This is a genomic window from Actinoplanes sp. NPDC024001 (genome assembly GCF_040638955.1).
In the GTDB taxonomy this organism is placed as follows: domain Bacteria; phylum Actinomycetota; class Actinomycetes; order Mycobacteriales; family Micromonosporaceae; genus Actinoplanes.
The window spans coordinates 1-54918 of record NZ_JBEZZB010000036.1; the positions used below are offsets into that span (position 1 = coordinate 1).

General features: G+C 72.0%; 54 protein-coding genes (1 of these 54 only partly in view). 31 read left to right on the forward strand and 23 right to left on the reverse strand.

What is annotated here, in order from left to right:
* The first annotated feature begins 480 nt into the window (after positions 1 to 480).
* Entirely contained in the window at positions 481 to 1107 is a 627-nt protein-coding gene (locus tag AB0F81_RS16235) for a methyltransferase domain-containing protein (RefSeq protein ID WP_360197384.1), read from the forward strand.
* Here AB0F81_RS16235 and AB0F81_RS16240 read toward each other — a convergent pair.
* Entirely contained in the window at positions 1061 to 2179 is a 1119-nt protein-coding gene (locus tag AB0F81_RS16240; RefSeq protein ID WP_360197387.1) for an NAD(P)/FAD-dependent oxidoreductase, read from the reverse strand. The two genes, AB0F81_RS16235 and AB0F81_RS16240, sit on opposite strands and share 47 nt — an antisense overlap.
* 145 nt (positions 2180 to 2324) lie before the next feature.
* Between AB0F81_RS16240 and AB0F81_RS16245 the strand changes: the two genes are divergently transcribed.
* The 3 genes from AB0F81_RS16245 to AB0F81_RS16255 all read left to right on the forward strand — a co-directional run bounded on the left by AB0F81_RS16245 (position 2325) and on the right by AB0F81_RS16255 (position 6179).
* Positions 2325 to 4283, forward strand: coding sequence for a GMC family oxidoreductase (locus AB0F81_RS16245; RefSeq protein ID WP_360197390.1), 1959 nt, complete (start codon positions 2325 to 2327; stop codon positions 4281 to 4283).
* Positions 4280 to 5689, forward strand: a complete 1410-nt coding sequence (locus AB0F81_RS16250) for an aldehyde dehydrogenase family protein (protein ID WP_360197392.1) — start codon at positions 4280 to 4282, stop codon at positions 5687 to 5689. The genes AB0F81_RS16245 and AB0F81_RS16250 overlap by 4 nt, the downstream gene beginning before the upstream one ends.
* A 196-nt stretch (positions 5690 to 5885) precedes the next feature.
* Positions 5886 to 6179 carry an RICIN domain-containing protein gene (locus AB0F81_RS16255; RefSeq protein WP_360197395.1) on the forward strand — a complete coding sequence of 98 codons (294 nt, stop codon included), beginning with the start codon at positions 5886 to 5888 and terminating at the stop codon, positions 6177 to 6179.
* 501 nt (positions 6180 to 6680) lie between these two features.
* Here AB0F81_RS16255 and AB0F81_RS16260 read toward each other — a convergent pair.
* Complete coding sequence (locus AB0F81_RS16260; RefSeq protein WP_360197398.1) at positions 6681 to 7685, reverse strand: LacI family DNA-binding transcriptional regulator; 1005 nt, start codon at positions 7683 to 7685, stop codon at positions 6681 to 6683.
* A 73-nt stretch (positions 7686 to 7758) separates the two neighbouring features.
* Here AB0F81_RS16260 and AB0F81_RS16265 point away from each other — a divergent pair, with 73 nt between their 5' ends.
* A complete protein-coding gene (locus tag AB0F81_RS16265) occupies positions 7759 to 8991 on the forward strand; it encodes an MFS transporter (protein ID WP_360197401.1) in 1233 nt (410 codons plus the stop codon).
* A 1513-nt stretch (positions 8992 to 10504) separates the two neighbouring features.
* On the opposite strand, the gene AB0F81_RS16270 is transcribed toward AB0F81_RS16265, so the two are convergent.
* Positions 10505 to 11395, reverse strand: a complete 891-nt coding sequence (locus AB0F81_RS16270; protein ID WP_360197404.1) for an alpha/beta hydrolase — start codon at positions 11393 to 11395, stop codon at positions 10505 to 10507.
* 80 nt (positions 11396 to 11475) lie between these two features.
* Between AB0F81_RS16270 and AB0F81_RS16275 the strand changes: the two genes are divergently transcribed.
* On the forward strand, positions 11476 to 12138 hold the full coding sequence (locus AB0F81_RS16275; RefSeq protein ID WP_360197407.1) for a TetR/AcrR family transcriptional regulator: 663 nt from the start codon (positions 11476 to 11478) through the stop codon (positions 12136 to 12138).
* Positions 12139 to 12522: 384 nt separating this feature from the next.
* Positions 12523 to 12690, forward strand: coding sequence for a hypothetical protein (locus AB0F81_RS16280; protein WP_360197410.1), 168 nt, complete (start codon positions 12523 to 12525; stop codon positions 12688 to 12690).
* A 1-nt stretch (position 12691) separates the two neighbouring features.
* Here the strand turns inward: AB0F81_RS16280 and AB0F81_RS16285 are convergent, their stop codons facing one another.
* Genes AB0F81_RS16285 through AB0F81_RS16310 form a run of 6 tightly spaced genes read right to left on the reverse strand, consistent with a single transcriptional unit; the run spans position 12692 to position 18691 of the window.
* The gene (locus AB0F81_RS16285) at positions 12692 to 15031 is read right to left on the reverse strand and encodes an excinuclease ABC subunit UvrA (RefSeq protein ID WP_360197413.1); all 2340 of its coding nucleotides are present in this window, start codon (positions 15029 to 15031) and stop codon (positions 12692 to 12694) included.
* A 52-nt stretch (positions 15032 to 15083) separates the two neighbouring features.
* Positions 15084 to 15485: a hypothetical protein gene (locus tag AB0F81_RS16290; protein WP_360197416.1), complete on the reverse strand. Its 402-nt coding sequence runs from the start codon at positions 15483 to 15485 to the stop codon at positions 15084 to 15086.
* Positions 15482 to 15667 carry a hypothetical protein gene (locus AB0F81_RS16295; RefSeq protein ID WP_360197419.1) on the reverse strand — a complete coding sequence of 62 codons (186 nt, stop codon included), beginning with the start codon at positions 15665 to 15667 and terminating at the stop codon, positions 15482 to 15484. The genes AB0F81_RS16290 and AB0F81_RS16295 overlap by 4 nt, the downstream gene beginning before the upstream one ends.
* Positions 15668 to 15698: 31 nt before the next feature.
* Positions 15699 to 16925, reverse strand: a complete 1227-nt coding sequence (locus AB0F81_RS16300; RefSeq protein WP_360197421.1) for a M50 family metallopeptidase — start codon at positions 16923 to 16925, stop codon at positions 15699 to 15701.
* Between the two features lie 9 nt (positions 16926 to 16934).
* Entirely contained in the window at positions 16935 to 17714 is a 780-nt protein-coding gene (locus AB0F81_RS16305) for an SgcJ/EcaC family oxidoreductase (protein WP_360197424.1), read from the reverse strand.
* A 38-nt stretch (positions 17715 to 17752) separates the two neighbouring features.
* Entirely contained in the window at positions 17753 to 18691 is a 939-nt protein-coding gene (locus tag AB0F81_RS16310; RefSeq protein WP_360197427.1) for an RNA polymerase subunit sigma-70, read from the reverse strand.
* Between the two features lie 37 nt (positions 18692 to 18728).
* Between AB0F81_RS16310 and AB0F81_RS16315 the strand changes: the two genes are divergently transcribed.
* Positions 18729 to 19295, forward strand: a complete 567-nt coding sequence (locus tag AB0F81_RS16315; protein WP_360197430.1) for a cadmium resistance transporter — start codon at positions 18729 to 18731, stop codon at positions 19293 to 19295.
* A gap of 2 nt (positions 19296 to 19297) precedes the next feature.
* Here AB0F81_RS16315 and AB0F81_RS16320 read toward each other — a convergent pair whose 3' ends face one another.
* Positions 19298 to 19540 (reverse strand): hypothetical protein, encoded by a 243-nt coding sequence (locus AB0F81_RS16320; RefSeq protein ID WP_360197432.1) that lies wholly within the window; start codon positions 19538 to 19540, stop codon positions 19298 to 19300.
* Positions 19537 to 20934, reverse strand: coding sequence for a glucose-6-phosphate dehydrogenase (locus AB0F81_RS16325; RefSeq protein ID WP_360197435.1), 1398 nt, complete (start codon positions 20932 to 20934; stop codon positions 19537 to 19539). Before AB0F81_RS16325 ends, AB0F81_RS16320 begins: the two co-directional genes overlap by 4 nt.
* A 193-nt stretch (positions 20935 to 21127) precedes the next feature.
* On the opposite strand from AB0F81_RS16325, the gene AB0F81_RS16330 reads away from it, so the two are divergent.
* The 3 genes from AB0F81_RS16330 (at position 21128) to AB0F81_RS16340 (ending at position 24010) form a co-directional block, all read left to right on the forward strand.
* Complete coding sequence (locus AB0F81_RS16330) at positions 21128 to 22228, forward strand: trypsin-like peptidase domain-containing protein (protein WP_360197438.1); 1101 nt, start codon at positions 21128 to 21130, stop codon at positions 22226 to 22228.
* A gap of 92 nt (positions 22229 to 22320) precedes the next feature.
* The gene (locus tag AB0F81_RS16335) at positions 22321 to 22662 is read left to right on the forward strand and encodes a hypothetical protein (RefSeq protein ID WP_360197441.1); all 342 of its coding nucleotides are present in this window, start codon (positions 22321 to 22323) and stop codon (positions 22660 to 22662) included.
* A gap of 76 nt (positions 22663 to 22738) precedes the next feature.
* Complete coding sequence (locus AB0F81_RS16340; RefSeq protein ID WP_360197444.1) at positions 22739 to 24010, forward strand: alkaline phosphatase; 1272 nt, start codon at positions 22739 to 22741, stop codon at positions 24008 to 24010.
* A 46-nt stretch (positions 24011 to 24056) separates the two neighbouring features.
* On the opposite strand, the gene AB0F81_RS16345 is transcribed toward AB0F81_RS16340, so the two are convergent.
* A complete protein-coding gene (locus AB0F81_RS16345) occupies positions 24057 to 25628 on the reverse strand; it encodes a pectate lyase (protein ID WP_360197447.1) in 1572 nt (523 codons plus the stop codon).
* 328 nt (positions 25629 to 25956) lie between these two features.
* Between AB0F81_RS16345 and AB0F81_RS16350 the strand changes: the two genes are divergently transcribed.
* Both AB0F81_RS16350 and AB0F81_RS16355 read left to right on the forward strand, forming a co-directional pair.
* Positions 25957 to 28533: an FtsX-like permease family protein gene (locus tag AB0F81_RS16350; RefSeq protein WP_360197449.1), complete on the forward strand. Its 2577-nt coding sequence runs from the start codon at positions 25957 to 25959 to the stop codon at positions 28531 to 28533.
* Between the two features lie 2 nt (positions 28534 to 28535).
* Complete coding sequence (locus AB0F81_RS16355) at positions 28536 to 29498, forward strand: Gfo/Idh/MocA family oxidoreductase (RefSeq protein ID WP_360197452.1); 963 nt, start codon at positions 28536 to 28538, stop codon at positions 29496 to 29498.
* On the opposite strand, the gene AB0F81_RS16360 is transcribed toward AB0F81_RS16355, so the two are convergent.
* Entirely contained in the window at positions 29495 to 30202 is a 708-nt protein-coding gene (locus AB0F81_RS16360) for an alpha/beta hydrolase (RefSeq protein WP_360197454.1), read from the reverse strand. The genes AB0F81_RS16355 and AB0F81_RS16360 overlap by 4 nt on opposite strands.
* An 81-nt stretch (positions 30203 to 30283) precedes the next feature.
* Here AB0F81_RS16360 and AB0F81_RS16365 point away from each other — a divergent pair, with 81 nt between their 5' ends.
* The 5 genes from AB0F81_RS16365 to AB0F81_RS16385 all read left to right on the forward strand — a co-directional run bounded on the left by AB0F81_RS16365 (position 30284) and on the right by AB0F81_RS16385 (position 34738).
* Positions 30284 to 31147, forward strand: a complete 864-nt coding sequence (locus AB0F81_RS16365) for an RNA polymerase sigma-70 factor (RefSeq protein ID WP_360197457.1) — start codon at positions 30284 to 30286, stop codon at positions 31145 to 31147.
* A 36-nt stretch (positions 31148 to 31183) separates the two neighbouring features.
* Positions 31184 to 32521, forward strand: coding sequence for an NAD(P)/FAD-dependent oxidoreductase (locus AB0F81_RS16370; RefSeq protein WP_360197460.1), 1338 nt, complete (start codon positions 31184 to 31186; stop codon positions 32519 to 32521).
* A complete protein-coding gene (locus AB0F81_RS16375) occupies positions 32505 to 32849 on the forward strand; it encodes a siderophore-interacting protein (RefSeq protein ID WP_360197463.1) in 345 nt (114 codons plus the stop codon). The genes AB0F81_RS16370 and AB0F81_RS16375 overlap by 17 nt, the downstream gene beginning before the upstream one ends.
* A 78-nt stretch (positions 32850 to 32927) precedes the next feature.
* Positions 32928 to 33857, forward strand: a complete 930-nt coding sequence (locus AB0F81_RS16380) for an SDR family oxidoreductase (protein WP_360197466.1) — start codon at positions 32928 to 32930, stop codon at positions 33855 to 33857.
* 11 nt (positions 33858 to 33868) lie between these two features.
* On the forward strand, positions 33869 to 34738 hold the full coding sequence (locus AB0F81_RS16385) for a helix-turn-helix transcriptional regulator (protein ID WP_360197469.1): 870 nt from the start codon (positions 33869 to 33871) through the stop codon (positions 34736 to 34738).
* A gap of 317 nt (positions 34739 to 35055) precedes the next feature.
* Here AB0F81_RS16385 and AB0F81_RS16390 read toward each other — a convergent pair whose 3' ends face one another.
* Complete coding sequence (locus AB0F81_RS16390) at positions 35056 to 35790, reverse strand: SDR family oxidoreductase (RefSeq protein ID WP_360197472.1); 735 nt, start codon at positions 35788 to 35790, stop codon at positions 35056 to 35058.
* Positions 35787 to 36155, reverse strand: a complete 369-nt coding sequence (locus AB0F81_RS16395) for a cupin domain-containing protein (RefSeq protein WP_360197475.1) — start codon at positions 36153 to 36155, stop codon at positions 35787 to 35789. The genes AB0F81_RS16390 and AB0F81_RS16395 overlap by 4 nt, the downstream gene beginning before the upstream one ends.
* Positions 36156 to 36321: 166 nt before the next feature.
* Here AB0F81_RS16395 and AB0F81_RS16400 point away from each other — a divergent pair, with 166 nt between their 5' ends.
* The 3 genes from AB0F81_RS16400 to AB0F81_RS16410 all read left to right on the forward strand — a co-directional run bounded on the left by AB0F81_RS16400 (position 36322) and on the right by AB0F81_RS16410 (position 39398).
* Positions 36322 to 37062 (forward strand): SDR family oxidoreductase, encoded by a 741-nt coding sequence (locus AB0F81_RS16400; protein WP_360197478.1) that lies wholly within the window; start codon positions 36322 to 36324, stop codon positions 37060 to 37062.
* Between the two features lie 162 nt (positions 37063 to 37224).
* A complete protein-coding gene (locus tag AB0F81_RS16405; protein ID WP_360197481.1) occupies positions 37225 to 38826 on the forward strand; it encodes a peroxidase family protein in 1602 nt (533 codons plus the stop codon).
* Between the two features lie 248 nt (positions 38827 to 39074).
* On the forward strand, positions 39075 to 39398 hold the full coding sequence (locus AB0F81_RS16410; RefSeq protein WP_360197484.1) for a hypothetical protein: 324 nt from the start codon (positions 39075 to 39077) through the stop codon (positions 39396 to 39398).
* A gap of 159 nt (positions 39399 to 39557) precedes the next feature.
* Here the strand turns inward: AB0F81_RS16410 and AB0F81_RS16415 are convergent, their stop codons facing one another.
* Positions 39558 to 40373: a hypothetical protein gene (locus AB0F81_RS16415; RefSeq protein WP_360197487.1), complete on the reverse strand. Its 816-nt coding sequence runs from the start codon at positions 40371 to 40373 to the stop codon at positions 39558 to 39560.
* Between the two features lie 12 nt (positions 40374 to 40385).
* Complete coding sequence (locus AB0F81_RS16420) at positions 40386 to 40862, reverse strand: Lrp/AsnC family transcriptional regulator (protein ID WP_360197586.1); 477 nt, start codon at positions 40860 to 40862, stop codon at positions 40386 to 40388.
* A 94-nt stretch (positions 40863 to 40956) separates the two neighbouring features.
* Between AB0F81_RS16420 and AB0F81_RS16425 the strand changes: the two genes are divergently transcribed.
* Both AB0F81_RS16425 and nadE read left to right on the forward strand, forming a co-directional pair.
* Positions 40957 to 41880, forward strand: coding sequence for an SMP-30/gluconolactonase/LRE family protein (locus tag AB0F81_RS16425; protein WP_360197490.1), 924 nt, complete (start codon positions 40957 to 40959; stop codon positions 41878 to 41880).
* Positions 41877 to 42680, forward strand: coding sequence for an ammonia-dependent NAD(+) synthetase (gene nadE / locus AB0F81_RS16430; RefSeq protein ID WP_360197493.1), 804 nt, complete (start codon positions 41877 to 41879; stop codon positions 42678 to 42680). The genes AB0F81_RS16425 and nadE overlap by 4 nt, the downstream gene beginning before the upstream one ends.
* Positions 42681 to 42766: 86 nt before the next feature.
* Here the strand turns inward: nadE and AB0F81_RS16435 are convergent, their stop codons facing one another.
* From AB0F81_RS16435 to AB0F81_RS16445, 3 genes are all read right to left on the reverse strand, one after another.
* Positions 42767 to 44164 (reverse strand): MFS transporter, encoded by a 1398-nt coding sequence (locus AB0F81_RS16435; RefSeq protein ID WP_360197496.1) that lies wholly within the window; start codon positions 44162 to 44164, stop codon positions 42767 to 42769.
* Between the two features lie 548 nt (positions 44165 to 44712).
* Positions 44713 to 45210 (reverse strand): hypothetical protein, encoded by a 498-nt coding sequence (locus AB0F81_RS16440; protein ID WP_360197499.1) that lies wholly within the window; start codon positions 45208 to 45210, stop codon positions 44713 to 44715.
* A gap of 197 nt (positions 45211 to 45407) precedes the next feature.
* On the reverse strand, positions 45408 to 45824 hold the full coding sequence (locus tag AB0F81_RS16445) for a nuclear transport factor 2 family protein (protein ID WP_360197502.1): 417 nt from the start codon (positions 45822 to 45824) through the stop codon (positions 45408 to 45410).
* Positions 45825 to 45931: 107 nt separating this feature from the next.
* On the opposite strand from AB0F81_RS16445, the gene AB0F81_RS16450 reads away from it, so the two are divergent.
* From AB0F81_RS16450 to AB0F81_RS16460, 3 genes are all read left to right on the forward strand, one after another.
* On the forward strand, positions 45932 to 47029 hold the full coding sequence (locus tag AB0F81_RS16450; RefSeq protein WP_360197505.1) for a histidine kinase: 1098 nt from the start codon (positions 45932 to 45934) through the stop codon (positions 47027 to 47029).
* The gene (locus AB0F81_RS16455) at positions 47026 to 47661 is read left to right on the forward strand and encodes a response regulator transcription factor (protein ID WP_360197508.1); all 636 of its coding nucleotides are present in this window, start codon (positions 47026 to 47028) and stop codon (positions 47659 to 47661) included. Before AB0F81_RS16450 ends, AB0F81_RS16455 begins: the two co-directional genes overlap by 4 nt.
* A 65-nt stretch (positions 47662 to 47726) precedes the next feature.
* Complete coding sequence (locus tag AB0F81_RS16460) at positions 47727 to 48107, forward strand: hypothetical protein (RefSeq protein WP_360197511.1); 381 nt, start codon at positions 47727 to 47729, stop codon at positions 48105 to 48107.
* A gap of 6 nt (positions 48108 to 48113) precedes the next feature.
* Here the strand turns inward: AB0F81_RS16460 and AB0F81_RS16465 are convergent, their stop codons facing one another.
* A complete protein-coding gene (locus tag AB0F81_RS16465; protein ID WP_360197514.1) occupies positions 48114 to 48812 on the reverse strand; it encodes a hypothetical protein in 699 nt (232 codons plus the stop codon).
* Positions 48813 to 48922: 110 nt separating this feature from the next.
* On the opposite strand from AB0F81_RS16465, the gene AB0F81_RS16470 reads away from it, so the two are divergent.
* From AB0F81_RS16470 to AB0F81_RS16485, 4 genes are all read left to right on the forward strand, one after another.
* Positions 48923 to 50047, forward strand: coding sequence for a histidine kinase (locus tag AB0F81_RS16470; protein WP_360197517.1), 1125 nt, complete (start codon positions 48923 to 48925; stop codon positions 50045 to 50047).
* Positions 50044 to 50691, forward strand: a complete 648-nt coding sequence (locus AB0F81_RS16475; RefSeq protein WP_360197520.1) for a response regulator transcription factor — start codon at positions 50044 to 50046, stop codon at positions 50689 to 50691. The genes AB0F81_RS16470 and AB0F81_RS16475 overlap by 4 nt, the downstream gene beginning before the upstream one ends.
* A gap of 156 nt (positions 50692 to 50847) precedes the next feature.
* The gene (locus tag AB0F81_RS16480; protein WP_360197523.1) at positions 50848 to 51627 is read left to right on the forward strand and encodes an SDR family oxidoreductase; all 780 of its coding nucleotides are present in this window, start codon (positions 50848 to 50850) and stop codon (positions 51625 to 51627) included.
* Position 51628: 1 nt separating this feature from the next.
* A complete protein-coding gene (locus tag AB0F81_RS16485; RefSeq protein WP_360197526.1) occupies positions 51629 to 52633 on the forward strand; it encodes a Gfo/Idh/MocA family oxidoreductase in 1005 nt (334 codons plus the stop codon).
* On the opposite strand, the gene AB0F81_RS16490 is transcribed toward AB0F81_RS16485, so the two are convergent.
* Positions 52596 to 53153 carry a hypothetical protein gene (locus tag AB0F81_RS16490; RefSeq protein ID WP_360197529.1) on the reverse strand — a complete coding sequence of 186 codons (558 nt, stop codon included), beginning with the start codon at positions 53151 to 53153 and terminating at the stop codon, positions 52596 to 52598. The genes AB0F81_RS16485 and AB0F81_RS16490 overlap by 38 nt on opposite strands.
* 39 nt (positions 53154 to 53192) lie before the next feature.
* On the reverse strand, positions 53193 to 54230 hold the full coding sequence (locus AB0F81_RS16495; RefSeq protein ID WP_360197532.1) for a LacI family DNA-binding transcriptional regulator: 1038 nt from the start codon (positions 54228 to 54230) through the stop codon (positions 53193 to 53195).
* A 100-nt stretch (positions 54231 to 54330) separates the two neighbouring features.
* Between AB0F81_RS16495 and AB0F81_RS16500 the strand changes: the two genes are divergently transcribed.
* On the forward strand, positions 54331 to 54918 hold the 5' portion of the coding sequence (locus tag AB0F81_RS16500) for a phytanoyl-CoA dioxygenase family protein (protein WP_360197535.1). It continues 537 nt past the right edge of the window; 588 of the gene's 1125 nt are visible here — the first part of the coding sequence; its start codon is at positions 54331 to 54333; its stop codon lies beyond the right edge, outside the window.

Consider the following 54918-nt stretch of genomic DNA (forward strand, 5'->3'; position numbering starts at 1 on the left):
GGCATTCCTGCACGACTACAACCACCATCGACCCCACACCGCCATCGGCAAACGCGCACCCATCACCCGGTTGAACAACCTGGCTGGACATCACACCTAGCGGGTCAACGTCGATGCCGGCCGAGGCCCGGTAGTCGGCGACGATCGACGGCACCGTCATGCAGAGCTGCCGGGCCACCGGACAGGCCGGCCGGCGCGACGCGATCGGTGCCGGCCTGCCCGACCCGCCACCCGGCCTGCTGACCGAGGCGCTGTGATGCCTGTCCGCCCGCGCCGCGATCACCGCGGGCAACGTCGCGACTCTGCGGCGGGCCCGGCAGGCCCTCACCCCGGCGGCCGCGGCCCGAACGACCCGCGCAGCTCCCGGCGGCCCGACGAGGCCCGCGCGGAACCGCTCCAGCCATTTGCGTGGCCCGGCCTCCCCGTCCCACCGCGCCCGCCACCGGCGCTGTCGGGCATGCGGCCGTTACCGTGAAGGTCGTGGACGCATCGGAACGGACCGCCAAGGCACGCCGGGTGTGGGACCGCAGCGCGCCGAGCTACGACCGGCAGATCGCCTTTCTGGAACGGCACTGGTTCACCGGCGGCCGGGAGTGGCTGGGCGCCCGGGCCGCCGGCCGCATCCTCGACGTCGGGGTCGGCACCGGCCGTAACCTGCCGCACTATCCGGCCGGCGCGAGCATCACCGGCCTCGACCTGAGCCCGGAGATGCTCGCGCACGCCCGGCGCCGCGCCGCCGGCCTGCACCGCGACGCCGACCTGCGCGAGGGCGACGCGCAGCGGATGCCGTTCGCCGACGAGTCGTTCGACACCGTGGTCTGCGCGCTGTCGCTGTGCGCCATCCCGAACCCGCGCGCGGCGATCGCCGAGATGCGCCGGGTGCTGGTGCCCGGCGGGCGGCTTCTGCTGCTCGACCACATCGCCAGCACCTGGCCGCCGGTCCGCGCCGCCCAGTGGCTGCTGGAGCGCGTCACCATCGCCACCGCCGGCGAGCACTTCACCCGCCGGCAGCGGCCGCTGGTCGAGCACGCCGGCTTCCGGGTCGTCGAGGCCGAGCGGATCAAGGCCGGGACCGTGGAACGCCTCCACGCGGTGCGCCCGGCCTGACCACCGGCACGTCGGGGAACGAGCCGTCGCCGAACAGGACCCGGGCAGCCGCCGCCCGGCCGGCACGGTGCCGCAGCAGCGCGACGCCGGCCTCGGCGGCGGCCGGGAAATTGAGACCGGCGAAGGCGTGGCGCATCAGCAGCCGCCCGCGGAACCGGGCCCGCAGCGCCCTGCCGTCGTAGCGCAGCAGCGCCCGCTCGTCGCCGGTGCGCAGAAAGTCGGCGGTCACCTCGGCGGCCAGCTCGGACAGGCGCAGGCACGGGTCGAGCCCGCCGGCGGTCAGCGGCGACACCGCGCCGGCCGCGTCACCGACCAGCAGCCCGCCCGGGCAGGCCAGCCGGCGCAGCACCCCACCGACCGGGATCGGGCCGCCGCGCCGCTCCACCGGGCCGGCCACCGGCGGGCGGCCCGGCGCGTCCGAGGCGAAAGCCTCCAGCAGATGCCGGACCCCGGCCCGCATCGCGCCCGGCCGGCCCGCCACGCCCACGTGCGCGTGCCGGCCGTCGTCGATCACCCAGCCCAGATAGCCCGGGGCGACCCGCGGGTCCAGCACGCAGTGGAACGCCGGCGCGGCGCCGCCCGGCGCGATCGGGTGGATCAGCTCGGCGCCGACCAGGAACCGGCGGTTGACGTCCAGCCCCAGCTCACGGGCCACTCGCGAGCGGGCGCCGTCCGCGCCGATCACGAACCGGGCCGGCACCGGCCCGGCGCCGTCATAGCGCACTCCGAGCAGCACGCGCGCCCCGGCCGCCTCAGCGGCCTGCCGGGCGTGCTCGTAGACCGCGGCCATGTCGGCCACCCGGTACTCGTCACGGTCGCTGGTCAGCCGGACCGGCGACCGCCGCGACGGCGGATACACCAGCACGTCGCGCACGCCCGGCCCGAGCAGGTGGTCCGGCAGGTCGAAATCGTCGAGGGTACGGCGTACGAAGATGCCCGTGGTGCGGATGCCGGTCGACAGGGACCGCCGCCGGTCCACCACCAGCACGCTCAGGTCCCGTTCGGCGAGCCGCCGGGCGGTGTGCAACCCGGCCAGGCCCGCACCCACCACCAGCACGTCAACTCTCTCCACGGCCGTGACGCTAGGGCCGCACCGGCCGGACAGCGGTGGCCTGCACCCGATCCGCGCGAGATCTGCACACCCTCGTCACGTACTGACGGTCGTACATTGAGGACGCACGGCCACCCCTTCTCCACCGAAGCAGGAGGACCGCCTCGTGACCGACATCCTCTCCGCCTCCCAGACGGAGGTGTTGCGGCAGCTCTGCGACACCATCGTCCCCTCGATCGCGCACCCGGACGACACCGACGGCTTCTGGGCGCGCCGTGCCACCGACGTCGGCGCCGACCAGGGCGTCCTGGCGACCCTCGCGGCCATGCCGGCCGAGCAGCGGCAGGCGGTCGGTGGCCTGCTCGACGTGCTCGGCGCGCAGGGCTTCCGCACCGCCTCGCAGGAGTCCCGCGAGCAGATCCTGACCACCCTGTCGCTCGCCTCGGCGCAGGCCGCGGCCGGCATCGGGTCGCTGACCAGCCTGATCCTCCTGCTCACCTACGGCGCCACCGACGCGACCGGCCGCAACCCGAACTGGACCCGGTTCGGCTATCCCGGACCGGTCACCGAGGTCCCGCCGGCCGACGAACCCGTGATCACCCCGCTGCGCCCGGACGGCGACCTGGACCTGGAGGCCGACGTCGTGGTGGTCGGCTCCGGCGCCGGCGGCGGGCTGATCGCCGGGCGCCTGGCCGCCGGCGGGGCCCGCGTGGTCGTGCTGGAAGCCGGCCGCTACCGCACCGAAGCCGACTTCCACCAGCTCGAACTCGCCGGCTACCAGGCGTCCTACTGGCGCGGCGGGCCCCAGCCGACCGGTGACCTGAACGTCACCCTGATGGCCGGCAGCGGCCTCGGCGGCGGCACGGTGATCAACTGGACCAACTGCATCCGTACCAAGGACTGGGTGCGCCGGCAGTGGGCCGACGAGCACGGGCTGACCGACGTGGCCACCCCCGCCTTCGACCGGCACCTGGACGCGGTCTGGCGGGAGCTGTCGGTCAACGACCGGTGCTCCGAGCTGAACCGGGTGCACGAGGCGATGCACCGCGGCGCGGACGCGCTCGGCTGGTCGTTCGCCACCGTGCAGCGCAACTCGGACGAGAAGCGGCACGACGCGGCGATCGCCGGGCACCTCGGCTTCGGCGACCGGTCCGGGGCGAAACGCTCCACCCTGAAGGTCTATCTGGAACCGGCCGTCACCGAGCACGGCGCCCGGGTCGTCGACGGCTGCCGGGTGGAGAGGATCCTGGTCAGCGGGGGGCGGGCGGCCGGCGTACAGGGAACGTGGACGAGCGAGGACGGCGCCGCGCAAGCGGCGGTGACGGTCCGCGCCCCGGTCGTCGTGCTCGCCGCCGGCGCGCTGGAGTCGCCGGGGGTGCTGTTGCGCTCCGGCATCGGCGGCCCGGCGGTGGGGGAGTACCTGCGGCTGCACCCGTGCACGGTGACCATGGGCGATTACGGCACCGACATGCGGGCCTGGTGGGGCGCCCCGCACGCCGGCCTGGTCAACGAGTTCGCCGCGGTCGAGGACGGCTACGGCTTCCTGATGGAGAGCGTGCAGTACACCACCGGGCTGGGCGCCTCCGCGCTGCCGTTCAGCACCGCCGCCGAACACAAGCAGGCGCTCGCCGACTACCGCAACAACGGCTCGTTCATCGGCCTGGTCCGCGACCACGGGCACGGCCGGGTCACCCTCGACGCCGCCGGCAACACCGTCGCCTGGTACACGCTGACCGACCCGCTGGACGTCCGCAACACCCACCGCGCCCTGGAGGCGCAGATCCGGCTGCACCACGCCGCCGGCGCCCGCGGCATCCGGGTCCTCGGCCGCGGCATCCCACCCTGGCGGTACGGCGACGACCTGACCGCCTACATCGCTCGCGCCCAGCGGCTGCCGCTGCGGGCCGGCGGCGCCACCCTCTTCTCCGCGCACCAGATGGGCAGCTGCCGGATGGGCGCCGATCCCGCCACCAGCGTCGCCGACCCGCGCGGCGAGCTGCACGACACCCCGGGCGTGTGGATCGGCGACGCGTCGGCGTTCCCGACGCCGTCCGGCACGAATCCGATGATCACCATCATGGCTCTGGCCGCCCGGACCGCCGAGAAGATCAAGGAGGAGCGGTGAACACCGACCAGCTCTACATCGGCGGACGATGGGTGCCGTCGACCGGCGACACGACCATCGACGTCGTCAACCCGTACACCGAAGAGGTCTTCGCCACGGTGCCGGCCGGCACCGCGGCTGATGCTGACGCCGCCGTGGCCGCGGCCCGCGCGGCCTTCGACGGCTGGGCCGCGACGCCGCTCGCGGACCGGATCGCGGTCTGCACCGAGGTGTCGTTGCGGCTGCAGGAACGCGCCGAGGAGATCGCGGTGCTGATCGCCACGGAGATGGGCTCGCCGCTGCCGTTCGCCGCCGGGGTACAGGCCGCGCTGCCGGCCGCCACCTTCGCCTCCATGCAGCACCTCGCCGAGGACCTGCCGTGGGAGCAGCGGATCGGCAACTCGATGGTGGTGCGCGAACCGGCCGGGGTGGTCGCCGCGATCACCCCGTGGAACTATCCGCTGCACCAGGTGGCCGCGAAGGTCGCGCCGGCGCTGGTGGCCGGCTGCACGATCGTCGTCAAACCGAGCGAGGTGGCGCCGCTGAGCGCCTTCGTGCTCGCCGGGATCCTGCACGACGTGGGCCTGCCGCCCGGCGTGTTCAACCTGGTCACCGGTTACGGCGACGTGGTCGGCGAGGCCCTGGCCGGGCACCCGGACGTGGACATGGTGTCGTTCACCGGCTCCACCCGCGCCGGGCGGCGGGTCAGCGAGGTCGCCGCGGCCACGGTCAAACGGGTCGCGGTCGAACTCGGCGGCAAGTCCGCCAACATCATCCTCGACGACGCCGACCTGAAACAGGCGGTCGCCGACGGCATCGCCAAGTGCTACCTCAACTCCGGGCAGACCTGCTCGGCGCTGACCCGCATGCTGGTGCCCCGCGCGGCGCTGCCGGTGGTCGAGGAGATCGCGGCGGCGGTCGCCGAGCAAATCACCGTCGGTGACCCGTTCGACGCGGGCACCGCGCTCGGCCCGCTGGTCTCCGCGGCGCAGCGCGACCGCGTGCGCGATTACATCGCGCGCGGCGAGGCCGAGGGCGCCAGGCTGGTCTGCGGCGGGGCTTCACCCCCGAACACCAAGGGCTATTTCGTACGGCCGACAGTGTTCAGTGACGTGACCCCGGAGATGACGATCGCCCGGGAGGAGATCTTCGGTCCGGTGCTGGCGATCCTGCCCTACGACGACGAGGACGACGCCGTCCGCATCGCCAACGCCAGCGACTACGGCCTGGCCGGCGGGGTGTGGTCGGGCGACCGGGACCGGGCCGTGCGGGTGGCCCGCCGCCTGCGCACCGGCCAGGTCGAGATCAACGGCGCGGTGTTCAACCCGCTCGCGCCGTTCGGCGGGTACAAGCAGTCCGGGCACGGGCGTGAGCTCGGCCCCTACGGCATCCTCGAGTTCACCCAGGTCAAGTCCATCCAGCTGTAACTGTCGAAGCCATCAGCGAGCGTCGACTGGCTGCCGTAACCGTGGCCTGGTGACGGGACTGCTCGTGGTGTGCCTCGCCGGTCCGCCGTGCCCGGCGGACCGGCTCCGGCGGCGACCGCCTCCGCCCCGCGCGCGGAGGCGGTCGTGCAACGGCCGGTGCCGCAGTCCGTCGTCACCCGGCTGGTACGCGAAATGCGTGGCCGGCCCGGCGACCGGAATCGCCGTCCCGATCCTCGGTTCGGCCGCGATCGCCGACTGCACCGTGCTCAAGGCCGCACGCAACCCGTCAGCGCGGTCGCGGCAACGCGACGCTGGAGGGCGTCAGCAGTGGATCTGCAACACCACCGGTGGCCAGTTCGTCAACGGCGCCTTGCGCAACCCGCCGTCCGGCAAATGCCTCGACGCGGACGCCTGGGTGACCACCAGCGGCGCCCCGCTGATCATCGCGGCGTCAATCAGACCTGGCGTCTCCAGAACTCGTCGCGGTTGACCCACGGCCGCCGGGCATGAGCAACGGGTCCGCGGGTTTCCTCGGCGGCGGCTCGGTCTGCCCGGCGGCGAGCGCGGCGACGTCAAACGCGAGACCGTGCCGGTCGGCTACCACGACCACCGAGTGGATCAGGGTGAGGCCGGCGGTTCGCCGCCAGGGGCCGCGACGATGCGTGCGCGCGGCCGCGCTGCGCGACCTGCGGGACTACGCCTTCGACCATCCGGCGGCCCGGTTAGTCATCGCCGACGTCGGCGATGACGCCGACCCTCGCGTGCGGCGACCCTCGCGTGCGGCGATGATGCCGACCCTCGCGTGCGGTGCGTGACCCTCGCGTGCGGCGATGACACCGACCCTCGCGTGCGGTGACCCTCGCGTGCGGCGATGATGCCGACCCTCGCGTGCGGCCGGAAGTGCTGGCCGCGGTAGTGATGCCCCCGGTGTCGCGCTGCGGCGCGGGGCCGACAGTTCGCTCGCGGGGAGCGCCGACGCGGCTGCAAGTCGTCACCCGGTGACCAGCGGGCCGGTTGTGCCGCGCACGACCAGGCGGGGCGCGATGACCACCTCGCGCGGGGAGACCGGGTTGCCCTCGATGCGGTCTACGGCCCGGGTGATCGCGTGGGTGGTCATCGCATCGACGTCCTGGGCGATCGTGGTCAGGTCGATGTGGGCTAGGCGGCTGAAGCTGCTGTCGTCGTAACCGACCACGCTGATGTCGCCGGGCACGTCCAGGCCGTCGCGGCGCAGCACGTCGAGCAGGCCGGTGGCGCACAGGTCGTTGAAGACGGTGACCGCGGTCGGCGGGTCGGCGAGCAGCTGCGCGGCGGCCCGGGCGCCGTCCTCCTCGCCGGCGCCGCCGGGAACGACGCGGGCCAGGTCGGCGAGGCCGTGCCGGCGCATCGCGTCGTGATAGCCCTGGCGGCGCTCGGCGGAACCGTGCAGGGTGCCGCCGTCGACGTGCGCGATCCGGTGGTGGCCCAGCGCTACCAGGTGGTCGACGGCCTGCTGGGAGCCGAGCGGGTCGTCGGTGCGGACCACGTCGACGTCGCGGTGCCGGACCCCGCGGGTCAGGGCGACCACCGGCAGGCGGGCGGCGATGCCGGCCAGGTCGGCGGTGCGCATCCGGCCGCCGAACAGGATCAGGGCCTCGCAGCGGTCCTGCAGCAGACCTTCGACGGCGGTGTGCTCCTCGCGGCGGGGAGTCACGGCGCTCAGCGTCAGCTCGTACCCCACCTCGCCGGCCGCGTCGTAGAGGCCGGTGAGCAGATCGTGGTGGAAGGGGTGGCGGACGTCGAAGACGACGCCGAGCAGGCGGCTGCGGCCGCTGCGCAGCAGCCGGGCGCGACTGTCCGGCTGGTAGCCGAGGCGGCGGGCCACCTCGAGGACCCGCTCGCGGGTGGCCGCCCCGGCGCCGGGCGCTCCGCGCATCACGATCGAGACGAGCGCGACCGACACCCCGGCCTCGGTGGCGACATCGGCGAGGGTAGGCCTGCGGTCCCCTGACTGCATGGCGGAATCCTACTTTGTGATCACTAGAACGTTCTATCGCCGCGCAGACTAGAACGTTCTAGAGTCGATCTTCGTGGACACACTGACCGCCGGCCGCCGCTGGGCGGCCCTGCTCGCCCTCTCCCTGGGCGGCTTCGGGCTCGGCCTCACCGAGTTCGCCGCCATGGGACTGCTGCCGGAGATCGCCCGCGACATGCTGCCCGAGGCGTACGCCCGCTCCGCCCCGGACGCCGTCGCCACCGCCGGCTGGATGATCACCATCTACGCGCTGGGTGTCGTGGTCGGTGCACCCACCATCGCCGCGCTCACCGCCCGGGCGCCGCGCCGCAAACTGGTCCTCGGCCTGCTCGCCCTCGTCGTCGCCGGCACCGCCGCGTCCGCGCTTGCGCCCACCTTCGAACTCGTGCTCGCCGGGCGGTTCGTCGCCGCCCTCGCCCACGGCGCCTACTTCGGGGCGGCCGGCATCCTCGCCGCCACCATCCTCGGCCCCGGCAACCAGGGCAAAGGCGTCGCCATCGTGATCGGTGGGCTGACCGCGGCGAACCTGCTCGGCGTACCTCTGATCACCGCCCTCGGGCAGGCGGCCGGATGGCGCGTCGCGTACCTCGCGGTGGCCGGCGTCTTCGCCCTCACCCTTCTCGCGGTCCTCGCCACCGTGCCGCCGGTGGCGGCCGCGCCCGGCGGGTCGCCGCGGGCTGAGCTGCGGGCCTTCCGGTCGCCGCACGTCTGGCTGGTCGCGCTGGTCGTGGCGGTCGGCACCAGCGGGTTCTTTGCGGTGAACAGCTACGTCGCGCCGGTCACGACGCAGGTGGCGGGGCTGTCCGAGAGCACCGTGCCGTGGGTGATGGCGGTGATGGGCCTCGGTATGACGTTGGGCATCGCGGTCGGCGGGGTGGCGGCCGACCGCAACCTGCGGCGCAGCGTCATGCTCGGCTTCGCCGGGCTGCTGGGCTCGGCGGGATTCTTCGCGGTGGCCGCGGCCCACCCGGCCGGGCTGTTCCTCGGCTCGTTCCTGGTCGGGGCGGCCAGCCTGTTCATCGTCCCGGCGTTGCAGGCGCAGCTGATCGCCGCGGCGCCGGGCACCCAGCTGATGGGTGCGGCGGTCAACCAGTCGTCGCTCAACATCGCCAACGGTGTGGGCGCCGCCCTCGGTGGAGCGGTGATCGCGGCGGGCTGGGGTTATCTCGCGTCGGCGTGGATCGGGGTGGGGTTGACGGTGGTCGGGTTCCTGCTGGCGGTGCTCAGCTTCCGCTTGCGGCCGGCCGAGGTGGCGGCCGAACCCGATCGGGAGCCGGTCCCGGCCTGACCTGCCGGCGTCGGTGGGGCGCCCGGCAGTTTCCGGCTGGGTTGCCGGGCGGCGGGCCCGGCTCGGGGCTCGGTCATGGCCCGCCCGCCATCCGGCTATATCTCATCCCCGTGACGCGGCTCCGGTCGCTCGGTTGCCTACGGCCGAGCGCGCCGCAGCCCATCCAGGCAAGCGCGGTCCCGTAGGGGCGGATGGCCTACGGCCGAGCGTGCCGCGCCGCAGCCCATCCAGGCAAGCGCGGTCCCGTAGGGCGGTTGGGCTGTGGCTGAGCGTGTCGGGCCGTAGGTCGTCGAGGTAATCGCGGTTGGGCGGTTGGGTTGTGGCTGAGCGTGTCGGGTCGTAGGCCGTCCAGGTAACCGCGGTTCGGTGAGGCGGATTGGTTGCGGTCGAGCATGGCGGGCCGTAGGTCATCCGGGTAATGCGGTTTGCTTGAGGCCCATGGGCTACGGCCGAGCACGCTGGGCCGTAGGCCATCCAGGTGAACGTGGCTCCGTAGGGTAGATGGGCTACGGCCGAGCGGACTGCGGTGCTGCGAGGCGAGTCGATCACGATGCTTTTGCCGCTCCGGGCGATCGCCGCCCTGGGCTGCGGCAGGTAGATCTCGCGCGCGGTGACGACACCTGCGACGCCTTCTGAGCACGCGGAATGCGCGATCTGCTATCGGTTGTGCTGCTGGCCGGCAGCGGCGTCGGACCCGACGGCGAAGGTCAAGTGCCCGAAACCGCCAAGCCTGCCGGCTGCCGCCTCGCCCACGCCGATCTTGTGCCTGAGAGCCGGCGTGGATAGACACCCAAGGTCGTTCACGGCCGCATGGCGGCTGGTCCGAGGTGCTGGTGCAGGATGAGCAGGCCCCCCTTCCGGCGCCCATTTTGCGGCTTTGAGCCCGTCCAAGCGTGCAGGAGCACCCACGGGCTGCCGCGGCGGCAGCGGTCTTCGGCAAGTCGCCACGGTGGGTAGGTGATCTAGGCAATTTCGGGCTGATATACGGGCGGAGCTCGCCAAGATCTACGCCGCTAGAGCGGGGGAGAGTGTCGCAGCGAGCCGCTATTCGAGGGCCGTACGACAAAGCCTCCGTCAGCGACCAAGCCGATGGGGAAGCGCCACCCGAAGGTGCCTCAAGTCCAAGGACCAACCTCCATGGCCGAACTTGGCTTAGAGGGGCGTTGACGCACGCCGGGCGTCGCTTCCCAGGCGGCGCCGCACCCTAGGGCGACTGGGCTACGGCCGAGCGGCGGGTGGGCTGGCTGGCGGTGGGGGCTGGGTGCGTGGCGTTCGCCGGTTGATGCGGTGGGTATGTGGGCTGGCTGGCGGTGAGGGCTGGGGGCATGGCGTTCGCCGGCGCATGCGGCGGGTATGTGGGACGGCTTGCGGTGAGGGCTGGGGGCATGGCGTTCGCCGGCCCATGCGGGGGTTTGTGGGCTGGCTGGCGGCGAGGGCTGGGTGTGGCGTTCGGCGGCGCATGCGGCGGGCATGTGGACGGTCTGCGCTGGGGCGGTGTGCCGGGAGGCGAGCCTCACCCGGCCAGGGCGCGGATCTCGCGGACCACCGTCGGCCACACCTCCCGCGGCAGATCATGGCCGGTCTCCGCCAGCTCCACATATCTGGCGCCCGGCACCGACGCGGCGAGGCGGCGGCCGGCCGACGGGCGGATCAGCGGATCCCGCTCACCGTGCAGCACCAGGGTGGGCACCCGCAGATCCCGCAGGCGCGGGCCGCGCCACGGGGCCCTGACCTGGCGGGCCTGGGCGCGGCTGTCGCGGACACCGCTGGGCAGCCCGGCGTCGAGTTCGCGTTCCACGCGCAGGCGGGCGTCCTGCTCGTCGAACGGGTAGCCGGGGGAGGCGATCGCCCGGGCCAGGTCGAGGCCGGCCGCCACATCGCCGGCGCGACCGGCGGGGTGGCGCATGCGGGTCAGGCGGGTCAGGAACGGCAGGCGCACGTAGCGCAGGACGGCGGCGCCGCGGGCGTCGCTGGGCACGGCGGCGTACGAGGTCAGCGTGTGCACCCGGTGCGGGTGGCGCAGCGCCGTGCGCTGGGCGACCAGGCCGCCCTGGGAGATGCCGAACAGGTGGGCGCGCTGCCAGCCGAGCGCGTCGAGCACGGCGACGGTGTCGTCGGCCAGGTCCTCGGCGGTGTAGGCGGGCGGGCGCCGGCGCAGCAGGGCCGAGACCGGGTTGCCGGTCGGAACGTCGTCGAAGTGGGTGGAGCCGCCGGCGTCGCGACCGTCGAACGAGGCCACGCTGAAACCGGCGTCGATCAAGGCGGTGACCAGGCCGTCAGGCCACCAGAGGCGGGAGACACCGAGGCCCATGAGCAGCAGCAGCGGTTCGCCGCCGGCGCCGCCGAGGTCGTCGACGGCGAGGCGTACGTCGCCGTTGCGTGCCGTGTACGGAGTCCGGAACATCGCCGCCTCTTCCCTTCGAGAACATCGTTCGCGAACACTGTAATCAGAACGGTAGGCTGGGCGCAAACGAGAGGAGTGGCATGGAGACGGTGCCGGTATGGCTACGGGAACGGCGCACGGGAGTGGGCCGGCCTGCCGAGCGCTCCCGGGCCGAGGTGACCGCGGCCGCGATCACGCTGGCCGACCGGGAGGGGCTGGCCGCCGTCTCGATGCGCCGCGTCGCCGCCGAGCTGGGCACCGGCGCGGCGTCGCTCTACCGCTATGTCGACAGCCGCGACGACCTGCTCGACCTGATGACCGACGAGGCCGCGGCCGCCTATCAGCTCCCGCCGCCCGGCGGCCCCTGGCTCGCGGGCCTGCTGGAGGTGTGCCGGCAGGGCCGCGAGCTGATGCTGCGCCACCCCTGGCTGCCGGAGCTGGTGCTCACCCGGTCGGCGCTCGGGCCGCACGGCACCGACCTGCTGGAACACGTGCTCGCGATCCTCGCCGAGCACCCGGCCGGCGCGGGCCGCAAGCTGGAGGCGTTCGCCGTGATGAGCACGCTCACCGCCGCGCTCGCCCTCAACGAAATGAACGGCAGCTCCGGCGCCCGGCAGAGGCAGGGCGCCTACCTGGCCCACGTCATCGCGGCCGGCCGGCACCCGCACCTGACCGCGGCCCTGACCGGTGGCCCGCTGACGCCGGCGCCACGCTTCGAGGAGACGCTGTCGCGGGTTCTCGTCGGCCTGCTGGGGGAGGAATGATCAGCCGGCGGACCGGAGAGCGCGAGACCGCATGAGCGCCCACCTGCGCCACGTCTCCGACCAGGAACGCCGAAGCCGGCTGGCAGCGCGGCACGCGCTGGCCACCCCGGTGGGCAGCCCGCTGGAGGCGGCGCGGGCTGCACGCCACCGAGCCCGCCACCGTGCACCTCACCTGCTGGACACGGACCGGCGAGATGAAGATCGCCGACGTCGACCGGGCGCTGTATGACGAGCCCACGTGGTCAAACAGCTCGCCATGCGCCGCACGCTGACCGAGGGGCTCACCGCCCGGGAGATCCGCGCCCGGGTGCCGATGATCGACCGCACGGGCGAGGCGTGGACCGCCTCCCGAGTGCTGAAGGCAACGCCGGCACCACCGTCTGGGTGGACGGAAGAACACAGGACGCCGCGGGCCGCGTACGACTGCGGTTGTCGCAAGAGGTGACCGGGAGCGCCCTGGGCGCCCTGGACGCGGAAGCCTCGCGCCTGACCGGCTGGCTGGAGGGCTTCCGCGTCCCGATGATCTACAGGTCGCCGGGCATGGCCGGCTGACTCAGCCGACGTATTCGGCCAGGTGCTTGCCGGTGAGGGTGTTCTTCGCGGCGACCAGCTCGGCCGGTGAGCCCTCGAAGACGATCCGGCCGCCGTCGTGGCCGGCGCCCGGGCCCAGGTCGATGATCCAGTCGGCGTGCGCCATCACGGCCTGGTGGTGCTCGATGACCAGCACCGACTTGCCGGCGTCGACGAGCCGGTCGAGCAGGCCCAGCAGCTGTTCGACGTCGGCCAGGTGCAGGCCGGTGGTGGGCTCGTCGAGGATGTAGATGCCGCCCTTCTCGCCCATGTGGGTGGCCAGCTTGAGCCGCTGCCGTTCGCCGCCGGACAGGGTGGTGAGCGGCTGGCCCAGGCTCAGATAGCCGAGGCCGACGTCGACGAGCCGCTTGAGGATCGTGTGCGCGGCCGGGATCCGTGCCTCGCCGGCGCCGAAGAACTCCTCGGCCTCGGCCATCGACATCGCCAGCACCTCGCTGATGTCCTTGCCGCCGAGGTGGTAGTCGAGCACCGACGCCTCGAACCGCTTGCCCTCGCACACCTCGCACGGGGTCGACACGGTGTCCATGATCCCCAGCTCGGTGTAGATCACGCCGTTGCCGTTGCAGTTCGGGCAGGCGCCTTCCGAGTTGGCGCTGAACAGCGCCGGTTTGACGCCGTTGGCCTTGGCGAAGGCTTTGCGGATAGGTTCCAGCAGTCCGGTGTACGTCGCCGGGTTCGACCGCCGCGACCCCCGGATCGCGCCCTGGTCGATGGCGACCACCCCGTCCCGCCCGGCCACCGAGCCGTGGATCAGCGAGCTCTTGCCGGACCCGGCCACCCCGGTGACCACGACCAGCACCCCGAGCGGGATGTCGACGTCGACGTTCTGCAGGTTGTGGGTGTCCGCGCCGCGTACCGAAAGCTTGCCGGTGGGCTTGCGGACCGAAGCCTTCAGCGACGCCCGGTCGTCGAGGTGCCGGCCGGTGAGGGTGCCGCTGGCCCGCAGCCCGTCGATGGTGCCCTCGAAACAGATGGTGCCGCCGTTGGTGCCGGCGCCCGGGCCGAGGTCGACGACGTGGTCGGCGATCGCGATGGCCTCCGGCTTGTGCTCGACGACCAGCACCGTGTTGCCCTTGTCGCGCAGCCGCAGCAGCAGGTCGTTCATCCGGGCGATGTCGTGCGGGTGCAGGCCGATGGTGGGCTCGTCGAAGACGTACGTCACGTCGGTCAGCGCCGACCCCAGGTGCCGGATCATCTTGGTCCGCTGCGCCTCACCGCCGGAGAGCGTGCCCGCCGGCCGTTCCAGCGACAGATAACCCAGCCCGATCTCGACGAAGGAGTCGAGGGTGTGGCCCAGCTTGTCGAGCAGCGGCGCGACCGACGGCTCCTTGAGCTCGCGCACCCACTCGGCCAGGTCGCTGATCTGCATGGCGCAAGCGTCGGCGATGCTGATCCCCTTGATCTTCGAGGACCGGGCGTGCTCGGCGAGCCGGCTGCCGCCGCACTCCGGGCAGGCGGTGAAGGTCACCACCCGCTCCACGAACGCGCGGATGTGCGGCTGCATCGCATCGACGTCCTTGGAGAGCATCGACTTCTGGATCGAGGGGATCAGCCCGGAGTAGGTCAGGTTGATCCCGTCGACCTTGATCTTCGTCGGCTCCTTGTAGAGGAGGTCGTGCAGCTCCTTCTTCGTGTACTTGCTGATCGGCTTGTCCGGGTCGAAGTAGCCGGCGCCGCGGAAGATCCGGCCGAACCACCCGTCCATGCTGTAACCGGGGATGGTCAGGGCGCCCTCGTTGAGCGATTTGCTGTCGTCGTAGAGCTGGGTGAGGTCGAAGTCGGTGACCGAGCCGCGGCCCTCGCACCGCGGGCACATGCCGCCGGTGATGCTGAACGAGCGCCGCTCCTTCGTGACCACCCCCGCTTTCTCGATCTTGACGGCGCCGGCGCCGGAGATCGAGGCGACGTTGAAGGAGAACGCCTGCGGCGAGCCGATGTACGGCTGCCCGAGCCGGCTGAACAGGATGCGCAGCATCGCGTTCGCGTCGGTGACCGTGCCGACCGTGGACCGCGGGTTCGACCCCATCCGCTCCTGGTCGACCAGGATCGCCGTGGTCAGGCCCTCCAGCACGTCCACGTCCGGGCGGGCCATGGTCGGCATGAACCCCTGCACGAACGTGCTGTAGGTCTCGTTGATCAGGCGCTGCGACTCGGCTGCGATGGTGCCGAACACCAGCGAGCTCTTGCCCGATCCGGACACCCCGGTGAAGACCGTCAACTGGTGTTTCGGGATCTCGACGCTGACGTCTTTCAGGTTGTTCACCCGGGCGCCGTGCACGCGGATCACGCGGTGCTCGCTCATGCTCTCTCCCCCTGATTGCAGTCCTTGAGCAACCCGAGAACGCTACCGTCAGCTACCGGTCGAATTCCAGGGCGATCCGGCCGCCGGCCACCCCCGCGTACCACCGGGCGTCGCGGGTGAGCACGTCCACGCCCGCGTCCAGGGCCAGCATCGCCGCCGAGGCCCGGTCGGCGCTGCCGACGATGCCGCGCAGCGTGCTCAGCGCCAGCCAGTCGTCCGGGTCGTCGGCGAGCACCGACACCGCCCGGTGGCCGATCAGGATCTCCAGGTGGGCCTGCTGCAGCATCGCGGTCGTGTGCGCGGCCTCGACCAGGCAGTTCAGCGGGAGAACGGCAGCGCCGAACTCGTCGTCGATCTCGGCGATCAGCTCACCGACCGCGACCGAACCACTGAGCCAGCCCACGACGGCTGAGGCGTCCAGCACCAGCCGGACCGCCCGTTTCCCGTCGGTCACGCCGCGGTGGCCGGCCGCCGGCGGATCTCGGCCAGGAACGCCGCGCGCTCGGCGTGATCACGCCGAGCGTCCGCGTCACGCAGGCGCTCGCTGGCGCGGGCCTTGCCCTCAGCGGTCACCGGCACACCGAGGTCGGCGAGCACCTCGGTCATGCTGCGCTGGGCGCTGGTCTCCTGCTCCATGGGCACAGCGTAACCCGAGGTGGGGCGCCGGTCACTGGATGGTTATCGGGTTGACGACGTCGGCGGTCACGGTGAGCAGCGTGAACGCGGCGCCGATCAGGATCACCGCATAGGTGAGCGGCATCAGCCGGTAGTAGTCGACCCGGCCCGGATCGGGCCGCCCGCGCCGGGCCGCCAGCCACGAACGCGCCCGTTCGAACCACCAGATCGCGATGTGGCCGCCGTCGAGCGGCAGCAGCGGCACCAGGTTGAACAAGCCCATGAAGACGTTCAACCCAATGAAGATCATCAGTACGGTGGACCACAGCCCCAGTGAGGCCGCCTCGCCACCGATCAGGCTGGCCCCGACCACGCTGATGGGCGTGTCCGGGTCCCGTTCGTCGCCGGTGACGGACCGCCACAGCGCCGGCACCTTCGCCGGGATCCGCTGGGCGGCCTCCACGGTCTGCCCGGCCAGCCAGCCGGAGTACGTCACGGTCGCCCCGAACGCGCCGGCCGGCCCGTAGGTGATCTCCCGCGGCGCGGAGATCCGCAGGTCGACACCGAGGGCCGCGGTGGTGCGGACGGTGCCGGCCGGATCCGGGCGCTGGACCGCGCTCAGATCGGCCGTCACCGTGCCGCCCCGCCCGTCCCGGGTGAAGGCGATCTCGACCGGACCCGGGGTGCTTCGCTGGACCGCCGACACGAGGTCGCCGAAGGAGCTCACCGCTGTCCCGCCGACCGCGGTCACCACGTCGCCGTCGCGCAGGCCCGCGGCTCGTGCCGGGGACGCCGGGTCGGCGCTGGTGCAGGCCCGCGCGGCCTCAGGCGTCACACAGTCACCGACCAGGATCGCGGCGGGCTGGGCCGCGTACTGCGCCGGTGTCTGCGGGTAGTCGAGGTTGGGCACGCCGACCCAGGCCGCCGCGAACCACAGCGCGACGATCGCCAGCCCGAACTGGGTCAGCGCCCCGGACGCCATCACCACGGTGCGTTTCCACAGCGGGAAGCGCCACATCGCCCGGTGCCGGTCCGCCGGTTCCACCGGGTCGTCCGGCACCATGCCGGCGATCTTGCAGAAGCCGCCGACGGGGATGGCCTTCAGGCCGTACTCCGTGCCGTTGCGGCGCCAGGAGAACACCGTCGGGCCGTAGCCGACGAAGTAGCGCTTCACCCGCATGCCGAACCGCTTCGCGGTCAGCATGTGCCCGGCTTCGTGCAGGCTGAACGAGACGAGCACCGCGATCGCGAAGGCGACGGTGAACAGGACCCTCGACATCAGCACACTCTAGGGTTTCCCGGTGTCGACGGGGTAGGAGAGGTGCTGGTGCACCATCTCCCACCGCCCGTCGGTGCGCCGGAAGACCCGGGTGCCGCGCGACCAGGTCTCCGGCACGCCCGGGCCCTCGATGTGGTTGAGGCCCCACGCCACCGCCAGGTCCCCGTCGGTCACCACGGTCAGGTCCGGGACCTGCCAGCTCACCGGCCCGCCGCCGGCTTCTAGCCCGCGGCGGCAGACCTCGCGGACCTCGGCGCGCCCGGTGTACGCCAGCGGCGCCTCGTGCTCGTAGGACACCACGTCCTCGGCGATCGGCGCCATCAGGGCGTCGAGGTCCCCGGCCGCGGTGGCGGCGAACCACGCGTCGTGCAGCTCCCGGATCTCCGCCGACGAGTCCCCGGCCAGCGGGAACGAGTGGTGTTCGTGCGCGATCAGCCAGCGGCCGGCCTCCTTGCGCAGGCCCAGCGTGATGCGCAGCCGGTGGTCCGGGTGACGTTCCAGGGCTCCCGGCGAGCCGCAGCGCAGCAGCAGCTGGGCGTAGGCGATGTCGGCCCCGGCGGTGACCTCCGTGCTGACCAGCTCGAAGACCGCCCCGCCACGGATCCAGGTGAAGAACGGCGGCCAGGTGGCCCGGTAGGCGTCGATGCCGCGGGCGCCGTCCTGCGGCGGCGGCACGTCGAACATCACGATGTCGTCGGTGTGGTCGGCGAGCACGCCGTCCAGGTCGGTGGCGCGGATCGCGGCCACCCAGCGTTCGATCAGGCCGGTGATGATTTTCTCGTCGCTCATACCCCTACAACCCGGCTGCCGCCGCAAATCCATCGCCCTCAGGCGGGCAATGTCGCCGGCAGGCCGAACCGGGTCAGATCCGCCTCCAGGAACGACACGACCTCGGCGACGCGGTCGCCGCGCAGCCGCAGCAGATCCAGCCCACCGGGTACGAAGGCGCGCCGCTCGTCGTCCCACCGGTACGTCCCGAACGCCACCTGCCCGTTCGCGGTGGCCGGCCGGAACCGCCACCGGCAGTCGAGCGGCCCGTCGAGCAGGAACCCGCGGATCGCCGGGACACCGGTGTAGAGCAGCGGCAACGGCGGCATCGAGTAGCGGGCGTCCGCGGTGAGCATGCCCACGATCGCGTCCACGTCGCCGGACTCCCAGGCCACCGTGTAGCGCCGGGCGAGGTCGCGGACCGCCGGCTCACCCAGACCGGCGAGTGTCACCTGCTGGCTGGGTCCGGGATCGGCCTGGTCCAGGGCCTTGCGGGCCCGCTGCATCGCGCTGTCGACCGCGCCGACACTGGAGTCGAGCTGCTCGGCGACCTCGCGCGAGCTGAAACCGAGCACGTCGCGCAGCAGCAGCACGGCCCGCTGCCGGGCGGACAGCCGCTGCAGCGCCACCACGAAGGTGAGCTCGATGCTCTCCCGGGCCACCGTGCGCGCCTCCGGGCCGAGGTGCTCGTCCGCGTACGGCTCCAGCCAGGCGGCGTCGACGCCGGCCGGCAGCTCCCGGCGGGGCCGGCCGGTGAGCATGGTGAGGCAGCGGTTGGTCGCGATCCGGAACAGCCACGGCCGCAGCCCGGCGTGGTCGTCGAGCCGGCCGATCGCCCGCCAGGCCCGCACCAGGGTCTCCTGCAGGGCGTCGTCGGCGTCGTGCACCGAACCGAGCATCCGATAGCAGTGGGCGTGCAGCTCACCGCGCAGCGGCGCGATCATGGTGGTGAAGGCCTCGGCGTCCACGTGCGCCATCCTGGCACAGCGGTACGACATCGAGCGGGGAGCAGGGTTGGGCGAGCGGGGAGCAGGGTTGGGACTGTCGACACTGGGCCAGGCGGCCGGCATGTTCGCGGTGACGAACATCGACGACCTGGTGCTGCTGGCCGTCTTCTTCGGCCGGCCGGGCAGCGCCTGGCGGGTCGTCGCCGGCCAGTACCTGGGGTTGCTCGGCATCCTCGCCGTTGCGGTGGTCGGCGCCCTCGGGGCCGGCCTGCTGCCCGGGGCCGCCGTCCCCTACCTCGGCCTGCTGCCGCTCTTCCTCGGCCTGCGCGCCGCCTGGCAGGTGTGGCGCGACCGCGGCGCCGACGAGGGCGGCGACGCCCCGGAGGCGGTCGGTGTCCTACAGGTGGCCGCGGTCACCTTCGCCAACGGTGGCGACAACATCGGCGTCTACGTCCCGGTCTTCACCGTCGCCGGGCTCGGCGGCATGACCACCTATATCGCGGTCTTCCTGGCGGGCGTTGCCGTCTGGTGCGCCGCCGGCCTGTTCCTGGCCACCCGGCCGCCGGTGGCCCGCACGCTCGCCCGATGGGGCCACCTGGTGCTGCCGGTGGTCCTGATCGTGATCGGCCTGTCCATCCTGATCGGCGGCCGCTGACCTCAGGTGGGCCAGCGGTGCCGGCCCACGGTGGCCAGGCGCAGGACGGCCGGCTGCCAGGCGCCGCCCCGGGTGAGGTAGACCTTCACGATCACCGGCTGGTCGCCGAGATGGCCGGAGACGGTGACCGCGCGGTCGGTCAGCCGCAGGATCTCCCCGCCGGCCAGGGACAGGCCGGGCACGTCCGCCACCGCGGCCTCGACGCGCGGCCACACCGTCGCCGAGGGGTGGCTTTCGGCGGTCATGGCGCCACCCAGGGGCCGTGCCAGCCGCCGTGGCCGGCGACGAGCCGGTCGGCGCCGGGCGGGCCCCACGTGCCGGGCTCGTACGGCTCGACCGGCGGCGGGTCGTCGATCAGCGGTTGCATGATCCGCCAGGTCTCCTCGACGCCGTCCTGCCGCTGGAAGCGGGTGCTGTTGCCGAGCAGCGCCGCGTGCAGCAGCACCTCGTACGGGGTCGGGCCCTCGCCGCCCTCCTGGGCGAACTCCATGTCGAGGGTGACCGGTTCGGGGCCCTCGGCGTCGGAGCGGTGCGCCTGCATCTGAAGGCGCATTCCGGTCGACGGGTCGAGTTTGATCACCAGTTGGTCGGGTTCGGGCCGGTGCGTCATGCCGGGCACTCGCAGGCCGAGTTTCGGCGGGCGTTTGAAGACCAGGCGGAACTCGGTCTGGGTGACCGGCAGCCGCTTGCCGGTCCGGATGAAGAACGGCACCCCGGACCAGCGCCAGTTGTCGATGTCGAGGCGCATCGCCGCGTACGTCTCGGTCGGTGAATCGGCGGCGACGCCGGGGATCTGCTGGTAGCCGGTGTACTGCCCGCGCACGTAGTGCGCGGGCTCGGCCTCGGCGACCGCGCGCCAGAGCGCCAGCTGGGTGTTCTTCAACATGCTCGGGTCGTGACCGGCCGGCGACTCCATCGCCCCGGCCGCCAGCACCTGCATCAGGTGGTTGACCACGACGTCGCGGACCGCGCCGACCGGGTCGTAGAAGTGGCCGCGGTCCGCGACGCCGAAGCTCTCCGCCATGGTGATCTCGACGGATTCGACGTAGTTGCGGTTCCACACCGGTTCCAGCAGCGTGTTGGCGAACCGGAAGTAGATCAGCTCCTCCAGCCCCATCTTGCCGAGGAAGTGGTCGATGCGGAACAACTGCTCCTCGGGGATGTGCTGGTGGATCTCGGCGGCCAGCGCGACCGCCGACCCGGTGTCGTGGCCGAAGGGTTTCTCCACCACGACCCGCCCGGCGCGGACCAGGCCGGCCTCGGCCAATCCCGCAGTGACCCGGCCGAACAGGAACGGCGGGATCTCCAGGTAGAACACCGGCACCGCGGCGTCACCGATCGCCTCGCCGACCCGGCGGTAGGTGCCGGCGTCGCCGAAGTCGCCGCTCAGGTAACTCATCCGCCCGGTGAGCCGCTCGAACGTCTCCTCCTCGATCTTCTCGCCGGCGCCCTCGATCGCCGCACGGGCGTGACCGGCCAGGTCGTCGTGGCTCCAGTCGTCGACCGCCACCCCGACGATCGGGCAGTCCAGCAGCCGGCGAAGTTCCAGCCGGTAGAGCGAGCGGAAGGTCATCACCCGGGCCAGGTCGCCGGTGATGCCGAAGATGACGAAGACGTCACCCCGCGTGTTCGGTGTCATCGTCAGGTGCCCTTTCGCGGCTCGCTGTCCCCGGTGTGGTCTCCACCGTCGCGCCCACGGCGTGCCCGGCGCATCGTCCGTCCCGGGTGAAACCCGAGTCGCACTCACCCCTGACGGGGGATGCCGCCACCGGCGTCGTGGCCTTTCCTGGACGGGCGGAATTTCGGCTACGGCTCGGCTAGGACGGTGGAACATGGACACCTCGCACACCGGCAGCGCATGGGGCTGGCGGGTCTGGGTCAGCGCGGCGATCGCCGCCGTGCTCGGTGCGGTGATCGGCGGTTTCGTGGTCAACGCGAACGAGCCGTCCTCGGGCAGCCCGTCCGACGGCCCGTCCGCGGTCGCGGGCACCGCGAAGGCGGCCACCTGCGCGGCCACCGAGGTCGCCGAGAAGACGCTGCCGTCGGTGGTGACGATCTCGGCGAGCAACGCCGAGACCGGCGGCACCGGCTCCGGCGAGGTGATCCGCGACGACGGCTACATCCTGACCAACAACCACGTGATCTCGGTGGCGGCCGACGGCGGCCAGGTCAGCGTGCTGTTCAACGACGGCCGCAGCGTGCCGGCCACGATCACCGGCCGCGACCCCAAGGCGGACCTCGCCGTCATCAAGGTCGACGGGCAGGAGAAGCTGCCGGTCATCCCGTTCGGTCAGTCCAAGGACGTGGTCGTCGGCCAGCCGGTGGTCGCGCTGGGCGCCCCGCTCGGGCTGTCCAACACGGTCACCTCGGGCATCGTCAGCGCTCTGGACCGCACCATCGAGGTGCCCGGCGACGACGGCGAGAACGCGCTGCTGGTCTCGGCGCTGCAGACCGACGCCGCGATCAACCCCGGCAACAGCGGCGGCGCGCTGGTCAACTGCGCGGGCCAGCTGATCGGGGTGCCCTCGGCGGGCGCGACGATTCCCAGCTCGGCCGGGGGCGGCGGCAGCGCCGGCGACATCGGCCTCGGCTTCGCCATCCCGGTCGACCTGGCGAAACTCGTCTCCGACGAGATCATCGAGAACGGTACGGTGACGCACGCCTGGTTCGGCGTCAGCGTGATCACGGTGCCGCCCACCCAGGGGCAGCCGGGCGGCGTCTACCTGCGGTCGGTGGTGCCGAACGGGCCGGCTGCCAAGGCCGGCCTGCAGACCGGCGACATGATCACCAGCATCGACGGCAAACCGGTCACCAGCACCAACGATCTGGCGGCCGTGACACTGACCAAGCGGCCCGGTGACACCGTCACGGTCGACTACACCCGGGGCGGCAAACCGGGCAGCGCCAAGGTGACCCTCGGCGCCCAGCAGTAGGGCAGGACCGGTCGGCGCAGCCACGCGCCCGTCCGCCGACGTGATCGCGGGGGCGAGGGTCGAGACCCGTCCCGGATGGGTACATTGCTGCCGTGACGATGGCGGACCGTAGCTGGCAGGCGGCCCCCGAGGGGACGCGGTGCGTGGCTGCTTCCACGGTCGCGAACGACGACTTCGCGATCCTGCTCGGCCTGCGGCAGCGGGCCGGTCTTCCCCCACGCGACGTGCGGTGTGAGCTGGTGGCCGGCCACGACGGCAGCCACATAGCGTTCGCCCTGGCCGCCGAGGGTGGCGACCAGTGGTGGTGGGTGCGCTGGGCGGCGGACGGCAGCGAGGTCGTCGCGCTCGAACCGTGCGACACCGTCTGCCCGGCCGAGCACGACGACTGCCTGCTCCCGGCCGGTCACGCCGGCCCGCACAGCTACGAGTTGTAGCCGTTCACCCTGTGCCGTCTCCCCGGTAGGCGTTTAATCGACATCGACGCCCATCGACGACGCTGGAGGGGGAGACATGTTCGTCCGTACTGTGCGGTGGCTGGCCGCGCCAGTGGTGGCGGGTGCGGTGGCCGCCGCCGGCCTGACCCTGGTGAACCCGTTGAGCCAGGCCGGAGCCGGCGCGCCCGAACGGGGCCGTCCCGGAGTCCGCAACGTCATCTTCATCAACGGCGACGGCATGGCCGCCGCCCACCGCGAGGCCGCCCGGCTGTTCTACGCCGGCATGGACGGCCAGCTGGTGATGGACCGGCTGCCGGTCTCCGGCCAGCTCACCACCAGCCCGGACGACCCGGAGTCGGCGATCACCGACTCGGCCGCCGGGGCGAGCGCCTGGGCCACCGGGGTGCGCACCTACAACGGCGCGATCAGCGTCGACACCGACGGCAACCCGCTGCCCATCCTCGGCGCGCAGGCCAAGGCCGCCGGCAAGGCGACCGGCCTGGTCACCACCGCCCAGGTGACCGACGCCAGCCCGGCGGCGTTCTTCTCCAACTCCACCGACCGGGCCGCCCAGGACGACATCGCCCGGCAATACCTGGAGAAGTCCAAGCCGGACGTCATCCTCGGCGGCGGCGAGGACTGGTGGCTGCCGGCCGGCACCCCGGGCGCCTACCCGGACGCGCCGGCCGAGGACCCGACCGAGGGCAGCCGAGGCACCAAGGGCAACCTGATCGCGCAGGCCCGCGCCGCCGGCTACCAGTACGTCTCCACCCCGGCCCAGCTGGCCGCGGCCCGGCCCGGCAAGCTGCTTGGCCTCTTCGCCAACCAGGAGATGTTCCAGCAGCGCGCGGAGGGCCAGGGCGACATCTACGACCCGGTGGTCAGCCTCGCCACGATGACCAAGAAGGCCCTCGCCAACCTCTCCACCGACCGGGACGGCTTCTTCCTGATGGTCGAGGAGGAGGGCGTGGACGAGTTCGCGCACCGCAACAACGGCCGGCGCACCCTGCAGACCATGGGCGAGCTCGACAAGGCGGTCGCGGTGGCCCGCGCCTACGCCGCCGTGCACCGCGACACCCTGGTCGTGGTGACCGGCGACCACGAGACCGGCGGCCTGGCCGTCGAGGACGTCGACGCCGACGACGAGTCCGGCACCGGCGCGTCCGTCGAGGACGGTCCGTTCCCGGTCAAGGGCAGCGACTTCCAGTTCGTCATCGACTGGACGACCACCGGCCACACCGGCCAGGACGTTCCGGTCACCGCTTACGGCCCGAAGGCCGAGAACTTCACCGGCAAACACCCCAACACCCACGTGTACGACGTACTGGAGCCGCTGCTGACCCGCTGAGCACGACGGTGCCCTCCCATCCGCGAGGTGGGAGGGCACCGTGCGCTCAGGCGTACGTCTCGAACTCGGCGACCCGCGGGGTGCCGGAGGCGCTGGTGATCCGGAAGGTGAGCTTGGTGGTGGAGGTGGCGGCGAAGCTGATCAGCTTCGCGCCGGTGCCGGAGGCCAGCACCGTGCTGCCGTTGAGGACCTGCCAGTTGCCGATCACGCCGGTCGCGCCGGAGGCCTCCCGGATGTTGACCTTCGAGATGGTCTTGGCGGAGCTCCACTTGACCGAGATGTCGCCGGTGGTGCCGCTCGGCGACCAGTAGGTGCTCATGTTGCCGTCCTTGACGTTGCCGTAGCTGGTGCCGTCGGCCTTGCTGGAGCCGTCGGCGCCGGCGCCGATGCTCAGGTTGGTGCCGGACGGCTGCGACGGCGCCGGGGAGGACGGCGCGGGCGACGAGGGGGCGGGCGAGGAGGGCGCGGGCGACGACGGCGGGTTCGAGGTCGGGCCGGTGGTCACCGAGCAGCTGCCGGTGGACACCTGCAGGCCCTTGTTGGCGCCCGCGGTCTGGCTGACGATGTTCGGCACGCAGGACGCGTTGTCCAGCGCGTACGAGTACGGCACGCTCACGCTCGTGTTGGAGGTGACGTTCGGCCCGGCCGGCTTGTTGTCGGTGCCCGGCGCCGACCAGGTCACGTTGTCGAAGATGTTGCCGCTGACCTGCCAGTACCCGGCCTGGTCGGTGTAGAAGGTGCCGAGGACGTCCTTGGAGTCCTTGAAGTAGTTGTTGTCCACCTTGGCCCGCGCCCCGGCCCGCGAGTTGATGCCGGACTCGTTCAGCGAGACGTAGTGGTTGTTGTAGATGTGCGCGATGCCGCCGCGCAGCAGCGGCGTGCGCGAGTCGATGTTCTCGTACTTGTTGTGGTGGAACGTGATGTTGCCGCTGCCGGTGTCGGTCTCGCTGGAGCCGATCAGGCCGCCGCGGCCGGAGTTGCGCAGGATGCTGTAGGACAGCGTCACGTACTCGACGTCGTTCTTCATGTCGAACAGGCCGTCGAAGCCCTCCGACTCGCCGCCGGAGGCCTCCAGGGTGACGTGGTCGACCCAGACGTTGCGGACGGTGCTCTCCATGCCGATCGCGTCGCCGCCGTTGGAGGTCGGCGAGCCCGACTTCTTGACGTTCCGGACGGTCACGTTCTGGATGATGATGTTGCTGGAGTCCCGGATGTGGATGCCCAGCTGGTCGAAGACCGCGCCGCCGCCCACGCCCACGATGGTGACGTTGCTGATCTGCTTGAGCTCGATCAGGCCGGCGGCGGTGTTGCAGCTGTCGCCGGAGACCTTCGCCGTGTTGCCGTGGTTGATGGTGCCCTCTACCTCGATGATGATCGGGGTGCTGCTGCTGGCCCGGGTGCACAGCGCGGTGTGGATCGCGGTGCCGGTGGTGGCCCGCACCCGTGTGCCGCCGGCGCCGCCGGTGGTTCCGCCGTTGGCGGTCGCGAAGCCGGTGACGCCGCCGACCGCTGCCGACGCCTGGTGCGTCGGCAGCGCGACGGCGATCGCGCCACCCGCGGCCGCGGTGACCGCGGCGGCCAGTGCCGCCCGGACTCGCAGTTTCGCCGGTCGATTCATTCTCGCCTCACCTGTCTGGTCGTGGCGTACACCCTCGGTGCCGATGACGCATTGACCGATGTCCATGGGGATGGGCGTGCTTCATCGGCGGCGGGACCTGTGTCATCCGCCGTCGGCTCCGCCGCCTCGACTGTCGATCCGATGCCTCTGAGCACCGGGTAAGCGCTTTCCCGGGAGAATAGGTAAGTGTTGATGGGTCTGGCAAGAGCCGGAAACCTCCTCGACGCAAATCAATGCCCTAGGGGCCGCGTTGCAGTGTTTGTTGTTCGTTTGCGTTACGTTGTGTCACGATCGGACGGTCGCGGTGGATCTTCGGGGGAGGACGCGAGTGGGTGCGGTGCTGCGCCGGATGCGGGCGAACGCCGGACACCTCGGCCTGCTGGCGGTCCTGGCCCTCGCCGCCGCGCTGGTCTTCACCGCGCTGCCCCGGGCCGCCAACGGTTTCACCGACCGCGGGCTGCGGGACGAGGCCGCGGCGGTGCCCTACCTCTCGCGGGACCTGATCTACCGGGCGGTGGCCGGGGAGTCCACGCCGGAGGCCGCCGCCGGACGGCTGTCCACCCTCGAACGCGGCCTGCCCGCGCCGCTGCCGGAGCTGGTGCGGGACCGCTGGTTCGCCGCGAAGATCGGGCCGGAGGAGATCGAGCCCGCCGGGCCGCCGCCCTTCGCCGGGTCGTGCCGGCCCGAGGTGCAGGTCCGCTACCAGAGTGGCTACGAGAGCGCGGTGCGGCTGATCTCCGGGCGGCTGCCCCGGCCGGGAACGGTCACGGAGGTCCTGGCGGACGCGAGCGCCCGGTTGCGGCCGGGCTCGAGCCTGCGCCTGACCAGCGACCGCGGAACGGCGCCGATCACGGTCGTCGGGGTCTTCGCGCCGCGTGACCCGGCGGCGGCGTACTGGGACGGCCTGGCCACCGTGCCGGTCGCCTGCCCCGATCCGCGCGAGGCCACCACGTCGCGGCTCTTCCTGCTCACCGACGCCTCCGGGGTGGCCCGGGCGGGCCGGGCCACCGGCCTTCTGGACTACGAGTGGCGCTACCACCTGGCCGCCGGCCGGCTTCGCGCCGCCGACCTGCCGGCGATCACCGGCGCGGTCGCCGCGGCGCGGCGGGCCGCCCCGGCCGGGCAGGTCGCGCTCGCCACCACCGCAGACGACGTGCTGGCCGGCTTCGACCGGCGGTTGCAGGGGGTACGCGCACTGCTCGCCGTGGTCCGCGCCGGACTGGCCGCCACCCTGCTCGGGCTGATCGTGCTCGCCGCCGCGGTGATGACCGACCGCCGCCGCCCCGAGTTCGCGCTGCTGCGGGCCCGCGGCGCGGGAAACCGGGCGATCGTCGCCCGGACGCTGGGGGAGACGGCCGTGGTCGTGCCCGCCGCCGTCCTCGCCGGGTGGGCGCTCGCCCAGCTCGTCCCGGGCCGGCCGGACCCGGCCGACGGGGTGCTGCTGGCGCTGGCCGGGCTGGTGGCGCTGCTCGCCGCCCCGCTGCTGGCCGTCGCCGGGAGCGGCACGGCCGGAAGGCGAGTCTGGCGGCTCACCGCGGAGGCCTTCGTGGTGCTGCTCGCCGTGCTGGGCGTGACCCTGGTCCGGCGGCGCGGGCTGGCGCCCTCCGACAGCGTGGACCTCTACCTCGTCTCGGTTCCGGTGCTGCTGGGTGTGAGCGCGGCGCTGGTCGCCGTACGTCTGCTGCCGTGGCCGTTGCAGTTGTTCGGCAGGCTGGCCGCGCGGGCGCGTGGCGCCGTGCCGTTCCTCGGGCTGGCCAGGGCGGGCCGCGGCGCCCGGCTGCACGCCGGACCGCTCGCGGTCCTGGTCGTCGCCGTGGTGACCGGCGTGTTCCTGGCCGCGGTCAGCGCCACCGTGAGCGACGCCCGCGACCGCGCCACCGACCGGGAGGTCGCCGCCGACGCCCGGGTCGACGGGTTCGCCTTCGCCCCGGACACCGGGCGACTGCTGGCGGCCGTGCCCGGCGTGGACGCGGTCGCCCCGGTGGTGCTGGAACCGGGCGCCGCGCTGACATCGGCGTCCGGTCGGCGCACCCAGGCTCAGGTGCTCGTGACCACGGGACTCGCAGGCGACCGCACCGGACCCGCCCCGGCCGTGGTGTCGCCGGAGATCGCCGCCGAGGTGGGCGCCGGCGGCACCGTCGAGCTGCAGGGCCGCCGCTACCAGTTCCGGGTCGCCCGCGTCGCCGACGGCCTGCCCACCCTGCAGACCGGCGCGCGCCGGTTCGTCGCGCTGCCGTGGCAGTCGCTGCCGGTCCCCGAGTTCCAGCCGCTCGTGCCGAACCGGTTCCTGGTCAGCGGCGACGGCTTCGACCCGCAGGCGCTGCGCGCGGCGGGCGACGAGGGGCAGCGGGCGAACCTGAGCCGGGTGCTGGGCCAGCCGGTCGAGGTGGCCGCACTGCCGCACCGGGCCACCGTCACCACCTGGGCGCAGCACCGCGCCGCGCTGGGCCGCGGCGGCGTCAACGGCGTGCTCGACTTCACCTATGCGGCCGGTACGGCCGGGGCCGCGCTGCTCGCCCTGCTGGCGGTCGTCCTCATCGTCCTGGCGGACGCGCCCGCCCGGATCCGCGCCCTCTCCCGCCTGCACACCATGGGCCTGTCCCTGCGGCAGGGCCGCGGGCTGCTGCTCTACGAGGTGGTGCCGCCGGTGGCGGTCGCATTCGCCACCGGCGCGCTGGTCGGGGTGCTGCTGCCGGATCTGCTCGGCCCGGCGCTCGGCCTCGGCGAGTTCAGCGCCGGGATCGCCGGGCGCACCAGCGTCGGACCGTGGTTGCCGGCCGCCGCGCTGCTGCTGGTCGCGGCCGCGCTCACCGCCGCCGTCGCGGTGGAGAGCGTCCACAGCCGCCGGATGCTCTGGCGGGCGGGCCCGGCCTTCTGGGATGCTGCCCACAACCCCGGGAGGTAGACGTGCGCATCGGCATCCTCGGCGCCGCGCGGATCGCCGGCGCGGCCATCGTCACTCCGGCCCGCGTGCTCGGGCACGATCTCGCCGCCGTCGCGGCCCGCGACCGGGGCCGGGCCGAGGCGTTCGCCGCCGAGCACGGCATCACCCGCGTGCACGACACCTACGCCGACGTGATCGCCGACCCCGACGTCGACCTGATCTACAACCCGCTGGTCAACTCGCTGCACGCGCAGTGGAACCTCGCCGCCCTGCAGGCCGGCAAGCACGTGCTCAGCGAGAAACCGCTGAGCAGCAACGCCGAGCAGAGCCGCGCCGTGCGCGACGCCGCCCGCACGGCGCCCGGGCGGCTCGTCGAGGCCTTCCACTACCGGCACCACCCGGTCAACCAGCGCCTGCACGACCTGGTCACCGCGAAAGAGCTCGGCGAGATCCGGCGCGTCGAGCTGGTGCTGGCCATCCCGGCGCCGCCGGGCACCGATCCGCGCTGGTCGCTGCCGCTGGCCGGCGGCGCCACCATGGACCTCGGCTGTTACGTGCTCGACGCGGCCCGGGTCCTCGGCACCTGGATCGGCGCCGCGCCCCGGATCACCGGCGTCGAGGCCACCCTGTGGGCGCCCGAGGTGGACGCGTCGATGCGGGCCGACCTCGACTACGGCAACGGGGTCACCGGGCACTGCCGGTGGGACATGGACGCCGCCGAGCGGGTGATGACCTGGACGGTCACCGGCACCGAGGGCGAGGCCACGGTGCGCTCGTTCGCCATCCCGCACTTCGACAACCGGATCACCGTCACCCGGGGCGGCCGCACCGAGGACGAGGCCCTCGGCGACCAGACCTCCTACACCTATCAGCTGGCCCGCTTCATCGACCCCCGGCCCTTCCCGGTCGACCTCGACGGGTCGGTGGCGACCGCCGAGCTGGTCGACGAGTGCTACCGCCAGGCCGGGCTCTCCCCGCGCGGCTAGAGCGCGTCCACCGCCTCCAGGATCGAGGCGGTCACCGACTCCGGATGCGACACGCTGATCGCGTGCGAGGCGCCGGACACCTCACGGACGCCCTTCGCGCCGGCCCGCTCGGCCATGAACCGGTGCGCCGCGACCGGGATGTTCAGGTCGCGGTCGCCGAAGACGAACCACGACGGGACCGAACGCCACGCGGGCGTCGCCGTCGGCAACCCCTCGGTCAGCGCCACATCGGTGACCGGCCGCTGGGTGGCGCTCATCACCGCCGCCTGGTGGGCCGGCAGCTCGGCGGCGAACTGGTGGTGGAAGGCCTCCGGGCGGATCACGAACTCGTGAACCCCTTCGGACAGCGGGTACGCGGCCAGCGCGTCACCGAGGGTGCCGCCGGGGAACCGGTTCGCCAGCGCGAACGCCGACTCACCCGCCTCCGGGGCGAACGCGCAGACGTAGACCAGCCCGGCCACCCGGTCGTTGCCGGCCGCCGCCTCGGTGATCACCATGCCGCCGTACGAGTGCCCGGCCAGCACGATCGGAGTGTCCACGGTGGCGAGCACGTCGCGCAGGTAGGCGGCGTCACCGGGCAGGCTGCGCAGCGGATTCGCGGCCGCGATCACCGGCACCCGGTTGGCCTGCAACAGCTCGATGACCGGCTTCCAGCTGGCCGATTCCGCGAACGCCCCGTGGACGAGGACGACAGTGGGTCTCATGGCGCGGCTCCTTCGTTTGATGGTCGTCACGTTCTGAGACCAGACAGCCGTCCACGGTGTGACACGTGCAAAGGTGGGCGGGTGGAAGATGATCTGCAGGAGGCCGTGGAAGTCTTCACCAGCGTCCGGCCCCGTCTGTTCGGCATCGCCTACCGGATGCTCAGCAGCGCCGCCGAGGCCGAGGACCTGGTGCAGGACGTGTGGCTGCGCTGGCAGACGACCGACCGCAGTGAGGTGATCAACCCGGCCGCGTTCCTGGCCACCACCACGACCCGGCTGGCGATCAACGCCCTGCAGTCCGCCCGGGTGCGGCGCGAGACCTACATCGGGCCGTGGCTGCCGGAACCCGTCGACACCAGCGCCGACCCGTACCTGGGCGCGGAGCGGGGCGAGGCCCTGGAGTTCGCGGCGCTGATCCTGATGGAGAAACTCACCCCCAACGAGCGCGCAGCGTACGTGCTGCGGGAGGCCTTCGACTATCCGTACGGGCAGATCGCCGACATCCTGCAGTCGACCGAACCCGCGGTGCGGCAGCTGGTCAGCCGGGCCCGCAAGCACGTCACCGGTGAGCGGCGCGCCCCGGTCAGCACCGAGGCGCAGAAGCGGCTGCTCACCACGTTCGTCGAGGCCGCCCGCTCCGGCGACATGGCCGCGCTGGAACGGCTGCTCGCCGTCGACGTCGTCAGCCTCTCCGACGGCAACGGCGCCCGCCAGGTGTCCCGCTTCCCGGTGACCGGCGTGATGAAGCTGGCCAACATGTTCCACGTGATCGCCGGCTGGTTCTGGGACGGCGTCGAGGTGCGCTTCGCCGAGACGAACGGGCAGCCCTCCGCGGTGCTGCTGCGCGACGGCCGGGTCGCCGCCGTGCTGGCGATCACCGCGTCGGACGACGGCATCGACCAGCTGCTGTGGATCATGAACCCGGAGAAACTCACCGCGATCTGACGTCACAAAACCGCCCGCTATCCGGTCCTAGGCGGTATGCGAACGATTCTGGTGGTCGGGGGCGGCTACGCGGGCTTCTACACGGCCTGGAAGCTGGAGAAGAAACTGCGGCGCGACGAGGCGCGCGTCGTGGTGGTCGACCCGCGGCCGTACATGACGTATCAGCCGTTCCTGCCCGAGGTGCTGGCCGGCTCGGTCGAGGCCCGGCACGCCGCGGTGTCGCACCGCCGGCACCTGCGGCACACTCGGCTCGTCCCGGGCCGGGTGGTCGCGCTCGATCACGCCCACCGCACGGCGACCGTACGCCCGGTCGAGGGCCCCGAGTACGAGCTGTCGTACGACATCGTGGTGGTGACCGCCGGCGCGGTGAGCCGCAAGCTGGCCATCCCCGGCGTGGCCGAGCAGGCCATCGGCCTCAAGCACGTGGAGGAGGCGGTCGCGATCCGCGACCGGCTGCTGACCGCCTTCGACCGGGCCGCCACCCTGCCGCCCGGACCGCAGCGCCGGCGGCTGCTGACCGTCACCTTCGTCGGCGGCGGCTTCTCCGGCGTCGAGGGCATCGGCGAGCTGCTGTCGCTCGCCACCGCGATGATCCGCAAGTATCCCGAGCTGGACCGCGACGAGCTGAGCTTCCACCTGGTCGAGGCCCGCGACCGGATCCTGCCCGAGGTCACCGACGAACCCGGCCGCTGGGTGGTGCGGCACCTGGAGAAGCGCGGCGCGCACGTCCACCTCGGCGCCCAGCTGGTCTCCGCCGAGGACGGGCATGTGGTGCTCTCCACCGGCGAGGAGTTCGACTCCGACCTGATCGTGTGGACCGCCGGCAACGGCGCCAACCCGATGGTGCGCAGCCACACCGACCTGCCCGTCGACGGCCGCGGCATGCTGCTCGTCCGCACCGACCTGCGGGTCGGCACCGAGACCGAACCGGTCCCGGACGCCTGGGGCGCCGGCGACGACGCCGCCATCCCGGACCTCGCGATGCCCGGCACGGCCACGGTCCCCAACGCGCAGCACGCGGTGCGCCAGGGCAAACTGCTCGCCAGCAACATCGTCGCCACGCTGCGCGGGCGCGAGCCACGCCACTACAAACACCACAGCCTGGGTACGGTGGCCACGCTCGGTCTGGGCCGGGGCATCTTCCAGTACCGGCGGATCGTCATCAAGGGGCTGCCGGCCTGGCTCATGCACCGGGGCTACCACGTGCTGGCCGTGCCGAGCTGGGAGCGCAAGGTCCGGGTGCTCGCGGTCTGGCTGACGGCGGCCCTGTACGGCCGCGACATCGTCTCGCTCGCCTCGGTGCAGGACCCGCGCCGGGAGTTCGTCACCGGCGGTGAGCCGCCCGCGCGATTCGAGCATGCGCGCTCGTCCTGACGATGTCGTGGGCAGGCTCGCCGACGCCTGCCGGGGGCGGGACATCGACGGTATCCGGGCGGTGCTGAACGCCGACGCCGTCGCCGTGTGCGACGGCTGGACGCCGATCTTCGGTGCCGCGCACACCGCCCGGCTGATCTCACTCCTGCTCGGCGTGGAGATCGGCACCGAGTTGACGGTGGAGTCGGTGAACGGCGCCCCCGGGCTGGCGCTGTGGTGTGCCGGCCGGGCCCTGGCGGTGGCCGCTGTGCAGCTACGCGGCAGCCGCGTCGCGGTCGTCTGGATCGTGGTGGACCCGGCGAAACTGGGCGGCTGGCACCGGCGCTGAGCCTTGCATCAGCGGACCATGGTTGCCGTTCCCGGCCCGGAGCACCGTGGAGGAAACACCTGTTCACTGGGAGATGTCATGAGGAAAGTGTCGATGCCGGCGGTGCCTGACCTGGGCGGGCGGCTCGCCCTGGTGACCGGGGCCAGCGGCGGGCTGGGGCTGGAGCTGGCGACCCGGCTGGCCGCCGCGGGGGCCGAGGTGCTGCTCGCCGTTCGCGACGCCGGCAAGGGTCAGGCGGCGCTGGACCGGATCCGGGCCGCGGTGCCGGCGGCCCGGGTCTCGGCGCGGTCGCTGGACCTGGCGTCGCTCACGTCGGTGCACGCGCTGGCGGGGGAACTCGTCGCGGAGAACCGGCCGATCCACGTGCTGGCCAACAACGCCGGGGTGATGGCGCCGGCCACCCGGCACACCACGGTGGACGGGTTCGAGCTGCAGTTCGGCACCAACCACCTGGGGCATTTCGCGCTCACCACCGGGCTGCTGCCGCTGCTGCGCGCCGGGCAGGCCCGGGTCACCACGCTGACCAGCAGTTCCGCCCGGCAGGCCCGGCTCGACTGGGACGATCTGCAGAGCGAGCGGAAATACTTGGCGGTGCGCGCGTACGGGCAGTCCAAGCTGGCCAACCTGCTGTTCGCCCTGGAGCTGGACCGGCGCAGCCGGGCCGGTGGGTGGGGGATCGTGAGCAACGCGGCGCACCCCGGCACCACGCTGACCGGGCTCTACGCGGCCGGGCCCAACCTGGGCCGGGACCGGCCGGCGCCGCACGAGGCGATCTTCGCCCGGCTGAACCGGTGGGGTGTCCTGGTCCAAGGCGTCGACCGGGGGGTGCTGCCCCCGCTCTACGCGGCGGTCGTCCCGGACGCGTTGGGTGGCCGTCTCTACGGGCCGGACGGCTTCGGGCAGTTCACCGGCGGCCCGGCCGAACTGGCCGTCTACCGCTCCGCCCGCGACGAGGGTGAAGCGGCCCGGCTGTGGGAGCACTCCCTCAGCCTCGTTCCCGTGCACTGACGGAGGTCGTGGTGGATCGCGCTCGGCTGGCCGAATATCTGCGGACCCGGCGGGAGGCGCTGCAGCCGGAGGACGTGGGGCTGCCCCGCGGGCGGCGGCGCCGCACCCCGGGGCTGCGCCGTGAGGAGGTGGCGGTGCTCGCGGACATGTCCATCGACTACTACACGCGGCTGGAGCAGCCGCGCGGTCCACACCCGTCGGAGCAGATGCTCGGGGCGCTCGCCCGCGGGCTGCGCCTGTCCCTGGAGGAACGCGACCACCTGTTCCGGCTGGGCGGATACGCGACGCCGCGCCGGGCAGCGGACAGCGAGCACGTCAACCCCGGAATGCTGCGCATCGTCGACGGGTTGCGGGACGCGGCGGCGCAGGTGGTGTCGCACCTGGGGGAGACGCTGGTGCAGACCCGGCTTGCGGTGGCGCTGTTCGGCGATGACGCGGGATATGCGGGGCTGGCGCGCAGCAAGCACTACCGCTGGTTCACCGACCCGGCGACGCGCCTGATCCACCCGGCGGCGGACCGGCCGGAGCAGAGCCGGATCATCGTGGCCGACCTGCACGGTTCTTTCCTGCGCGACGGCGCCGGCTCGCGGGCGGCGGCGATCGTGGACGCGCTGCTGGCGTCGAGCGAGGAGTTCGCCGGGCTGTGGCGGGAGCATCCGGTGGCGAGCACGTACTGCGGGCGGAAACGGTTCGAGCATCCGGAGGTGGGGCTGCTGGAGCTGGACTGCCAGCGCCTCATCGACCCGGATCTGTCGCAGCAGCTGGTGGTGTACACGGCGACGCCGGGGTCGGTGAGCCACGAGAGGTTGCGGTTGCTCTCCGTCGTGGGCGACCAGCTTCTCGATCCCGCGGGCGGCCCCGCGACGCCCTCCGTCGCCTGATCGCGCGGACCGCTCTGCGGCGTCTTCCGCTGGTTGATCGCGCGGGCGGTTCTGCGGCGTCTTCCGCTGGCTGATCGCGCTGGCCACCCCGCCGGGCCCTTCGTTGCCTGATCGCGCCGGCCGCCCTGCAGCGCCTTCCGCTGGCGATCGCGTGGGGGCCGGGTGGCGCATTGCCGCGTCTCTCGCTGGTCTTCGTCGCGCTGCTTAAGCCCGGCGGTCGGGCTGCGGCGTCTCGCGCTGCTTGATCGCGTGTAGCCACGGGCGCTTCGGTCGCCCGTACCATCTCGGCAAGGGCGACCGAAGCAGACCGTAAGTGATCAGCTGGAGAGCCATTCCAGGTAGGTGGTCTTGGCCAGGATCGCGCCCGGCGGCGCGATCAGCGCGTCGCCGGGGACCGCGGCCAGCAGGCCGGCGGTGGGGTCGGTGATCACCGCGCGCCGGTCGCCGCGGGTGCCGAGGGCGATCTTGCCGAGGTCGTCGAAGGCGAAGACCTGCGGGCCGCCGACGTTGCGGATGCCGTTGAGCGGCTCGCCGACGCTGACCTCGGCGACCGCCTCCGCGACGTCCGCGGCGGCCATCGGCTGCACCGGCGTGGACGGCAGGCGCACCGTGTCCTCGTCGGCCGTCCACGACATCATCGCGTCGACGAACTCGTAGAACTGGGTGGCGCGAACGATCGAGTACGGCACCGGGCCGGTCTTCAGGATTTCCTCCTGCAGCACCTTCGCGCGGTAGTAGTCCATGTCCGGTACCTTGTCGACACCCACGATCGACAGGATCACCGCGTGCCCGACGCCGGCGTCCTTCGCGGCGGCCAGCAGGTTGGTCATCGACGTCCGGAAGAACTCGAGCGACGCCTCGTCGAACGTCGGCGAGTTCGTCAGGTTGACGACCACGTCGGCGCCGGCGAGCGCCTCCGGCAGGCCCTTGCCGCTGAGCAGGTCCAGGCCGGTGGAGGGGGAGTGCGGCACGGCCTCGTGTCCGCGTTCGGTCAGAATCCGCACGACGCGCGAGCCGATCAGACCGGTCCCACCGATCACAGCGATCTTCATGACAAAACCCTTTCCTTCGTACGGAGTTCGTCCTCGTCGACGAGAGTGAGCATCGGCTGATCCGGGTCGCACAGCATCGTGACCAGGAACCGCACCGGGATGTCATCGCGGTTGTTGCCGTCCTGGAAGTGGATGACGTCACCGCCCGGCTCCCAGAACGCTTCCCCGGCGCGCACCACCCGGGGCGGCTGGCCCTCGAGTTCGAAGACCATCTCGCCTTCCAGCACGTAGCCGAAGGCCGGCCCGGGATGCCGGTGCGGCGGCGTGCCGGGGTCGCCCGGCGGGTACTCGATGATGATCGTCATGGCGTGCGCGCCCGGCGGCACGAAAGGCGGGTGCGCCTCCTGAACCACGGTGAGCGACATAGCAACCTCCTCGGGGGTCCGATGTCTGCTGTGACCGGACGGCTCGCCGTTTTGTGACGGCGGCTCCGTTTGTGACGGGCGTCTCAGGGGTGTCACAGACGTTCACGCTGCCCGGTCTCGACTTGCAGCGGGACGGCACCGGCCGCCCGGAGCACAGGAGGTTGTCATGAAGGTCGTGGTCATCGGCGGTACCGGTCTGATCGGCTCGAAGGTCGTCGCGCGGCTCGGCGAACACGGTCACGAGGCGGTCGCGGCCTCCCCGAACACCGGCGTCAACACGATCACCGGTGAAGGCCTCGCCGAAGCGCTCACCGGCGCGGATGTGGTGATCGACGTGTCCAATTCGCCGTCGTTCGAGGACGCCGCGGTGATGGAGTTCTTCGAGACGTCCACCCGCAACCTGCTCGCGGCCGAGGCGAAGGCGGGCGTCCGCCACCACGTCGCCCTGTCGGTCGTCGGCACCGACCGGCTGCAGCAGAGCGGCTACTTCCGGGCGAAGGCCGCCCAGGAGAAGCTGATCAAGAACTCGGAGATCCCGTACTCGATCGTGCACGCCACCCAGTTCTTCGAGTTCGCCAAGAGCATGGTGGCCGCCGCCACCGACGGCGACACGGTGCGTTTCGCCCCGGTCTACTTCCAGCCGATCGCCAGCGACGACGTCGCCAAGGCGGTCGGCCGCACCGCGGTCGGCGCCCCGATCAACGGCCTGCTCGAGGTGGCCGGCCCGGAGAAGTTCCGCATGGACGAGTTCTTCCGCGCCGGCCTGGCCAAGCTCGGCGACCCCCGCGAGGTCGTGACGGACCCGGCCGCGAAGTACTTCGGCGCCGACCTGGCCGAGAACACCCTGGTGCCGGGCCCGGACGCCACGATCGGCGAGATCACCTACGCGGCGTTCAAGGCCAGCTGAGCCTTCCTGTTCCGGCCTCGCCCGCCCACTGCGCCCCCGGCGGGCGGGCGAGGCCCTCCCGTTCGACCTGCCCTCCCTTCTCGCCTGCCCGCTGCGCCTCAGGCCTTTCTGCGTTGCGCCCACCGGAGGGCGGGCGAGGCCTGTTCTATCTGGAGAAGACACATGAGTTCCGCTCGCTACGGGCGCATGTTTCCCGGACCGGAGCCGCTGAGCACCGGCCCACGCCTGCTGATGCACGCCGGCGACAACGGCGGAATCTGCGACGGCGCGGCCGTCCTCGACAGCCTGGTCCCCGGCGACGACGACGCCACCGAAGCCGCCGGATGGCCCTTCTTCGGCCAGCTGATCGCCCATGACATCACCGCTGACCGTTCGCCGATCACCGGCGCCGTCCCGACCGACGCCCTGCGCAACGCCCGCGAACCGAAGCTCAACCTGGAGATGCTCTACTCCGACGGCCCGATCGGCTCGGCTTTCCTCTACGACGTCAACGACCCGGCCAAGTTCCTGCTCAGCCCCGACGGCGCCGACGTGCCGCGCAACTCGCAGGGCGTGGCGCTGATCGGCGACCCGCGCAACGACTCGCACCTGTTCGCGCTCAGCCTGCACGTCGCCCTGCTCCGCGCCCACAACCGCATCGTCGACCTGCTGCGTGAAGCTGGAGCCCCTGAGGACGAGGTTTTCGACCGCGCCCGGACCACCCTGACCTGGCACTATCAGTGGGTCGCCGTGCACGACTTCCTGCCCCGGTTGGTAGGCGCACCCCTGGTGGAACAGGTCCTCAACGAGGGTGGCCGCTGGTTCGCCCCCGAACCGCACCAGGGTTACATCCCGCTGGAGTTCGCCGACGCCGCGTTCCGTTACGGCCACGGCCAGATCCGGCACACCTACCGCCTGGTCGCCGGCGGCCCGCTGGTGCCGCTCTTCCCCGACCTGGTCGGTTTCGGCCCTCTCCCCGCCGACCGGCGCCTGGACCTGCCCCAGATCTTCGACGTGCCCGGACACCCATCGGCGCAGCGCGCCAAACGCCTGGACGGCCGCCTGCCCGCCAGCCTGATCGGTCTGCCCGAGCCCCTGACCGGCCCGGTAGCCGAGGACGCCCACCGCTCCCTCGCCGTCCGCGACCTGCTGCGCGGCGAATCCACGGGCCTGCCCAGCGGCGAGGCCGTAGCCCAGCTCCTCGACGCCGACCCGCTGACCGCAGAGGAGCTCGACAAGAACTGGCCAGACGGCACCCCACTCTGGTTCTACATCCTGAAGGAAGCCGAACACCGCGGCGCCGGCGACCGTCTCGGCCCCGTAGGCGGCCGAATCGTCGCCGAGGTCCTGATCGGCCTGCTGCGCGCTGACCCGGCTAGCTTCCTGCACCGCGAGCCCCACTGGCAGCCCACCCTTCCGGCAGCGGGCCTTACCTATGGCCTCGCCGACCTGCTCATGCTCGGCACCGAGAGCTCGGCCACCGAAGCTTCTTCGTCTTCCTTGCCTTCCTTGCTTTCCTCGCCTTCCTTGCCGTCCTCGCCTTCCTCCACGTCCGAAACATCGTCGGAATCCGCGTTCCCCTCGACCTCGGCAGCGACGGCACCGGGCGCGGAGGCTCCGCGAGACACGGCGTTGCCGTCGGGCGTGGGCGCGCTGAGAACGCCGGCGCTTCCGTCGGAAGCACAGGCTTTTCGAGCCCACACGGACGAGCTGTCCCCGCCGGCTTCGCCACCGTTCCGAAAGGTGTCTACGTCCGGCTGTCCGGTCCGACAGTCACGTCGTTGACCAAGGCGTTGACCCATCAGGCTGGCCTAAGGCCGTTGGGCGCCTCCATGCGTGATCCTTCGTCTCGCGGTCCTGCGTTCTCGCCGACGGACGCATTGGTGTGGCGGTCGGTTCACTGAATTACGGCCCGCGCAGGACTCGACATTCGGTAGAGCTGGGCTCGCCCGTTGCGGGTGATCCGCGCTGGCTGACCAGGTCGACGACGGCGGCGCTGCACCCATCGGAGCGGTGTGTTGGATGATCGCGGCATGGGTGTGCGGGCAGAGCTGCGGCGCTTGACCGGAGAACGGGTCCGGGTGCTTCCGGATCCGCACGGCGGCTCCTTCGACGCCGCGGGCGACTTCGACCGGCTGCTCGTCCGGCGGCGGGTGGCAACGCCGCTGCTCGACACCGTGGATCCGCACGGCGAGACATGCCTCGGCGCTGACCGGATGGAGCAACTGACCGCGGAGATCGAACTGTTGCTCGCCGAGGCGGCGCCCGGCCCCGAATACCGCGGGCTGATCCGGCTGCGAACCATGGCCGGTCATTGTGCCCGCACCGGTAGCGAACTCGTCTTCCTCGGCGACTGAGCACTCTGGCCCGACCGATGCCGGGCCACGGGCGATCGCGGAACCGGCGGCCAGCGTGACACCGAGGAAGATGCGTGAAGTCATGGCTCAGGTCTACCGCCTGACCGGTGACAGCCAGGTGTCAACGACTGGCACCTGGCTGTCACCGACGGTCGCCCATCATGGACGAGCGCGGGTCAATCCCACGACCAGCAACGCGAACGCGGCCAGCTCAACCAGTGAGGTGAGCGCCGGGAAGGGCTGAGGCATGGTCAACGTCGGCTCGAAGGCAGACCACGAGGAGAGCGCCACTCTGTGGGTGTCCAACGGCAGCGGCACCGCGCCGATGCTCGCGTCCAGATGTGCCACTGCGGCGATCGCCAGTAGCGCAGCGCCCGCGGCGGCGAGCCACCGGCCATGCCGCGCCAGCACTGCCGCCAGTGCAAGCGCCGTCAGTGCCAGCGCCAAGCCCGGCAGCACGGCCAGGACCACTGCGATCACCGCGTCAAGCTGCCCGGAACGCACAGCGAGCGCCACCTGGGCGATGCGCATGATGGCAAATGCGCCGATCACCATGACCGCGGAGCCAGCCGCGAGAACGCCGCGTCGTCGAGGCCCGCCGTCACGTCGCCAGATCACCGCCAGCAGAAGGATCACGGCAGCCAACGGTGCCCAGCACAGTGCCAGCGCCGACTCGAACTCCGACGGGGTGTCAACGCTGTCCGCCGGAGCCACCATCAGCCAGGCCTGCCCTCCAGCGCCGGGCTCGGCCGGGAGCGTGCGCACCGCATCCACGAGCAACAGCCCGACGGCGGCCGGCAAGGCCCACCGCGGCGCGGACAGCCCGGAGACCACGGTGGACGCCAGAAGGAGCCCATAGAAGAGCACTTCGGCATAGCGCCACACCGGATCGGCCAGCAGAATCCCGGCGGCAGGCGCCGCCGCGAAGACCACCGCACAGATCAACAGCGGGGTACGGGCACGCACGCAGCGCATCCTGTCATGGCGTCAGGAGGAGGTGTCCTGTGGTCGGGTTCGATCGCCGACGTCGACTGGTCGTTCGAAGAACGTCTCCAGCACCACGATGGTCTGCGTGCCGGTGACGCCGTCGATGTCGAAGATGCGGCGCAGGACCGCTTGCAGCTGTTCGGGAGTCGGCGTGCGGACTTTCACCAGCAGCGACGCCGTGCCGGCGATGACGTGTGCCTCCTGAATCTCCGGAATGGCCTCCAGGGCGGTGCGGGTGGGCGGGTCACCCATCCACGCGTCGGCCTGCAACATGACGAAGGCGAGCAGGCCGCGGTCGACCATGGCCGGATCCACGTCGACGGTGGTCCGCTGGATGACGCCGCGCTCGCGCAGCTTCCGCACGCGGTCGTGGGCCGATCCGGCGGAGAGCTCCACCGCCCGGCCCAGCGCTGCGTAGGACTGTGTGGCATCCGCCTGCAGTTGTGCCAGCAATGCCCTGTCGATGTCGTCCACCAGACTCCATTCCGCTGAAACTTGCATTGACCGTATCAGGTTCGGCAGTGCTAGCTTGAAGGCGAATTCCATCAACCCAGCGGTGGAGGGAGCTCCGATGCTCGACACCATTCCGAGCCGATTCCAGGCGTTCGACGAGCGCTTCCGGTATATCGACGGCGACTTCGTCCTCGAGCGTCTGCACGCCGGCTCACGCAAGAGCGAAGGCCCGGCCTACTTTCCGGCGGGGCGATATCTGGTCTGGAGCGACATCCCCAACGACCGGCTGCTGCGCTGGGACGAGGCAACGGGCGCGGTCGGAGTCTTCCGGCACGGCTCGGGATTCGCCAATGGCAACACCGTCGACCGGCAGGGCCGGCTCATCACCTGCGAGCAGGGCAACCGGCGGGTCACCCGCACCGAACATGACGGCACCGTCACCGTGCTGGCCGACCGATACCAGGGCAAGTGGCTGAACAGCCCCAACGACGTGGTGGTCAGGGGCGACGGCACGATCTGGTTCACTGATCCGGTCTATGGCATCGCCAGCGACTATGAGGGTGGCCGGGCTGACAGTGAGTTCGGTGGCGCCTGCTACGTGTTCCGGCTCGACCCGGAAACGGGTGACCTGCGGGTGGTCGCCGACGACTTCTGCCGCCCCAACGGGCTGGCCTTCGCTCCCGACGAGCAGCGGCTCTACATCGCCGACACCAGGCAGGAGCCGAGCCATATCCGGGTCTTCGACGTCACGGCCGACGGCGCGCTCACCGGTGGGAAGATCTTCGCTGAGTGCGACAACGGCCGCTTCGACGGGCTGCGGGTCGACGACGCCGGACGGGTGTGGGCCGCGGCCTGGGACGGAGTGCACTGCTTCGACACCGACGGCGCCCTCATCGGCAAGCTGGTGATGCCTGAGCCGGTCGCTAACCTCACCTTCGGCGGGCCCCGGCGCAACCACCTGTTCATCACCGCCGGCACCAGTGTGTACACGCTGCGCATAACGGTCAACGGTGCCGCCTACCCCGGTATGGTGCACTCGTGAACATTGGCTGGGAACTGGGCGTCACCTCGGAGTTCGATGCGGATCAGGAGGTCGAGCGGCGGGTCGCCTTCCTCGCCGACTCACTGACCGGGGCGCGGGCCGTCGCCCTGGTGCTGGGCATCAGCGGCGGCGTCGACTCGACCACCGCGGGCCGCCTGTGTCAGCTGGCCGCGGAGCGGGTGCGTGCCGGCGGCGGCGATGCCACATTCGTGGCCATGCGCCTGCCGTACGGGGTGCAGCGCGACGAGCACGACGCCCAGGCCGCGCTGGAGTTCATTCGGCCCGACCGGACGCTGACCGTCGACATCCGCCCGGCCAGCGACGCGAGCCTGCAGGCGCTGCGGGACGGTGGTCTGGCCACGACCGACGCCGGCCAGGAGGACTTCATTCTCGGCAACATCAAGGCCCGGCAGCGAATGATCGCGCAGTACGCGGTGGCCGGCGCCCTCGGCGGCCTCGTCGTCGGCACCGACCATGCTGCGGAGGCGGTCACCGGCTTCTACACCAAACACGGTGACGGTGCCGCCGACCTCGTACCGCTGGCGGGTCTGACCAAGCGGCGGGTCCGCGCCGTCGCCGGCGTGCTCGGCGCGCCGGCGCCGCTGGTCCAGAAGGTCCCCACCGCCGACCTGGAGTCCAACCGGCCCGGTCTGCCCGACGAGGCGGTCTTCGGGTTCAGCTATGACCAGATCGACGACTTCCTGGAGGGCAAGCCGGTCGACGACGCCATTGCGCAAGCCATTCTCGACCGCTACCACGCGACCGCCCACAAGCGGCAGATGCCACCGGGCCCGGCCTGACCAACCCGGCTCCCCGGGGCCCGACCGGCCCGGGCCACGTCCACTCCGACCTGTTCCGCGGCCTGGCCGACTGGCAGCAGACATGGTCAGGCTGGGGCGGACGCGAGTGATGAGCGGGCGCTTCGCTGCTGGAGGCGGGCGGTCACGGCCATGGCGACCGCGAGGAGCAGGGCCAGGGCGAAGAAGATGTCAGCACCGGTGAAGGCGGCTCGGAAACCGGCGGCGGGGCTGTCGGCGGCGGCCTGGGTGAAGACGATCGTCAGGATGGCGATGCCCAGCGAACCGCCCAGCTGGTGGGCGACGTTCACGAGGCCGGACGCTGCCCCGGCATCGTGGGGTTCGACACCGGCCACACCGCCGTTGGTCATCAGGATGATGGCGATGCCCTGGCCGATGCCGATCACCAGCAACCGCAGCGCCACGTCGGGGAAGTAGGCCGAGCCGGCCGAAATGCGGGAGAGCCACACCATGCCGGTCAGGGCCACCAGTAGCGAGGCGATCAGCAACGTGGGGCGGCCGAACCGGGCGAGCAGCGGCCGGACCACGTAGACCATGGCGAAGAACATGCCGGTGATCGGGACGAACGCGAAACCGGTCTGGAGGGCGCTCAGGTGCAGCACCTCCTGCAGGTACTGGCTGAGGAAGTAGAAGACGGCGAACGTGCCGCCGACGATCAAAACCCGGCCGGCGTAGGAGCCGGAGCGTTCGACGCTGGCGAACAGGCGCAGCGGGGTGATCGGCTGGTCGGCGCGACGTTCGATCAGGACGAACGCGAGCAGCAGGACAGCGCCGGCCGCCAGCGACACGACGGTGGACGGGGCGCTCCAGCCGGCCGCGGAGGCTTGGATGAAGCCGTAGACCAGAGCGGTCATACCCAGCGTCGACGTCAGCGCGCCACCGAGGTCGAAACTGCCGGTGCGGCGCGGGGTCTCGGTGAGGAACCGCGGCGTGAGCAGGGCGATCGCGATGCCGATCGGGACGTTGATCAGCATGCCCCAGCGCCACGACAGCAGATCGGTGAAGAGGCCACCGACCACGATGCCGACGCTGCCGCCGGCGCCGATGACCGCGCTGTACAGGGCGATCCGGCGGGTTCGGTCGTCCGGGCCGGACGCGTCGGCGACCAGCAGCGCCAACGTCGACGGGACAGCGAGCGAGGCGGCGACGCCCTGCACGACGCGAGCAGCGACCAGCGCCGGGCCGGACGGGGCGAGACCCGCGGCCAGCGACGCCAGGGTGAAGACGGCGATGCCGACGGCGAAGACCCGGCGCCGGCCGAGCAAATCACCGGCGCGGGCGCCGAGCAGCAGCAGACCGCCGAAAGCCAGGACGTACGCGTTCTGCACCCAGGACAGGCCGGCCGCGGAGAAACCGAACTGCTGCTGCACCTGGGGCAGCGCGGTCGTGATGATCGACGTGTCGAGCGTCATCATCAACTGGGATCCGAGGATCAGCGACAGCGCGATGCTGCGGGGCGAGGCCATCGGCCTTCCTTTCCGAGGTGGAATGCGACATCCTCGACCCTCGCGGATCCGCCGCCCGACGGCGCCCGGGTACCACCCTGGCCCGGCCCCTGGTCGAGGCGCAGAGCAGGCCAGGGTTGCCCCGGCGCCGCAAGTGTGGCGCCGAAGGCGACCGCCGCCCTTATGGCCGTGGGCGGCGGTGAGCAGGCGACCCGGTCCGTGATCGCTTGCGGCAAGCGATTCGACGACGTCGTGGCCGCCGACGGCAGCGGGCGGTTGGCTGGCTTTCGTGATCGGCCACGGCCCGGAGGGCTCGGCCGCGCGGGTCGGTTCAGTACGCCGAGAAGTTGAAGCCGATCATGCCGATCACGGCCATCAGGCAGATCGGCACGCCCATGCGGGTCGGTTCCGCACGGCATGCTCGCGCGGGTCGGTTCCGCACGGCATGCTCGTGTGGGTCGGTTCCGCACGGCATGCTCGTGTGGGTCGGCTGGGCACGGCATGCCGCGCGGGTCGGTTCCGCACGGCACGCTTCCGCGGGTCGGTTCCGCACGGCACGCTTCCGCGGGTCAGCACGGCACGCCCACGCTCACCCGAGCCTCGTCCTCGCGGCCGGCCACACGGATGACCAGCGGTACACACATGGGTTTCGGCACGGTGTAGCCGCCGGCGAAGGCTAGCCAGCCGTTCGTTCCCGGGCATGCCGGCACGCGGACGCTTGTTCCTTCCGGGCCTGGGCTGCCCCAGCCGATGCTCACCCCGAGCGCTGCTTCCGGCGCCAGCCGGACCTCCACCGCGGTGTTGGCCCGCACGACCAGGCCGTGCTTGGCGAAGTACCGATTCGGGTCATCGGTGGGGTGCGGCTCCAGCGTGCCGGCGGGCAGCGCGACCGCGTCCAGCACCAGGCGGTATCCCTCGCCGGGCGTGGCCCGGCCGCCGCTGATGTCGTGCGTGCACGGGATGCTCGCGTCGTCGGGCGAGGGCGCCGCTGGCTTGGGTGACGGCTGCGGCGGCTCCGGCGCCGAGCAGCCGGCCAGCAGCAGGCAGGCCACGATCGTCGGGAGCATCCGGGTTCGTCGGCCCGTGACACCGAGGCGCGGGCCGCGGCCTCCGCTCTGACTCCTCACGGAGGGTAGACACCGGGCGGGGGCGATCAGGTTCCTCACGGGAGGTAGACAGGGGCGAGGCGATCAGGTTCCTCACGGAGGTAGACAGGGGGCGGGGCGATCAGGTTCCTCACGGAGGTAGACACGGGGCGGGGCGATCAGGTTTCGCCGACTGCGGTGGGGAACAGCCCGGCGGGTGGCAGCACTCGCTCCGGTGTGACGTGCGAATAGTCCCTGGCCTCGGCCACCAGGCCGTCGCCGGTGAAAAGCAGCACTGTGCAACCGGTGATGGTCAGTGGCTTGTCCTGCGGGTAGGTGACCGCCCAGTACTCCACCGCGGCGCGAGCGCCGTCGACCTGTGGCTCGGCGAACCACACCTCGGCCGGGCGGGTCTCGGCGTCGAAGCACTCCCGGACATAGGTCCGCAGGCCGTCCCGGCCGTGATAGCGCCGGAACATCGACGCCCAATGGTCGCCGTCCTCCGCCTGCAGGGCGACGATCGCCTCGGCGTCACCCGTCGGCCAGGCCCGGGCCCAGGTGTCCGCCCACCGCTGGGCTGCCTCGCGCGTCTCCATGTTGAACCCCCGTCCGCCGTCGACGGGACCTTCTTAGCACCCACCCCCGACAATTTCGGTCCGGATCGGGTTTGACCGGCGGCTCCGGCCGGCACCAGAGTGGTGGCGTGAAACGGGCCATGGCCGCGCTGCTCGTCGCGGCGTATCTGACCCTGGTCGTCGACGTCCTGGGAGACAACCGGTCGGCCACCTCACTGTTGCCGGCCACGGCGTTCCTCCTGCTGGCGACGTGGGGGTACCAGTGGGTGCAGCGAAAAGGCGAGCGCCGGTTCGCGTACGCGTACGTCGTGGTGTTGTTCTTGACGGGTTTCGGGGTCTTCCTCGTCTCGGAGGCCTCGCTCGCCTCGACCCTGATGCTGGTGGTCCTGGTCAGCCAGACGGTGCTGCTGCTGCCGGTGCCCGCGGTGATCGCAGTGGTCCTGCTGCTGCCGCTGTTCCACATCGGCATGGCCCTCGACGAAGGCCTGCGTGAGGGGCTGGGGTTGCTGGCGGCGGCGGTGTTCGCGGCGGCGGTGACCGAACTGCTCAAGCGTGAGCAGGCGGCACGGGCCGCGCTGGCCGAGGCGAACGCCCGGCTGCGGGAGTACTCGGTGCAGGTCGAACGGCTTGCCGCCGTGCAGGAGCGCAACCGGGTGGCGCGCGACATCCACGACGGGCTCGGGCACGCGCTCACCGTGGTGCAGATGCAGATCAAGGCGGCTCGCGCGCTGCTCGAACCGCAGCCCGAGCGGGCCGGCGAGATGCTGGCGAAGGCGCAGGACCAGGCCGAGGAGGCGTTGCGGGAGGTGCGCCGTTCGGTCGGTGCGCTGCGCGAGCCGCGCCCGGCCGTTCCGCTGCCGCAGGCGTTGCGGGTGCTCGCCGAGGAGGCGTCGGCCGCGGGCGTGCCGACGGAGGTGGGTGTGACCGGTGCGGCCCGGCAGTTGCTCGCCGAGGCGGAGGAGTCGCTGTTCCGGGCCGCTCAGGAAGGGCTCACCAACGTGCGTAAGCATGCTCAGGCGACCCGGGCCGCGGTAGTGCTCGACTACAGCGGCGCGGCGGCCGTACGTCTGGAAGTGCGTGATGACGGCGCCGGTGCTGCCGGCGCCGGTGATGGGGGTTTCGGTCTGCTGGGGCTGCGGGAGCGCGCCGCGCATCTGGGTGGCCGGTTGACGTTCGCGTCGGAGCCGGGCGGCGGCTCGACGCTCTGCATGGAGGTGCCCGGATGACCGTGCGTGTGCTGCTCGTCGATGATCAAGCGCTGTTCCGGGAAGCCCTCGCTGTGCTGCTGAGCGTCAGTGGTGACCTGGAGGTGGTGGGCGAGGCGGCCGACGGGGCGCAGGCGGTGGAGCGGGTGGCCGCGCTGCGCCCCGACGTGGTGTTGATGGATCTGCGCATGCCGGTGCTCGGCGGGGTGGCCGCGACCCGGCGCATCCGGGCCGAGCATCCGTCGACCCGGGTGATCGCGCTGACCACTTTCGACGACGATGAGGACGTGTTCGCGGCGCTGCGGGCCGGGGCCGTCGGCTATCTGCTCAAGGACGTGTCGTCGGAACGGCTGGTGGAGGCGGTGCGGGCGGCGGTCCGTGACGAGTCGGTGCTGCACCCGGCGGTCGCGGCGAAAGTGGTGGCCCGGGTCGCCCAGCTGCCCGCCGCGGAGCCGCCGGCCGTGCCGCTGTCCGAGCGGGAGCTCGCGGTGCTGCGGTTGCTGGCCGAGGGCAACAGCAACCGGGAGATCGCCGGCGCGTTGTTCCTGGCCGAGGGGACCGTCAAGAACCATGTCACCAACCTGCTCGGCAAACTCGGCGTGCGGGACCGGACGCAGGCGGCGCTGCGGGCCCGCACCCTCGGCCTGCTGTGATCATGACTTGGACCATGACTTCCGGCACCTGACCCGGACCGCGCCCGGCCGCGACCATCGATGCCATGACTACCTCGACAGCCACCTCGTCCCGCCTCCGCTTCGCCGGCCACTACCTGGAGATGGTCGTGGCGATGTTCGTCGGCATGTTCGCCCTTGGCCCGCTCTGGAATCTCGCGGTGCCCGGCCTCGACGCTCATCCCGACGCCCACGCGATGGTGATGGCCACCAACATGGCGATCGGCATGGCGTTGTGGATGCGCATCCGCAAGCATTCGTGGTCACACATCGGGTGGATGTGTGCCGCGATGTATGTCCCGTTCGTGGTGCTGCTCGCGCCGTACTGGGCGGGGCTGATCTCCGGCGGCACCCTGATGACGGCCGGGCACATCCTGATGTTCCCGGCGATGCTCGCGCCGATGCTGTGGCGGCGCGAGCATCACTGATCCCCGTCAGGCCAGGCGTGCGCGCCGGATGGCGCGGACGCCGACCACCGCCAGCGGGGCGAACAGGCCGGTGAAGACCAGACCGTAGACCAGGGTCAGGCTCACCGGGACGGTGAACATGCCGATCAGGGCGAGCACGTAGACACCGGTGGCCCACCAGCCGAGCACACCGGAACGAGCCAGCCCGACGTAGAGCAGCAACAGACCGAGGAAGCCGAGCATCGCCACGTCCCGCCACGGGCTGAGCAGCGCGCTCGCGTCGACCGCGTCGGAGATCTGCACGGCGACGTCCATCGGCAGCGTGTTGCCGAGCTCCATGCGCCACCAGTCGTCCTTCACGGCGCCGGAGATGTTCAGCATGGTCAGGACCGCGGTCAGCGTGCCGATCAAGGTCAGCACGCGGCCGCGAGCGCCGCGCACCAGCAACGGTACGACCAGCAGCCCGACCCCGGTCAGCATGTTCGAGTAGTGCAGGAACATCGCCGAGACCTGCGTCATCGTGTCGTCGCGGGTCAGCGACTCGATGTAGTCGGCGGTGCCCGGGCCGTCCTGCGGTGGGCTGGTCAGCATGCCGGCGAAGGTGAGCGCCGGACCGGCGATCAGCAGGCTGCCGGCGAACCGGTAGAGAAAGGTGCGGGTGCGGGCCTCGGGAGTGATCGTCGTGCTGTCGGCCGTCGTCGCCGGGGTGATGATCGTGTTCGTCATGCCGAGAAGACTGCCGCCGGCACCCGGGTGGGCGAGTCCGCCGTTGCGTACCGACCGGGTCCGTCTTTTGGCGGACTCGCCGGACGGGTTCCGCTCCTAGCATCTTGATCATGAGAATTTCCGCGCGCGCGATCCCCGCGGTACTCGGGCCGGTCGTCGGCGTGCTGGCGGTCGCCGAGGCGTACCTCGATGCCGCTTTCGCGTCGCACGCCGGCGCGGTCTGGGCGCCCGGCCTGCTGCTCGGCGTGGGTATCGTGCTCGCCACGTGGCTTCCGGTGGCGGGCCCGCTCGTCGCGGTCGCCTGCTTCCCGCTCGGCCTGCTCGTCGGCGCACCGGACATCGGGGGCGCCGGCCTGATCGGCCTGATCGGCATCACCGCCTGGGCCGGCTGGCGGCTGCCGCGGCGCCGGTCCCTGCTCGTGCTGGCCGCCGCCGTCGCAGCCGGGGTGCTGACCTCGTTGCTCGCCGGGCAGTCGCCGTGGGAGGCCATCTTCCAGCCGGTCATCCTGCTGCCGGGCTGGTTCCTCGGGGTGCTGAGCCGCACCAACGGGGAACGTGCCGCCGAGCTGACCCGGCTGGCGGCCGCCCTGGACGCCGAACGCGAACGCACCGCCGAAGCGGCCGTGGCCGCCGAACGCACCCGGATCGCCCGCGAGGTGCACGACGCGGTGGCGCACTCGGTCAGCGTGATCACCCTGCAGCTCGGCGGCCTGCGCCGGCAGCTCACCGACCCGCTGCACCGCGAGGTCGTGCACAACCTGGAACGGCTCGGCCGGCAATCCGTGGCGGAGATGCGCGGCCTGGTGGGCATCCTGCGGGAGACCACCAGCGCCAGCACGCCGGAGCCATCGCTCAACCGCGTCCACGAGCTGATCACCGAGGTCGGCGCGGCGGGATTGCCGGTGCGCCTGGAGGTCACCGGTGATCGCGGCGACGTGCCGCGCCTGCTGGACGCCTCGGCGTACCGGGTGTTGCAGGAGGCGCTCACCAACGTGCTGCGGCACAGCGGCGGGGCGCAGACCACGGTGACGATCGGGTACGCGGCGGAGAAAGTGACCCTGTCGGTGATCAACGAAGCGGGGAGAGCGGTGACCGACACCTCGGAGAACGGCGGGCACGGCATCATCGGCATGCGGGAGCGGGTGGCGCTGTTCCGGGGAACCCTGCGCGCCGGCCCCGAACCCGACGGCGGGTTCGCGGTGCGAGCGACCTTTCCCCTCGGGGACGCGGCATGATCCGGGTGGCCCTCGTCGACGACGAGGCGATGATCCGGGTCGGTCTGAAGATGGTCCTCAGCGGCGAACCCGGCATCGAGGTGGTCGGCGAGGCCGCCGACGGGGACGAGGCTGCCGCGCTGGTCGCACGCACCCGGCCCGACGTGGTGCTCATGGACATCCGGATGGCGCGGATGGACGGGCTCACCGCCGCCCGCCGGATCGTCACGGATTTCCCCGACAGCAAGGTCATCGTGCTCACGACCTTCGACGAGGACGAACACGTGGCGGCGGCCCTGCGCGCCGGGGTCAGTGGTTTCCTGCTCAAGGTCGCCCCGCCGGAACAGCTGATCGACGCCGTCCGCACGGTGGCCGCCGGGCAGGGCCTGCTCGACCCGGCGGTGACCCTGCGGGTGATCGCGGCCTTCGCCGGGACCGAGCCGCCGGCCGCGGCCGACCCGGGACTGCAGCAGCTCACCCCACGCGAACAGGACGTGTTGCGGCTGCTGGCGGAAGGGCTGACCAACGCGGAGATCGCCGCCCGGATGTATCTGGGGGAGGCGACAGTGAAGACCCATCTGTCGCGGATCCTGATGAAACTCGGTCTCAAGACGCGGGTACAGGCGGTCGTCTACGCATACCGCACCGGACTGGCCCGGGGCTGAGTGGCCGGCTCGGCGCCCGCGTCTAGCGGTCCGGTGGGGCGCTCGGTCACGGCGCGCGGCCGATGAGGGTGTTTTGAGGGCGATCGTGGGTTGCCCGGCCTCCGGGCGCGGCGGATTCTCGGGATGCGCCGCCGACCAGAAGGCTGAGGGCCCGCCGTGGACGACCAATTGCTGACCGACCGGGCCGTGCTGATCAGCGGCGGAACCCAGGGCGTCGGCGCGGGCATCGCCCGGGCCGCGCTCCGCGAAGGCGCCACCGTCGTGGTGACCGGCCGGCGACCCGAACCGGGCCGGGCCCTCGTCGCCGAGCTGCGGGCAACCGGGCGCATCACCTACGTCCCGGCCGACGTCGGCGACGTGGCCTCCGCCCGCGCCTCGGTCGCCACGGCCGTCGACCGGATGGGCCGGGTCGACTGCCTGGTCAACGCGGCCGGGCTCACCTCGCGCGGCACCCTGCTGGACACCACGCCGGAACTGTTCGACCAGCACGTAGCGGTCAACCTGCGCGGGCCGTTCTTCCTGATGCAGGCGGTGGTCGCGGACATGCTGCGGCGTGACAGCGGCGGGACCATCGTCAACATCATCTCGACGTCGGAGCTGGGCGGTCAGCCATACCTGGCGCCTTACGTCGCGGCCAAGGCCGGGCTGGCCGGGCTGACCCGCAACGCGGCGCACGCGCACCGTTTCGACCGGATTCGGATCAACGGCCTCGACATCGGCTGGACGGACACCGAGGGCGAGGACCGCACCCAGCGCCAGTTTCACGGCGCCCGCGACGGCTGGCGCGAGGAGGCGGGCAAACACCTGCCGATGGGGCGGCTCAGCCAGGTCGGCGAGATCGCCGACTTCGTCGTCTTCCTGCTCTCCGCCCGCAGCGGCGTCGTGACCGGCTCGGTGATCGACTGGGACCAGCACGTCCCCGGCGGGAGGGACTGACATGCGGATCGGGATCATCGGGCTCGGCCGCATCGGCGCCCTGCACGCGGCCACGCTGTGCGGACTGCCCGGCGTCGACTCGGTCGTGGTCACCGACAGCGCGCCGGCCGCCGTCGAGCGGGTGCGCGCCACGCTGGACGTGGAGACCGTGGCCACGCCCGGCGAGATGCTCACCGGCAAGATCGACGGCGTGGTGATCGCCGCCGCGACCGCTGCGCACCCCGAACTGATCGTGGCAGCCGCCGAGGCCGGTGTCCCGGTCTTCTGTGAGAAACCGGTGGCCGCGACGGTGCGAGAAGCGGTGGCGGTCGAGCAGCGCGTGCGGGGGACCGGCGTGCCGGTCCAGATCGGCTTCAACCGGCGCTTCGACCCCGGAGTCGTCGAGGCACGCCGCGCGGTGCACGCCGGCGAACTCGGCCACCTGCACACCGTGCGCTCGATGACCATGGACCCGGCGCCGCCGTCGGCGGCATACCTCGCCGCCTCCGGCGGCATCTTCCGCGACTGCGCCGTGCACGATTTCGACATCATCCGCCACGTCAGCGGGCGGGAAGTGATCACCGCATACGCCGCCGGCGGCGCCTCCGTCGCCGCGGCCGACGACGTCGGCACCGCGGCCGCGCTGCTCACCCTCGACGACGGGACGCTCGCGGTGGTCACCAACACGCGCTTCAACGGCGCGGGCCACGACGTACGCCTGGAACTGCACGGATCCCGGGGCAGTGTCGCCGCCGGGTGGGACGAGCGGGTGCCGATGCGCTCGGCGGAGAGCGGGGTGAGCTTCCCGTCAGGGACGCCATACCGCTTCTTCCTCGACCGGTTCGCCGCGGTATATCGCGCGGAACTGGCTGCCTTCACCGAGGTGGCCGCCGGCAGTCGCCCGTCGCCCTGCACGATTGCCGACGGCGTCGAAGCGGCCTGGATCGCGGAGGCCTGCACACTGTCGATGCGCGAGCACCGGCCGGTGCTCATCGAAGGTCTCCGCCGGCCGGGAGCTGCTCCCTGACGTGCTCCCGCAGCGGCGCATCGACACCGCGACCGCTCATGGCTCTTTCCAGGAGGTGGCGGTCGGCTCCGTGTGCCCGCATGTGGGCGAGCAGAGCCCGGTAACGATCCGGGCGGTCCCGGACCAGCTCGGTGACCAGGCGCAGCTCGAGCCGGACCGTCGGCACCACATGCCGGCCCACCGCGACGGGCACGAAGTGCTGCCACGGCCCGGGACCGGCGCATTCGGCCGTGTCGCCGTCGGCCGGCCACTCGACCGTGCTGACCTCCACGGGGGTGCCGTCGACGACGACACGGAGGAAATATTGCCGGGACTCGGGAAGCCAGGCCGGCGAGCCGGCGTCGAGCGTGGCGGCGACGCTGTCGGCGTCAGCGCGGGTGGCGACCAGGATGTCGACGTCGGCGGCGGGCATGGGGACGCCCTGCGCCAGCGCGGCAGCGGTGCCGACCAACCGATAGCGCACAGGCGGAACGCGGTCGAGGACCGAGGTCAGAACCGCCCGTAGCCGTTGCTCATCCATGCCGCGATCCTGACAGAGGGGTCTGACATTTTCCGGTCGTCAGAGGCGGGCCGGTGGGGCGTTGTGCGGGGTGATGATCTGGATCGCCGACGGGGTCCACGGCAGCGGGCCGGGGATCACCTTTCGGGCGCGCAGCACCGCCTGGCAGGCCTGCCGCAGATCCTGCCGAAGGTCGTGGTGCAGGACCGCGGAGATCAACCGTTGTCGCAGCAGGGGAGTGTTGTCGCCGTCGAGATCGTGGGCCACGAAGACCGCGTACGCCCGGCGGGCCTCGCGGAACGCGTCGATCACCGCGGCGGTACCGCCGGCTCCCGCGTACATCGAATAGACCGCCCGGATGTCGGGATGCCGGCGCAGAGCCGCACCGGCCGCGGCGTGGACGGCCGCAGGCCGGTCCTCCGCGTCGATGATGTCGATGCGGCGACGGCGCGGGGCGAGTGAGTCCCACTCGGCGCGGAAGCCCGCCTCGCGTTCGTCCTCACCGCGGTAGGTGCCCTCGCCGTGCACCACCAGCACGTCGCCGGGACGGTTGCCGAGCCATTGGTGGACCAGGTAGGCGGCGGTCGCGCCGGCGGCCCGGTTGTCGATACCCACGTACACCGTCCGGCGGCTGGCCGGAAGGTCAGTGACCAGGGTGACCACCGGGATGCCGTGCTCGTCCAGGCGGTCCACGGCGGCGACCACCGGTGGCACGTCCGGAGCCTTCAGGATGACGCCGTGCGAACCGGTACGCGGCAGCCGCTCCAGCACCGTCAGCAGATCGTCGACGGCCGGACTGGACAGCAGATGGAACCGGGCCCGGAACACGAGTGGCCGCAGCGCCGGCAACTCCGCCTCCACCGCCGCCCGGACCGCCGCCGAGAACCGGGGCGGCGCCTGCACCACAACGTCGATCATGAAAGTGCGGCCGCCCAGGACGAGCTGGGTGCGCTGACGGTCCAGATCGTCGACCGCCCGGTGCACCTGAAGCACGGTGCTCTCCCGCACGCCGCCACGCTCGTGCAGCACCCGGTCCACCGTGGCCTGGCTCAGACCGGCCTGCGCGGCGATCTCCCGGATCCGGTACCGGTGCCGCATGCCGTCCAGCCTGAGGGCGTTTTGAGGGTTCCGCAAGGCCCGTCGATGCCCGCAGATTCCTACGGTCGAGAGGACGGCAACCCCGGAAAGGACTCCCGCGATGAACGTCTGGTTCACTGACGCCGACTGCGACCTCAAGGACTTCCGCGTCCTGGTGGAGCAGGTCACCGACCCGCACGACTATCCCCGGGCTCGCACGGTCGAGCTCAACGTCCCCGTTTACGGCCTGGACGTCGCCGACCGCCGGGAACTGCAGTCCGAACTCGTCCGCGCCCTGGCCGAAGGGCCCGGCATCGTGGTCTTCCGGGAAGCGTTCGACCCGGCGGTCGTGGACCGGGCCACCGCGGTCTTCCAGCGGATGATCGCCGAGCAGAAGGAGTCCGGCGTCGTCGGCGGTGACCATTTCGCCAAGCCCGGCGCCAACGACCGGGTGTGGGGCGCACTCGACAAGTTCGCCCTGCGTGACCCCGCGGCGTTCGCCGAGTATTACGCCAACGACGTGCTCGCCCTGGTCAGTGAGGCCTGGCTGGGCGCCGGATACCAGGTCACCTCGCAGATCAACGTGGTCAACCCGGGCGGCCAGGCGCAGGTCGCCCACCGCGATTACCACCTCGGCTTCATGTCGCAGGAGCAGGCGCTGCGTTACCCGGCGCACATCCACCAGCTGTCGCCGGCGCTCACCCTGCAG

What these genes read in the sequence shown, in the direction of transcription:
- AB0F81_RS16260 (WP_360197398.1), bottom strand. Translation starts at nt 7,685, where the DNA reads ATGCAGTCAGGGGACCGCAGGCCTACCCTCGCCGATGTCGCCACCGAG.
- AB0F81_RS16270 (WP_360197404.1), bottom strand. Translation starts at nt 11,395, where the DNA reads ATGTTCCGGACTCCGTACACGGCACGCAACGGCGACGTACGCCTCGCC.
- AB0F81_RS16275 (WP_360197407.1), top strand. Translation starts at nt 11,476, where the DNA reads ATGGAGACGGTGCCGGTATGGCTACGGGAACGGCGCACGGGAGTGGGC.
- AB0F81_RS16285 (WP_360197413.1), bottom strand. Translation starts at nt 15,031, where the DNA reads ATGAGCGAGCACCGCGTGATCCGCGTGCACGGCGCCCGGGTGAACAAC.
- AB0F81_RS16295 (WP_360197419.1), bottom strand. Translation starts at nt 15,667, where the DNA reads ATGGAGCAGGAGACCAGCGCCCAGCGCAGCATGACCGAGGTGCTCGCC.
- AB0F81_RS16300 (WP_360197421.1), bottom strand. Translation starts at nt 16,925, where the DNA reads ATGTCGAGGGTCCTGTTCACCGTCGCCTTCGCGATCGCGGTGCTCGTC.
- AB0F81_RS16305 (WP_360197424.1), bottom strand. Translation starts at nt 17,714, where the DNA reads ATGAGCGACGAGAAAATCATCACCGGCCTGATCGAACGCTGGGTGGCC.
- AB0F81_RS16310 (WP_360197427.1), bottom strand. Translation starts at nt 18,691, where the DNA reads ATGTCGTACCGCTGTGCCAGGATGGCGCACGTGGACGCCGAGGCCTTC.
- AB0F81_RS16320 (WP_360197432.1), bottom strand. Translation starts at nt 19,540, where the DNA reads ATGACCGCCGAAAGCCACCCCTCGGCGACGGTGTGGCCGCGCGTCGAG.
- AB0F81_RS16325 (WP_360197435.1), bottom strand. Translation starts at nt 20,934, where the DNA reads ATGACACCGAACACGCGGGGTGACGTCTTCGTCATCTTCGGCATCACC.
- AB0F81_RS16330 (WP_360197438.1), top strand. Translation starts at nt 21,128, where the DNA reads ATGGACACCTCGCACACCGGCAGCGCATGGGGCTGGCGGGTCTGGGTC.
- AB0F81_RS16340 (WP_360197444.1), top strand. Translation starts at nt 22,739, where the DNA reads ATGTTCGTCCGTACTGTGCGGTGGCTGGCCGCGCCAGTGGTGGCGGGT.
- AB0F81_RS16345 (WP_360197447.1), bottom strand. Translation starts at nt 25,628, where the DNA reads ATGAATCGACCGGCGAAACTGCGAGTCCGGGCGGCACTGGCCGCCGCG.
- AB0F81_RS16360 (WP_360197454.1), bottom strand. Translation starts at nt 30,202, where the DNA reads ATGAGACCCACTGTCGTCCTCGTCCACGGGGCGTTCGCGGAATCGGCC.
- AB0F81_RS16370 (WP_360197460.1), top strand. Translation starts at nt 31,184, where the DNA reads ATGCGAACGATTCTGGTGGTCGGGGGCGGCTACGCGGGCTTCTACACG.
- AB0F81_RS16375 (WP_360197463.1), top strand. Translation starts at nt 32,505, where the DNA reads ATGCGCGCTCGTCCTGACGATGTCGTGGGCAGGCTCGCCGACGCCTGC.
- AB0F81_RS16380 (WP_360197466.1), top strand. Translation starts at nt 32,928, where the DNA reads ATGAGGAAAGTGTCGATGCCGGCGGTGCCTGACCTGGGCGGGCGGCTC.
- AB0F81_RS16390 (WP_360197472.1), bottom strand. Translation starts at nt 35,790, where the DNA reads ATGAAGATCGCTGTGATCGGTGGGACCGGTCTGATCGGCTCGCGCGTC.
- AB0F81_RS16395 (WP_360197475.1), bottom strand. Translation starts at nt 36,155, where the DNA reads ATGTCGCTCACCGTGGTTCAGGAGGCGCACCCGCCTTTCGTGCCGCCG.
- AB0F81_RS16400 (WP_360197478.1), top strand. Translation starts at nt 36,322, where the DNA reads ATGAAGGTCGTGGTCATCGGCGGTACCGGTCTGATCGGCTCGAAGGTC.
- AB0F81_RS16405 (WP_360197481.1), top strand. Translation starts at nt 37,225, where the DNA reads ATGAGTTCCGCTCGCTACGGGCGCATGTTTCCCGGACCGGAGCCGCTG.
- AB0F81_RS16410 (WP_360197484.1), top strand. Translation starts at nt 39,075, where the DNA reads ATGGGTGTGCGGGCAGAGCTGCGGCGCTTGACCGGAGAACGGGTCCGG.
- AB0F81_RS16415 (WP_360197487.1), bottom strand. Translation starts at nt 40,373, where the DNA reads ATGCGCTGCGTGCGTGCCCGTACCCCGCTGTTGATCTGTGCGGTGGTC.
- AB0F81_RS16425 (WP_360197490.1), top strand. Translation starts at nt 40,957, where the DNA reads ATGCTCGACACCATTCCGAGCCGATTCCAGGCGTTCGACGAGCGCTTC.
- AB0F81_RS16435 (WP_360197496.1), bottom strand. Translation starts at nt 44,164, where the DNA reads ATGGCCTCGCCCCGCAGCATCGCGCTGTCGCTGATCCTCGGATCCCAG.
- AB0F81_RS16440 (WP_360197499.1), bottom strand. Translation starts at nt 45,210, where the DNA reads ATGCTCCCGACGATCGTGGCCTGCCTGCTGCTGGCCGGCTGCTCGGCG.
- AB0F81_RS16445 (WP_360197502.1), bottom strand. Translation starts at nt 45,824, where the DNA reads ATGGAGACGCGCGAGGCAGCCCAGCGGTGGGCGGACACCTGGGCCCGG.
- AB0F81_RS16455 (WP_360197508.1), top strand. Translation starts at nt 47,026, where the DNA reads ATGACCGTGCGTGTGCTGCTCGTCGATGATCAAGCGCTGTTCCGGGAA.
- AB0F81_RS16460 (WP_360197511.1), top strand. Translation starts at nt 47,727, where the DNA reads ATGACTACCTCGACAGCCACCTCGTCCCGCCTCCGCTTCGCCGGCCAC.
- AB0F81_RS16465 (WP_360197514.1), bottom strand. Translation starts at nt 48,812, where the DNA reads ATGACGAACACGATCATCACCCCGGCGACGACGGCCGACAGCACGACG.
- AB0F81_RS16470 (WP_360197517.1), top strand. Translation starts at nt 48,923, where the DNA reads ATGAGAATTTCCGCGCGCGCGATCCCCGCGGTACTCGGGCCGGTCGTC.
- AB0F81_RS16475 (WP_360197520.1), top strand. Translation starts at nt 50,044, where the DNA reads ATGATCCGGGTGGCCCTCGTCGACGACGAGGCGATGATCCGGGTCGGT.
- AB0F81_RS16485 (WP_360197526.1), top strand. Translation starts at nt 51,629, where the DNA reads ATGCGGATCGGGATCATCGGGCTCGGCCGCATCGGCGCCCTGCACGCG.
- AB0F81_RS16490 (WP_360197529.1), bottom strand. Translation starts at nt 53,153, where the DNA reads ATGGATGAGCAACGGCTACGGGCGGTTCTGACCTCGGTCCTCGACCGC.
- AB0F81_RS16495 (WP_360197532.1), bottom strand. Translation starts at nt 54,230, where the DNA reads ATGCGGCACCGGTACCGGATCCGGGAGATCGCCGCGCAGGCCGGTCTG.